The sequence below is a fragment of the Thomasclavelia sp. genome (genome assembly GCF_047249845.1).
Taxonomy (GTDB): Bacteria; Bacillota_I; Bacilli_A; order Erysipelotrichales; family Coprobacillaceae; genus Thomasclavelia.
In genome coordinates, this window is the sequence record NZ_JBKTWO010000008.1 from 1 (window position 1) to 57,671 (window position 57,671).

43 protein-coding genes, 1 pseudogene and 1 riboswitch (1 of these 45 running past the window's edge) are annotated in these 57,671 nt (G+C 28.8%); of the genes and pseudogenes, 9 read left to right on the top strand and 35 right to left on the bottom strand.

What is annotated here, in order from left to right:
* Positions 1–5,674, bottom strand: a 5,674-nt coding sequence (locus tag ACLR9T_RS03245; protein WP_413108098.1) for an alpha-N-acetylglucosaminidase TIM-barrel domain-containing protein, incomplete at its 3' end; no start/stop codon positions are given.
* A gap of 237 nt (positions 5,675–5,911) precedes the next feature.
* Between ACLR9T_RS03245 and ACLR9T_RS03250 the strand changes: the two genes are divergently transcribed.
* On the top strand, positions 5,912–8,020 hold the full coding sequence (locus ACLR9T_RS03250) for a PTS sugar transporter subunit IIC/EAL domain-containing protein (protein WP_413108099.1): 2,109 nt from the start codon (positions 5,912–5,914) through the stop codon (positions 8,018–8,020).
* A 102-nt stretch (positions 8,021–8,122) separates the two neighbouring features.
* Here the strand turns inward: ACLR9T_RS03250 and ACLR9T_RS03255 are convergent, their stop codons facing one another.
* From ACLR9T_RS03255 to ACLR9T_RS03375, 25 genes are all read right to left on the bottom strand, one after another.
* Positions 8,123–8,413 (bottom strand): hypothetical protein, encoded by a 291-nt coding sequence (locus ACLR9T_RS03255; RefSeq protein WP_413108100.1) that lies wholly within the window; start codon positions 8,411–8,413, stop codon positions 8,123–8,125.
* Between the two features lie 149 nt (positions 8,414–8,562).
* Positions 8,563–8,763: a cold-shock protein gene (locus ACLR9T_RS03260; protein ID WP_413108101.1), complete on the bottom strand. Its 201-nt coding sequence runs from the start codon at positions 8,761–8,763 to the stop codon at positions 8,563–8,565.
* A 305-nt stretch (positions 8,764–9,068) separates the two neighbouring features.
* A complete protein-coding gene (locus ACLR9T_RS03265) occupies positions 9,069–9,320 on the bottom strand; it encodes a Type 1 glutamine amidotransferase-like domain-containing protein (RefSeq protein ID WP_413108162.1) in 252 nt (83 codons plus the stop codon).
* Positions 9,321–10,024: 704 nt separating this feature from the next.
* On the bottom strand, positions 10,025–12,223 hold the full coding sequence (locus ACLR9T_RS03270; protein ID WP_413108102.1) for a GGDEF domain-containing protein: 2,199 nt from the start codon (positions 12,221–12,223) through the stop codon (positions 10,025–10,027).
* Between the two features lie 339 nt (positions 12,224–12,562).
* Positions 12,563–13,276: a BsaA family SipW-dependent biofilm matrix protein gene (locus ACLR9T_RS03275; protein ID WP_413108103.1), complete on the bottom strand. Its 714-nt coding sequence runs from the start codon at positions 13,274–13,276 to the stop codon at positions 12,563–12,565.
* Between the two features lie 19 nt (positions 13,277–13,295).
* Positions 13,296–14,063, bottom strand: a complete 768-nt coding sequence (locus ACLR9T_RS03280) for a BsaA family SipW-dependent biofilm matrix protein (protein WP_413108104.1) — start codon at positions 14,061–14,063, stop codon at positions 13,296–13,298.
* Between the two features lie 19 nt (positions 14,064–14,082).
* On the bottom strand, positions 14,083–14,805 hold the full coding sequence (locus tag ACLR9T_RS03285; RefSeq protein WP_413108105.1) for a BsaA family SipW-dependent biofilm matrix protein: 723 nt from the start codon (positions 14,803–14,805) through the stop codon (positions 14,083–14,085).
* 182 nt (positions 14,806–14,987) lie between these two features.
* A complete protein-coding gene (locus tag ACLR9T_RS03290; RefSeq protein WP_413108106.1) occupies positions 14,988–15,761 on the bottom strand; it encodes a BsaA family SipW-dependent biofilm matrix protein in 774 nt (257 codons plus the stop codon).
* Positions 15,762–16,029: 268 nt separating this feature from the next.
* Entirely contained in the window at positions 16,030–16,671 is a 642-nt protein-coding gene (locus ACLR9T_RS03295; protein ID WP_413108107.1) for a SipW-dependent-type signal peptide-containing protein, read from the bottom strand.
* 20 nt (positions 16,672–16,691) lie between these two features.
* Positions 16,692–17,195 (bottom strand): signal peptidase I, encoded by a 504-nt coding sequence (locus ACLR9T_RS03300; protein WP_413108108.1) that lies wholly within the window; start codon positions 17,193–17,195, stop codon positions 16,692–16,694.
* Between the two features lie 17 nt (positions 17,196–17,212).
* The gene (locus ACLR9T_RS03305) at positions 17,213–17,869 is read right to left on the bottom strand and encodes a BsaA family SipW-dependent biofilm matrix protein (protein ID WP_413108109.1); all 657 of its coding nucleotides are present in this window, start codon (positions 17,867–17,869) and stop codon (positions 17,213–17,215) included.
* Positions 17,866–18,501 (bottom strand): hypothetical protein, encoded by a 636-nt coding sequence (locus ACLR9T_RS03310; protein ID WP_413108110.1) that lies wholly within the window; start codon positions 18,499–18,501, stop codon positions 17,866–17,868. The genes ACLR9T_RS03305 and ACLR9T_RS03310 overlap by 4 nt, the downstream gene beginning before the upstream one ends.
* Before the next feature lie 22 nt (positions 18,502–18,523).
* Entirely contained in the window at positions 18,524–21,436 is a 2,913-nt protein-coding gene (locus ACLR9T_RS03315) for a vWA domain-containing protein (protein WP_413108111.1), read from the bottom strand.
* A gap of 15 nt (positions 21,437–21,451) precedes the next feature.
* Positions 21,452–21,934, bottom strand: coding sequence for a signal peptidase I (locus tag ACLR9T_RS03320; protein ID WP_413108112.1), 483 nt, complete (start codon positions 21,932–21,934; stop codon positions 21,452–21,454).
* A complete protein-coding gene (locus ACLR9T_RS03325; protein WP_413108113.1) occupies positions 21,921–22,766 on the bottom strand; it encodes a MucBP domain-containing protein in 846 nt (281 codons plus the stop codon). The genes ACLR9T_RS03320 and ACLR9T_RS03325 overlap by 14 nt, the downstream gene beginning before the upstream one ends.
* A complete protein-coding gene (locus ACLR9T_RS03330; protein WP_413108114.1) occupies positions 22,753–23,442 on the bottom strand; it encodes a cell wall anchor protein in 690 nt (229 codons plus the stop codon). The genes ACLR9T_RS03325 and ACLR9T_RS03330 overlap by 14 nt, the downstream gene beginning before the upstream one ends.
* Before the next feature lie 21 nt (positions 23,443–23,463).
* Entirely contained in the window at positions 23,464–24,111 is a 648-nt protein-coding gene (locus tag ACLR9T_RS03335; protein WP_413108115.1) for a hypothetical protein, read from the bottom strand.
* Positions 24,112–24,263: 152 nt separating this feature from the next.
* Positions 24,264–25,460, bottom strand: a complete 1,197-nt coding sequence (locus tag ACLR9T_RS03340) for a BTAD domain-containing putative transcriptional regulator (RefSeq protein WP_413108116.1) — start codon at positions 25,458–25,460, stop codon at positions 24,264–24,266.
* A gap of 118 nt (positions 25,461–25,578) precedes the next feature.
* Positions 25,579–27,942: a diguanylate cyclase gene (locus ACLR9T_RS03345; RefSeq protein ID WP_413108117.1), complete on the bottom strand. Its 2,364-nt coding sequence runs from the start codon at positions 27,940–27,942 to the stop codon at positions 25,579–25,581.
* Positions 27,943–28,500: 558 nt separating this feature from the next.
* Positions 28,501–30,930: a diguanylate cyclase domain-containing protein gene (locus tag ACLR9T_RS03350; protein WP_413108118.1), complete on the bottom strand. Its 2,430-nt coding sequence runs from the start codon at positions 30,928–30,930 to the stop codon at positions 28,501–28,503.
* A gap of 100 nt (positions 30,931–31,030) precedes the next feature.
* A riboswitch (cyclic di-GMP riboswitch) is annotated at positions 31,031–31,104 on the bottom strand.
* 271 nt (positions 31,105–31,375) lie between these two features.
* Positions 31,376–31,537 (bottom strand): hypothetical protein, encoded by a 162-nt coding sequence (locus ACLR9T_RS03355; protein WP_413108119.1) that lies wholly within the window; start codon positions 31,535–31,537, stop codon positions 31,376–31,378.
* A 355-nt stretch (positions 31,538–31,892) separates the two neighbouring features.
* Positions 31,893–32,060 carry a DUF6273 domain-containing protein gene (locus tag ACLR9T_RS03360; RefSeq protein WP_413108163.1) on the bottom strand — a complete coding sequence of 56 codons (168 nt, stop codon included), beginning with the start codon at positions 32,058–32,060 and terminating at the stop codon, positions 31,893–31,895.
* A gap of 194 nt (positions 32,061–32,254) precedes the next feature.
* Positions 32,255–32,887 carry a CatA-like O-acetyltransferase gene (locus ACLR9T_RS03365; protein ID WP_413108120.1) on the bottom strand — a complete coding sequence of 211 codons (633 nt, stop codon included), beginning with the start codon at positions 32,885–32,887 and terminating at the stop codon, positions 32,255–32,257.
* Between the two features lie 207 nt (positions 32,888–33,094).
* Positions 33,095–39,682 carry a discoidin domain-containing protein gene (locus ACLR9T_RS03370; protein ID WP_413108121.1) on the bottom strand — a complete coding sequence of 2,196 codons (6,588 nt, stop codon included), beginning with the start codon at positions 39,680–39,682 and terminating at the stop codon, positions 33,095–33,097.
* A 1,790-nt stretch (positions 39,683–41,472) separates the two neighbouring features.
* Complete coding sequence (locus ACLR9T_RS03375) at positions 41,473–42,810, bottom strand: hypothetical protein (protein ID WP_413108122.1); 1,338 nt, start codon at positions 42,808–42,810, stop codon at positions 41,473–41,475.
* Between the two features lie 1,399 nt (positions 42,811–44,209).
* Between ACLR9T_RS03375 and tnpB the strand changes: the two genes are divergently transcribed.
* The 3 genes and pseudogenes from tnpB to ACLR9T_RS03390 form a co-directional block, all read left to right on the top strand.
* Positions 44,210–44,554, top strand: a complete 345-nt coding sequence (gene tnpB / locus ACLR9T_RS03380; RefSeq protein ID WP_413108123.1) for an IS66 family insertion sequence element accessory protein TnpB — start codon at positions 44,210–44,212, stop codon at positions 44,552–44,554.
* Positions 44,555–44,607: 53 nt separating this feature from the next.
* Positions 44,608–44,796: a hypothetical protein gene (locus ACLR9T_RS03385; protein ID WP_413108124.1), complete on the top strand. Its 189-nt coding sequence runs from the start codon at positions 44,608–44,610 to the stop codon at positions 44,794–44,796.
* Positions 44,797–44,958: 162 nt separating this feature from the next.
* Positions 44,959–45,076, top strand: a pseudogene (locus tag ACLR9T_RS03390) (IS66 family transposase); the annotation flags it as partial.
* Positions 45,077–45,715: 639 nt separating this feature from the next.
* On the opposite strand, the gene ACLR9T_RS03395 reads toward ACLR9T_RS03390, so the two are convergent.
* From ACLR9T_RS03395 to ACLR9T_RS03420, 6 genes are all read right to left on the bottom strand, one after another.
* Complete coding sequence (locus tag ACLR9T_RS03395) at positions 45,716–46,213, bottom strand: hypothetical protein (RefSeq protein ID WP_413108125.1); 498 nt, start codon at positions 46,211–46,213, stop codon at positions 45,716–45,718.
* 600 nt (positions 46,214–46,813) lie between these two features.
* Positions 46,814–47,206: a 30S ribosomal protein S9 gene (gene rpsI / locus ACLR9T_RS03400; protein WP_413108126.1), complete on the bottom strand. Its 393-nt coding sequence runs from the start codon at positions 47,204–47,206 to the stop codon at positions 46,814–46,816.
* A gap of 17 nt (positions 47,207–47,223) precedes the next feature.
* Positions 47,224–47,661 (bottom strand): 50S ribosomal protein L13, encoded by a 438-nt coding sequence (rplM, locus tag ACLR9T_RS03405; protein ID WP_413108127.1) that lies wholly within the window; start codon positions 47,659–47,661, stop codon positions 47,224–47,226.
* Positions 47,662–47,961: 300 nt separating this feature from the next.
* Complete coding sequence (locus ACLR9T_RS03410) at positions 47,962–48,705, bottom strand: alpha/beta hydrolase (protein ID WP_413108128.1); 744 nt, start codon at positions 48,703–48,705, stop codon at positions 47,962–47,964.
* A complete protein-coding gene (locus tag ACLR9T_RS03415) occupies positions 48,705–48,947 on the bottom strand; it encodes a hypothetical protein (protein ID WP_413108129.1) in 243 nt (80 codons plus the stop codon). The genes ACLR9T_RS03410 and ACLR9T_RS03415 overlap by 1 nt, the downstream gene beginning before the upstream one ends.
* Positions 48,947–49,633, bottom strand: a complete 687-nt coding sequence (locus tag ACLR9T_RS03420) for a ThiF family adenylyltransferase (protein WP_413108130.1) — start codon at positions 49,631–49,633, stop codon at positions 48,947–48,949. Before ACLR9T_RS03420 ends, ACLR9T_RS03415 begins: the two co-directional genes overlap by 1 nt.
* A gap of 138 nt (positions 49,634–49,771) precedes the next feature.
* Here ACLR9T_RS03420 and ACLR9T_RS03425 point away from each other — a divergent pair, with 138 nt between their 5' ends.
* Positions 49,772–50,014, top strand: coding sequence for a helix-turn-helix domain-containing protein (locus ACLR9T_RS03425; RefSeq protein WP_413108131.1), 243 nt, complete (start codon positions 49,772–49,774; stop codon positions 50,012–50,014).
* Between the two features lie 96 nt (positions 50,015–50,110).
* On the top strand, positions 50,111–50,332 hold the full coding sequence (locus tag ACLR9T_RS03430) for a helix-turn-helix domain-containing protein (protein ID WP_413108132.1): 222 nt from the start codon (positions 50,111–50,113) through the stop codon (positions 50,330–50,332).
* Between the two features lie 30 nt (positions 50,333–50,362).
* Here ACLR9T_RS03430 and thrB read toward each other — a convergent pair whose 3' ends face one another.
* Both thrB and thrC read right to left on the bottom strand, forming a co-directional pair.
* On the bottom strand, positions 50,363–51,256 hold the full coding sequence (gene thrB, locus ACLR9T_RS03435; protein ID WP_413108133.1) for a homoserine kinase: 894 nt from the start codon (positions 51,254–51,256) through the stop codon (positions 50,363–50,365).
* A gap of 9 nt (positions 51,257–51,265) precedes the next feature.
* Positions 51,266–52,750, bottom strand: a complete 1,485-nt coding sequence (gene thrC / locus ACLR9T_RS03440) for a threonine synthase (RefSeq protein ID WP_413108134.1) — start codon at positions 52,748–52,750, stop codon at positions 51,266–51,268.
* A gap of 329 nt (positions 52,751–53,079) precedes the next feature.
* On the opposite strand from thrC, the gene ACLR9T_RS03445 reads away from it, so the two are divergent.
* From ACLR9T_RS03445 to ACLR9T_RS03455, 3 genes are read left to right on the top strand one after another with little or no spacing between them, the layout of a single operon-like run.
* Positions 53,080–54,234: a homoserine dehydrogenase gene (locus tag ACLR9T_RS03445; RefSeq protein ID WP_413108135.1), complete on the top strand. Its 1,155-nt coding sequence runs from the start codon at positions 53,080–53,082 to the stop codon at positions 54,232–54,234.
* Position 54,235: 1 nt separating this feature from the next.
* Complete coding sequence (locus tag ACLR9T_RS03450) at positions 54,236–55,474, top strand: aspartate kinase (RefSeq protein WP_413108136.1); 1,239 nt, start codon at positions 54,236–54,238, stop codon at positions 55,472–55,474.
* 3 nt (positions 55,475–55,477) lie between these two features.
* Entirely contained in the window at positions 55,478–56,512 is a 1,035-nt protein-coding gene (locus ACLR9T_RS03455; protein ID WP_413108137.1) for an aspartate-semialdehyde dehydrogenase, read from the top strand.
* Between the two features lie 37 nt (positions 56,513–56,549).
* Here ACLR9T_RS03455 and ACLR9T_RS03460 read toward each other — a convergent pair whose 3' ends face one another.
* A protein-coding gene (locus tag ACLR9T_RS03460) for an EAL domain-containing protein (protein WP_413108138.1) crosses the window boundary here: on the bottom strand, positions 56,550–57,671 show its 3' portion. The gene runs 1,071 nt beyond the window's last position; 1,122 of the gene's 2,193 nt are visible here — the last part of the coding sequence; its start codon lies beyond the right edge, outside the window; its stop codon occupies positions 56,550–56,552.

A 57,671-nucleotide genomic window follows, 5' to 3' on the forward strand; every position in this document is an offset into this window, starting at 1 on the left:
CTTTGAATTCATCAGCTACTGCTGGTACTAATTTACCCAACTGTTCTTGAGTTACTGCATTAGCCATATCAATTGCGATTGACAATGCTGTTTTATTAGCATTTTCAACTTTATATAATTCAAGTGTTTCAATCGCTTTATTAAGAGTAGTCACTGCATCATCGATTTCCTGTTGCGTTATAGCTTCACCCAATATTTTAACAGCCTCAGTATATGCGATATTAAACTCATCTTTAGCAAGACCATCTTGATAATTGTCTAAGTCAATATCTTTTGCTAAATTAATTAACTGTTCTAATTCCTCTTTATTCAAAGATTCCTTTACTTCTCCCATAACAATTAATTCACTAACAGATACTGGAGTTCTTTTACCAGAACTTTCTAATTGAACATTAACTATTTCTAATTTAATATATCGAGCTAAAGTATTATCTAATACATATGTGTCTTCTTTTTCATTTGGAGTATTATCAGTATTTTTATTTCCTATTTCAAACCAATTTTCACCATCGACACTTCCATAAACATTATAATGATGCCAAATAAATTTTCCAAATTTTATTTCAACTGTATCAACTAGATATTCTTCACCTAAATCAACAATTACCCAGGCTGGTGTAATTTTATCTTCATAAGGGGCCCCTGTTAAGCTTAGACGTCCTGCATCCCAAGACGTTGATGTATTCCCATCAACTAGGCGACTAGAATTACCACTTGGATCATTATGAGCAGTTACTGGTTTATTTAATGATAAGTTAAATATTCCTTTTAAATTTAAATTGACAGTTGCATCATACAGGTTCCAATATACTGTATTAATTTCATCTGGACCCGCTCCATTATTTAATGTTTCTGTAGCAACCTTCAACATATTTTCAAAATTCTTAATTTTATTTTGATCATTACCACTAGTATTTAAATTCTCAGCAAATTGTACAAGTGCTTCTAACTGTTCTGATGTAGGAAGCATTCTTTCCCCATAAGCTCTTATTTCCTTAATACCCAATTGTGATTCATTACGCATACCAATAATCTTAATATAACGCGCACATCCTTGGGCTTCAAACTTCGTTTCATCAGCTATACCTTCACCAAGCTTATTCCAATTAATGTTATCTTCACTTGTCCATACTTCAAAATTATAAGTATTATCCATCATAACATTAATTTCATTTAATTGAAAAGAGCCAATTAAATCTATAACAACTTCAGGCGCCTTTTCACCTTTTGCTTTAGCAATATATATTGTAGATAATTCACCATCATTAATCGCATCTGTTTTAGCTTTATTAACATTACTATCCTTAACTATTCCTGCAATTGCAATATTTCCGATATTAGGATCTATATCTCCGCTAACTGTACAATTTTCTAACACCTTATTTAATACTCCAAATACTTCATCTGGAGAATCAGCTGCATCTCTTGTATACTCTTGCTCTGTCATGTTCCATTTCCAATATAGATCGAAATAACCATTTTTATCAATATTATTTAAAGGTGTACCTTTTTCCATATTAGCTTCAACTCGATTTAAATAATCACTCCAGATATTAGTATAAAGATCTTTAAAAATCCCTTCATAGTTACGCCATCCATAATCTTTTAAACTACGATGACCTGCTCTTGAGCCCCAAGAAGTAATTAATGCTTTAGCATTCATAGTAAATGAGTCCATTGCAAAATCATCATAATTAGATGCTAAATCCTGAGCTTTACCAATCCATTCACCACCAAGTTGTTCTTGTTGGGTAGCTTCTACTTCATTTAATATTTCAAAAGCTTTTAAGAATTCTTCTTTATATTTTTTAAATGATTCTAAATCACCATTATTCTTTGCATCTAATACATCATTATATTTTAATACCGCATAATTACTTACCTGCTGACGCATTATTTCACTTAAATCATATAGATAACATTCACTATCTTTAAATTTATCAAAATCTCTAACAAGTAATCTTAATGCATTTTCTAGTTTTTCTGCACCATAAGGAATATTTTGCTCTTTATAATCCTGTGGTGCTTTAGATTTCATTCCAAATAATTCATTAGTAAATCTAACACCATGATTATAATTTGCATCTTTCATAATTTGCCATGCCATTTGAGCATTTTGAGAAGTTCCACCATATCTACGTTCAATATAACCATTAAGCCAATCATCAAGATTAAAATTGTCATCTGCCCATGCTAAATCAAATATCAAATCATATATTACTGGATTATCATATTGGGCTTCAGAGATAATTCCTAAACCAACCATATGTGACGAAGTCTTTTGAGCATTCATAATGTCATTTACCATGACTTCCATTTGTCCATGCATTGATGGATTACCACCAAAGTTTGCTAACAAGCCCCATGCCCAGCTAGTACCATTAAATTCCTTAGCATCTAATTTCGTACTGCCATAACTTGTACCATCATATTTAGTCCAATTTGAAATAGGATACTTGATTAAATCAACAATCAATACATGATCCTCGCGATAATCACCCATTCCTTTTAACAAATCATTTGTTGGATTACTTTGCCATCCCTGTACTACCCATACAGCATCCTTATCATAATCAAGCATTGACTCAAGAACTTTTGTTGCAATAGTAGCATCACTTAAACCAGCAGGGCGAATCCCACCTTCATGAAACGGATCTACTGCATAATAATCAGTAGTAGCACCATAAACAAATTCCTGAGCTTCATAAAATAATTTTGCATATTCAGCATACTCTTTAGAATCAGTTGCAATCATATAAGGACGATTAAACCCACTCCAAGTTCCTTGTTTAATTACATTGACATCAGGTTGATACTCATTAAAATTAGTTGGTACCATTCCTGCATATCCTTGTAAAACAGTTTGCATTCCTAAAGAATTTTTCCAGCGTTGTGTAGATCTTGCTAATTGTAAACGATCTACTATATAACCATCAGGGATTGGTCCACCAAATGATTCCATATTATCCATAAATTGCCATGCATAATATGCCGGTCCACTTAACCAGTCTTTAGCATCATCAAATGAATAACCAAAATTCATCAAAAATTTAATCCATGTTGCTTCCTGTCCCGCAAGATCAAGAACTACATTAACCCCATTTAATGCTAGCCAGTCATTTTCTCTTTGCCATTGTTCTTCACCAAAGAAAGCAAATGTATAGCTTAATGTACAATAATTATAGGCATAACGAACTTGGTATGGTGTTTCTTTTCTAATTGTCTTATTTACCTTAACTAATTCATCTGGCATATTTACTTGCATTGTTTGTTCAGATATATGCACTTTTAAATAATTTTTATAATAATAGTTTAATCCCGTTGTAAGTGATAAACCTTCATTTCCTTTAATATGAATTTTACCATCCTGATCACTAATTTCATACCAGTCATTTTCACCACTATCTACAAGTTCAAAACTAAACCAGTCACAATACTCCATACCGATTGTACGCTCAATAATCCCATACACATTTTCAATTGTCTCTTCATCTGTAATTGGTGTTGCATATTCACTTTCATCATAAGATGTCACGCCCAAAATTTCTTCCAACGTTCCATTCTTTAATTGATTATTATTAGTCTGAACCTGAGTCCCATAAGCTTTAACTTCCGCTAAATAAGCTTTATCTTCCCCTTGAGTATATTCAAGATATACACGAATAATGCGATATGTTTGCTCTGTATCAAAAATAATTTCATCACCATTACTTGTAGCTAAACTATCACTATGCTTTTGATATAAACGGTCATATGTTGAACCATCATTACTTCCATAAATTGTATACCAACAGTTTTTGCCTTCAGGAATATAAATATTTAATTTAGTTAGAGCATAAGTATTCATTAAATCAATATCTACATATGATGGATAAAATAATCCAGACCAATAAGTAGACGTATCCCCATCAGTTACTTTAACAGTTTGTGTTTTTGATAAATTACTTCTAGTTGGTTTATTATAAGCAATATTATCAACATCCTCAGGATCTCTTATTAAAACCAATGCATTTTTAGCCTTTAATAATTTTTCATATGCTATATGCATTTCTAACGAAATACCTTCCGCATATACTTTTTGTGCTTCTATTAATACATTATCTAAAGATTTAAAACTATCTTCAGTATAATTATCAGCATCAAGATTTTCACATTCAGTTATTAAATTATTTAATTGTTCACGATAATTTTTATAAGCTCCAGTAATTTTAGCGCCTAAAGTCCCATCACTGCTTTCTTTACTATGAAACATAATCGACGTATCTAGTCTATTTTCAGCACATACAAAAATAGTAATCTGATTATTTCCAGCTTCAACCATTTCCATAATTTTATCAGTAATATCAATACTAATTGCTTTTTGTGGATCTGGTTTTGTTTCAAATTCATCTCCCTGATTTATTATAAAATCACAAAGAAGATTCTCTCCATCATGTTTAATTGATGCTGGTCGGTTATTCCATGTAAGTGATGATTCACTCCAATCAACTTCATTACTATAATAGAAATGATATGTTTGTGTTCCATTTTGGAAACCAGGATTTTTAAACATATTAAAGTTTAATTTAAATGTATCAAAATCATTGTTTTTGATTTCATCTATAGTTGGAAGAGTAAATTTCATTACATCAATAATTTCTTTTCCATCTGGATAATACTTAGAATTAATTACTTTATAATTTTTCCCCTCATATTGAGAACCATGAGCCTTAGTAATATTTTCATAGTTATATACAGTTGTCCCCTTATCACTTCTAATAAATCCATCTTCTAATACTGGATACTCTGCTACTAATGCTTCCTTTGCTGCAAGTAAAGTAGCATAAGCATTTTTTATTTCTTCATTAGTACCATTTACAAGAATATCTTTTGCATATGTCAAACTTTCTTTTAGTGCGTCATAACTTGTTTGACTATAACTACCTTTTTCAATATTATCACATTCTTCAATTAATTGTTCTAATTTGTTTTTTGTATAATTACTACTAGAAGCAATTAGTTTACCACCTAGTGAACCATCACCGCTTTCCTTACTATGTAACATTAATGAAGTATCAGCTTTTAACTGACCATCAGTATAAATAGTAATAGCTGTAATTCCTTGTTGAACCAATTCAGTGATTTTTTCTGTAACATTAATACGTACTCTTTTTTCATCATCACTTTTATTTTCATATTCTTCATCTTGAGGAATTATAAAATCAAATAAAATATTCCCTGTTCCAATTCCACCAGGTTTATTATTCCATGTAATTGATGTTTCACTCCAATCAACATCATCAAGATAATAAAAACTATACGTTTGTCCTGCTTTATTAAAACCTGGATTTTTAAAAACATTAAATTCAAATTCATATGTATCTAAATTATTTTGAGTTACTTCCTCAATTGATGGAAGTTGTAATTTCATTACACTCATTATTTTAGAACCATCAGGATAATATTTAGTGTTTAAGACCTTGTAATTCTTTCCCTCATATTGCTCACCATGAGCTTTAGTAATGTTTTCATAATTATAATTTTTATTTGCATTACTGCCACTTCTAATATAAGCATCTTCACTAACTGGATATACTAATTCATCATCTGATGCGGCTTTTGTATAATTGATGCCACTTGCAAAAGTAGATAAGATGATTGCCAAAGTAAGAATCCCTTTTAATAACTTTTTCATACTCTTCCTCCTTTACTATTAAAGTATTTTTATAAATAAATCAAAAATTTTATTTATATATATATTATAATATATTTATTATGGAAAAATCATACAATTAGTAGTAAAATTATACAATTTAGTCTCTATCGTATAATAATTCATACCATTAATTATTTAAAACACCATCTTTTGACTAATTTAAATTAACAAACTATTTTTATTATGCTAAAATAAAATAAATAAGGGGTTATCTATATGAAATCAAGAAAAAAAATGCAATGGTTTTATGAAACAACATACATTCTAGCTATTAAACACGGATTGATGTTAGCAATCCCTTTTTTGATACTTGGTTCCTTTGCGCTACTGTTTAATAGCTTCCCCATACCTATATATCAAGAATTTCTTGCATCTTTTTTAAATGGTTCAATTAGTGATATTTTAACAATATTATATAATTCATCTTTAGGATCAATTGCTCTAATTTTGATTATTACAATTTCATTATCATATGGGAAATTAAATGGCCATGATGATGTATTCTTTTACCCTATAACTGCAATAATATCTTATTTATCTTTCTGTGGCGGTTTACAAGATAATACATATATTTTTAAATCTGATTGGGTGTTTACCGCTATGTGTATCACTCTATTAGCTTGTGGAATGTTTAAAAAAGGTATGGTGATTGGTTCGCGTTTAGAAAAGCTGCACACCGCTGGAGCTGATTATATTTTTAACAAAGCAATTCAAAGTATTTTTCCAATTATATTTAATGTTGTTACTTTTACAATTGCGGGTCAAATTTTACGAGTATTTTTTGGTGATACAAACATTATTAATTTTGGTTCTTATATGTTTAGTTTTCTATTTGGTTTTTTGGGTAGTGGATTGATTGGCACCCTATTATATGTTTTTTTCGTACACTTTCTTTGGTTCTTTGGAATCCATGGTACTAACGCTTTAGATATGGTCTCTAAACAATTATTTGAACCAGGTATACAAATTAATCAAGCAATGATTCAAAGCGGTCAACTACCAACCGAATTATATTCAAAAACTTTCTTAGATATTTTTGCTTTTATTGGTGGATGTGGAGCAGCATTATGTCTCATCCTTGCTATATTTATTACTGCCAAAAAAAGCAATAATAAAAAACTTGCTAAAGTAGCAAGTATTTCTGTGCTATTTAATATTAATGAGATTGTTATTTTTGGCTTTCCAGTAATCTTTAACCCTATTATGGCAATCCCTTTTGTTTTAACACCTATGATATTAACACTAACCAGTAGTATAGCAATGTCATTAGGACTTGTACCATTTATTACCCAATCAGTTGAATGGACTGTTCCTATAGTTCTAAGTGGATATCAAGCTACAGGATCAATTGCTGGCAGTATTTTACAAATTGTAAATATTATTATTGGTACCATGATATATATTCCATTTGTGAAATTTAGTGAACGTCGTCAAAGTAATGAATTTGAAAAAGCTATTCATGCAATAGAAACCGATATGAATGATGGTGAAAAAAATGGAAACATCCCATTATTTTTAACAGATCAATATAAATATCATTTTCCAGCTAAAACATTAACAATGGATTTAAAAAATGCTATGCGTTTAAATCAACTACAATTATTTTATCAAGTACAAATGACTGCCGATGAACATATCTATGGTGCCGAAGCACTTCTTCGCTGGGAACATCCAGTATGTGGTTTTATTTCACCACCTTTACTAATATCATTAGCACATCAAGATGGCTTTTTAGATGAACTTGGTTTATATATAATTGAAAAAGCTTGTAAAGATGCTGTTATAATGGATAAAAGAGGAATAAAGCTAAACTTATCAATCAATATATCTCCAAAACAAATAGAAAATGTATCCTTTGTATCTAATGTTCTTGAAATAAAAAAACGATATCCATTACAGCATGTACAATTAGTCTTTGAAATTACAGAACGAGCTTTATTAATTACATCTGATATAATTTTAAAACGTATTCTAGAGTTACGTAAAAATGGAATCAAACTTAGTATGGATGATTTTGGAATGGGACATAGTTCTATGACCTATCTTCAAGAAAATATTTTTGATGAAGTGAAACTTGATGGCAGTCTAGTAAAACGATTATTAGAGAATGACCGTACTAAAGAAATCATTGTTGGTATTACAGAAATGTCTAAACGTCTAAATTTTCATGTTGTAGCTGAATTTGTTGAAACAAAAGAACAAATCGATATCTTAAAAAATGTTGGATGTTCAATATATCAAGGATGGTATTATGGAAAAGCTGAACCATTAGATACATTTCTAAATATATATTTAAATTTAAAAAATAATTATAAAGAATTATAAAATCTATAATATAAAAATACTGTATTTTAAATCTTATTTCAAAAGTGGTGTTATTACTAGCTCCACTTTTTAATATAAATATTATAACATTATAATAAAATATCATTTTTTACTTTTTATTTTATTAATTTGTTCTTGCATTTTTTCAATACTTTTTTGTATAAGTTCATACTGGTCTTCTTGTTTATTAGTATTATTTTGTTGATTTAACAATTGCTCTTGACCATCTATATATAGGGCATAAACACTATTAAAGGATATAACACTACCTAAAGTAGCAAGAAAAGTTCCAATAACCGCCTGCTCATCAGCTGAAAAACTTTCCATAAATGCTGCACTAATAAGAATAATCAACTGATCTGCTAACAAAGGATTAATTTGAGGAAGAGCCATATATATCACCATTATAATTTATGCATGTATATGAATAATGACCATTGTATTAGCCCTGATACAGTTATATTCATCTTGCTATTTAATAAACATAATCAATTAAAAATTATACAATATAAAAAAACAAAGGTTTCCCTTTGTTTTAACAATTATAATATTGTTACATTAGATGCTTGTTCTCCTCTATCACCTTGAGTGATGTCAAAACTTACACTTTGTCCTTCTTCTAAAGTTTTGTAACCATAACCAGAAATTGATGAATAATGAACAAATAATTCCTTACCCCCATCTACTGTGATGAAACCAAAACCCTTATCAGAATTAAACCATTTTACTTTACCTGTATTCATTTGAATACCTCCTTTTTCTACGTTAACAAAAGGAAGCGAATGATATAAAAAATCCACAAAATCAGAAATTGTACATCAAGTGCTAAATACAATCCTTTTTTGTGAATTATAATTTATAACCTTCTATTACCCTTTCACTCTAACACGCTTCTATCAATAAGTCAAACTATATTATCCATCATTTTTTATCTAGCTAATATTTTAACTTCATCACCATTAATAAATATAGCTTGATTATCATTAATAATCTTCAACTCTAAAATTATTAGAATACATACTTATAATTTTTTACCAAACTTTCCCATTTAATAATTATCATAATGCAGAACTACATTAAAATCAATTAAATTTAGTCCTGTATAATCACTCAAATCAAATGCTTTTTCTAGAACATCCATTTCTGCAGAATAACTTATATTTGGGGCAATTATAATAGCACCCGCTGACTCCCCTATATATAATTTTCCTTTATTTATTTCTTGAATTATAATTTTATCTGCACCAATTTTTCTTAATTCGTGTAATAAGAAAAATATATTACCGCCAATAATATAAATATAATCGTTTTATAAGATGCAGTAGATAGGTCTAATTCATCAACAATTAAACCTAATTGTTTCAATTTCCATTTTCTTATTTTCATTAAAAACCTAACTTTTCTACCTTACTTGCTGTTAAAATATATGTTATAGTTTTTTTTAAGTCTGTTCAATCTCCTTTAAAAGTTTTGCAACATTTGGAAACATAGATACAAGTAACATTTTCTTTATCATAATTCTCCTTTCTTTTAAATACATTATATCAACCCAGTTATAAGTACTAAACCTCATACTCTTTCTTATAATAAAAATGTGCTATTATCTATAACACATTTTTATTATTTATTCTAATTATCCTTTAAATACTTTTTTGCTAAAAATATTTATTCAATAACTCCGATATACTCATTCCATTTTTAAAATCTAATAATATCAGATTATTTCTAGTTATGAAAAATTGTTTTGTATCAGTATTTTCTCCCCGTTGTTTTCTATTTGACTTCTTTTTGAGAATATAAATTACATTACCAGCTATGTATTCCTATAGTTGCTCTAACAGTTCTTTAGGTCATAGATCTGGATTTTGATAACTCACTTTCTCTCCTTCTAATCTTAACCATTTAAGATAAGCAAAAGCTATTATTACTATTAAGCCATTTAATTATTACATGCAATAGCTCTTGCTATATACAAATCCTCATTCCCATAATCTTTTCCTCCATCTAATCTTTATAAATATATGTGTTTTTCCCATCTTTTTTAGCTCGATATAATCGTTTATCGGCACATTCAAATAACTGATGATAATTTTTCCCATCCCTTGGATACATGGCAACTCCAATACTACAATGTATATTATAAGTATCATTTTTTGTTAGATTAATATTTGATATAGCAGATAATAATTTATTACACTTTTCTTCAATTTGTTCATTGGTAAATTGATTAGAATTTTTCATAAAGACAACAAATTCATCGCCACCAATTCGACCAATAATATCTTTTTCTCTAAAACATGATTTTAAAGCAAATGAAAATTTTGTTAGTGCTTCATCCCCACAAGCATGACCTAAAGTATCATTAATTAATTTAAAATTATCAATATCAACTACAAACATGATACACCATTGACTTGAATTACTTTCTAATTCCTGAATAATTAGACTTTCTAAAGTAGTACGATTATATATATTTGTCAGACCATCTTTTTGAGCACGTTCTAATAGTTGCAGAGATTTCTGCTTCTCTTGAGAAATATCAGAAATACTCCCAACTATACGTAATAAATAACCTTGTTTATTCAATATTGCTTTAGCATAGATTTTAACCCATATTTTTTCGCCATCTGATTTAGGCAAAATACATTCAATTTGATCACTTTCTACTGTACCTGCCACCATTGCTTCAATTAGTGGAATATAAGAATTATCCTGATGTTCAAAAAGTTGATTAGTCAAAACAAGAAAGTTATCTAATTGGCTAGGATATCCATATTTACTTGTCCACAAATCAGAAAAAGTGATTTGATCAGTATATGTATTCCATTCAAATATAACAGATTCTGTTTCTTTAAGAATCATCTGATAACGTTCTTCACTAATCGTTAGTTTTTCTTGTATCATTTTTAATTCTGTAATATCTAGAACTTCTACATAATACATATATTTGCTATCTTCTTGTATTATTTGACGCTGATCATAAATCCATTGAATTTTATTTTGCTTATTTTTAATACGATATGTATTTGATATAACTGTATTCGGTTTCAAATTTTGTAAGGATGCTTGAAAAGTTATATAATCATCCTTAAAAATAAGAGTTTCTATATCTGTTTTTATCAAAGAGATAATTTCTTCCTTTGTATACCCCGCCAATAATCGTTCATCTTTTTTAAAGAAAATAATAGATTCAAGTTTTGATATCTCATGTCTATAACTTGATCCCGGCGTATTGGAAATAATTGCATTCATTTGTTTATTCATCTTTTTAGCAATACGTGTCCCTTGATACTGTAAATAGAAAAAATATATACCTGTTACTAAAATTATAATACTTATTTTTATAGCAAGAAGAATTGTATGTTGAAGATTATTTCCCATTTCCTCTTTAACAACAACTTGCGGAAGAACAGTCAACATAAACCAGTCAGTATTTTCAATAGGAGAATAATATGCATAACGTGTCATTCCATCTAATTGAAAGACAATACTGCCTTTTTTTCTATGATTAAGATCATCTTTCATATTTTTTATGATCTTTGATTTGTTATTTGATTTTTCTAGCACATCAAAGAAATTACTTTGACTATTATCATTTGCTAATAAATTTATACCATTACTCTGCAATAAATAAGAAGATACCTTTCCAGATAAAAATGACAATTCAAAATATTCATTTAATTCTTTAATATTTAATGTTGCCCGAAGAACTCCAGCAAAATTATTATTTTGATAAACTGGAACACTCATAATAACTACTTCTGTTTGATCTACCATGCTTTTCATCATGTTAGAAATATAGCTATTACCTTTTTTTGCCTCTATATAATATTCTCTCATTGATGAATCATGTTGAAAGTGGTCACTCGTATAAGAAATTCCTTCTGCATTTGTAACTGCAATTCGTGTAAACATCTCTGTATATAATAACGGTTCTAATTTTTCAAACGACTCATCACTAGTAATATCATCTTCATTTGAAATTAAAGAGGCATAAGCCTGAAGGATATAAATTTGATTTTTTAATTTTTCAGAAACAGCTACATTAGTTTGTAAATTATTTTCTTCAGTTATAGACTTTAAATTCTCTTCAATTCTACTTTTATTTTTAAAACTATAATCATAAAAAGAAAAATACAGTAATAATGCCATGATAAGTAAAAACATAATCTTTACATAATTATTATTTAAAACTCTTTTCATGTTAAACACCTACTTTGAACTTATTGTATCACATAATCATCATATAAGAAAAGATAACTAATTTTATAAAAACTCTTATTACTAATAATTGACTTAACTAATATATTATAATCCTTATTCTACCATAAATTAAATTTAATAAAACTAGATAGTTTTATATCTTATATTATCTATCTTACAATCTCTAAAAGTATAAATATAATATATAAAAAGAACAAAATAAATTTTGTCCTTATTTATATATTTTATAGCTTTTTAATACCCTTGATATTACCCTATAAAGCAAATAATTGAAAAAACGAGCTGAGTGAGGGGACAGCTCGTCTTTTCCATATTTAACTATTTTTCTACAATTGTTGCATAATTTTCAACCATAAAATCAATTACTGGGTTAGTTCCCCAAGTTTTAATAGCTGATGCTGTTGCTTGAATAGTATTTGCAGTAACTGTTAGTTTATAGTTAGCATCATCATATCCGTATTTACCGCTTTCAGTAGTTGTGGTAGTAACCTTTTCTCCATTTTCATCAGTTGTTACAATGGTATGAACCTTCTTTGTAGTTACATCTAATAATGGATTTAATTGGACGTTATCCAATAATAACGCTGAAGTTTTACCTTCTTCAATTACTCCCATGTAATAATAATTATCTTGATATAATATCCACTTACCTTTTTGTTCACTTAAATCCATATTAGCAGAATATTCAACCACATTTGGTAAAGCTAATAATGCTGCTCTTTGATTTACACCTTTATCATCAACAAATATATTAGATAAAGTTTTATTCTCTCTTGTCCATAATTCGGTTAATGTAGCTTTTACGACAACATCTACATTACCATTATTTTTTACTGTTACATCTTTATTAACCTCAACCCCTGGTAACCAATCATCTGGTGGGGTAAACTCTTCTTCTATCGTGGTATCATATTTTGCTGTTTTAAACTCATTTGTTTTAGTTATTTCTTGACTAAAATAAGCCAATGATCCAACAACTCCAAGTGTCAATACTAATATCATAATTCCGCCTAAACTCTTTTTATTTTTCATATTTTCTTTCTTCCTTTCATCATTTAATTGTTGCAAAATTATTTGCTACAAAAGTTGCTAATAAATTATTTCCAAAAGTATCTAAGATTGCATCTTTTGAAGCTTGAACTGTTTGTGCCTCAATACAAAGAGTATAATTAGCTCGATCATAACCATATTTGCCATAAGTATAATTTTTAGTTACTGTCTTCTGACCTAATTCATTTGCTTGAACTACAGTATGACTACCACTAATAACAACATCTAACAACGGATTCATTACTATACTCTCTAATAATCCATTAGAGGACATATTACTAGCTATCGTTCCTAAATAATAATAGTAATCATCGTAATAAATCCATTTGTTTTTATATGCACCTAAATTATCTTTTATATCTTCATAATCATAAACAGTATCAATTGCAAAGTTTTTAATTACTGCATCATGTTTCACACCATCTTCTGCTATAAACGTATTTTCTAAAACAGATCCTTTAGCACTTAATATCTTATCAGGATTATTTGGATCCAAAATATCTTCACTTCTCTGCCACAATTCTGTCAATTTTGCTCGAACAACAACATCAACATTTCCTGAATTTTTTACCATTACCTTCTTTGTTATCTCTACTCCTGGAGACCATTTATCAGGAGGAACAAATTCTTCATCAATCACAGTATCATATTTTCCCGTACTTAGTTTATTTTCTATGATTGAATCTTTTGAAAAATAAGCTATAGTACTTAAAACAAGCACAACTGAAAGCAATGAGGTAATAGCAAATAAGTTTTTTCTGTTTTTCATTTTCCTCACTCACCTTTCATTACTCAATTCTGGCATATGTATCTGGCACTGTTGTTTCAAAATTAGTATCAGTTAAAGCCCCTTTATTAGCTTGATATATTTGAATTGTAATCGTTAAAGTATAATTTGCTGAAGCATACTTACCTGTCCCAGTCACTACGGTCTTATTATAAGTAGAGTTATCAGGAATGCCATTTTTTGGGGCAACTACCCAACCCGTTGCAGGATTATCTGTAATTTCAGTTGGCTCAGTAATCATTGTAGAATAATATATTACAGTTGTTTTATTTTCAGCAAAATCCACATCACTACTCAATGTAATTGATTTCAAGAATTTGTCACCAGCTTTTGTTCCTGCTTTAATAATTTGATCATAATAATAAAAACCATCTTCATCATTATAAATCCAATTATCACCATATTCTTTTTCTACAACACTGTTACTTGAATCACTACTCGTAATAGTGATATCACCATCTCTAGTTACCCAGGTTTCACTCCATTTAGCTCGTGCAACAATATCACCTGTCCCAGTATTTTCAATGCCTACTTCTTTAGTAACTTTATCACCTGGTTTCCAATCATATTTAGGAGTAAACTTTTCTATAACCTCTGATTGAAATTTACTAGTTTCTAACTTGTTTGTTACATCAAGGGTCTCATTATAATAAGCAATTGCCCCACCAACTATTAAAATAGTTGATAATGATATTATTGCTATTAAACTTTTTTTATTTTTCATCTCTTTACACCCCTTTCTATGAATTTTATTTAATTAATAAGTAAACTATATATATCTTTGATATTACACCATTATTATAAATATACTTGGTTTGCTTACGGTTATATTTTTATATCTTAATTGATAAAGATATATCTAAATCAATAAAACACCCTAGTATATTACCAGAGTGTTATCATTAACTAATTATTTGCAGATGATAATCCATTTAAGAATGCTTTAACAGTTGCATTAGTATTGTCAGTAATCCAAGATTGTACTGCCTCTTTATTAGCTTGAGATACTTGTGCTGTAATTGTTAATGTATATTCTGCATGATCATAGAAACCATTAGATTTAACTTCAGCACGTTTAAATGTTGCTTTAATTGGATTTGATTCATCATCTAAAACATTAAATTCGGCTTCTGATATTTTAACCCATTGAGTTTCTGGATTAGTTCCAATATCTGTCTTAGCTGGTTCTGTTGCTGCTTTTGTATAATACCAATTCTTCACTGTTTCACCAACTACATCTTTACCATCTTGAAGGGTAATTGATGATAAGAAATTTTCTGTAAATTCATTAACTCCGATTATCTTATTATAATAAGCCCAACCGTCATCACCATTAATCCAATTAGCATGCATTCCTGTCTTTGTTACTACACTTTCACCTGCTGTATCTGGATAAGCTGCATTAGCTATTTCTACACCGTTACGTGTCCACGATTCTTCCCATTTAGCTCGTGCAACTAATGGATAATCACCAGTATTATCTACACGTACTTCTTTGGTAACTGTTGCTCCCGGATTAAATTCCTTTGGTGTAAATTTTTCTACAATATCGGAATCAAAACCTTTAGTTTTAAGTTTATTGTCTACGGTATGAGTTTGGCTAAAATAAGCTAAAGTTCCGACAACAACCAAGGCTCCTGTTAATACAATTGATGCTACCACACTTTTTTTGTTTTTCATGTTCTTCCACTCCTTTACATTTTCTACTTTACATGTTTATCATAACAAATGATGGTTTGCTTATGGTTATATTTCTATTTTTTAACTTTATAGTTTATCATTAGAAATAACCATATACTTTATACTCATTAATATATTCTTTTATGGTTTGTTTATGGTTATATTTCTTAAATACAGATGAAGATATATAAAAAGACAATACATCAAACTGACGTACTGTCTTTTTTAGAACTAACTATTTGTCTATAAATCACCTATAACTATATATTTAATCAATAGAGACTAATTGCTCGTTTTCAACTCTAATTGAATCCCAGCTTTGTGTGGCAATAGCGTTTTCACCATCATCTGCTTGGACTCCATTTGCTGTAATAATAATTTTAGATTTAAGATTTGCATATGACATCATTTCTTCATGTGAATCAAAATTATTTTCAATGATAAAAGATTTAAATAAATTAACAGTCTCGTTAGCTTTTAATGGTTTCCTTAAATAGTAGTATGCTTTTCCTTCCTCCTCAGCAGCTTTATAAATCCACTTATCTCGATCAATTTCCCGAATCACAATCTTATCAGGATCTCTATCCTTTAAAATCACACCATTTTCATCCATCCATACCTTTTCAACTGTCACTCTAATAAATGCATTTAGCTCCTCATTATTTTTTAAATCTACAATTTTTGATTTTTCCTGACCAATTACTACTGGTTCATTATAATTAATTCCATCCTCACTCACAGTGGCATTTGAATCAGTTGAACTTTCTATAACATCTATTCCAAATTCACCAATTCTAATCCGGTTCCTTGTTGTATCACTATCAGTAAACCATGCCAGTGTGGAAGATACAGCAAAAATACAACCAAATAAAACAATTAAACTAATTACTGTTCTTTTCTTTTTACTCATCTTGCTACACTCCTATCTATTTAGACTGTCACTTCTTCTTTTGGTTGTTTTTCATCTACTATGAGATTACTTAAAATAATATTTAATAATAATATTCCACCAATTACTGCAACCGCAATATATTTTACCGACGATGCAAAGACTGAGCCAATAACTGGTAAATAAATTTCTAATGCTTTACCAGCTACATTTTTATATTCAACAGGATCAGCATCATTAGTTGGATTGGCATCCCCTTTAGTTACAAAAGTCTGTGAAATTTCATTTTTAACAACCACTCGATGTGTTACTAAAGTATCACTATCAATATAGAAAGTAATAGCATCATTTTTATCAATATCTTCAAAAGAAGCTGTCTTATAATAAATCAAGCTACCAACTGGATAGGCAGGTTCCATACTTCCCGATAATACTACCACTGGTTTATAACCAATAATCATAGGAGCAAGAATTAACACCAATACGATTATCACTATATAACATAAAATCGATAAATAACTGATAATTTTCTTTAATATCTTCATAAATCTTGTCTCCTCGTTTAATTACTAACATCATCTACACTATCATCAATGACATAATCTGACCAAATAACATTTTCACCTAAAATTTTTATTGACTTCCCAAAACTTATCTGTGCAGCTTTATTACTTACCATACAAGCATCAAGTTCAAAAATAATATTATAAATTAAAGCTGAATAATCAAATTCATGATCATCATTAGAAACTTCATCCAATAAAGTTAATTTATTTAAAATTATACTAGTCGCTGTACCAACTTTTAAAACTTTTGTGTAATAAAAATAACCATCTTTTCCATCTATCCACTCATTTTTCCAAGCCTCTGTCCATTCCTTTAATACCAACTCCGGATTGCCATCAACTCTTTTGTCATTTAAATCTACCCAACTATCACTATACTTTACTCGAATTAATGCATCAATTTTACCGCTATTGGAAAACTTTACTTGTTTATTAACCTTTTCACCAGGTAAGAACGTTGTTCCCTGTGAAAATTTCTCAATTAACTCTACTTCTGGTTCATTAGTTGACAACTTATTACTAATGCTAACAACATTATTATAATAAGCTAATGTAATTCCAATTGTAACAACTAAACATATTGAGACAAAGATCAAAGCTAATTTAGTTCGATTATTCTTTTTATATTTCACTTCATCTTCACCTCCACTCATTTCCAAGTAATATTACCATTATCATCAATATCTACAAATTCAATTCCAAAATTAGCTTTAACAGAACGCCTATTAACATCAATATCTTTACTATATTGAACTGCTTCACTAAAAAATTTCAAGCTATAACTTGCATTACCATAAATATCTGTCAAATTTCCTAAATTAGAACTATCAAATTCTAAACTTGTTAATATTTTAGAACATAAATTATTTGGTTGAAGAATTTTTTTATAATAAAACCAGCCATCATTTCCATCTATCCACTCATTTTTCCAAGCATCAGTCCAATTTTTTTTAACTATTTCCTGACCATTTACTATACTAGATAAAACCTGATTATTAGTATTCCTCCATAATTCCACATATGAAACTCTAATAAAGATAGGAGCTGTTCCAATATTTTTAAATTGAACCTTTTTATCTACTGGTTGATACCAATCTACCGTTGTCTGTTCATCAAATTCTTCAATCACTTCTACATCAATAGTTGGGGTATTGATTTTATTAGTAACAGATGCACTTAGCTTTGACCATGCATAGACACTGCCTATAGCAGTGATGCAAATCATCACTGTTATCATTAACAATATTTGTGATCTATTTATTTTAATTATATTTAAATATTTCATGCGTCATCCCTCACTTTCTTTATCAATTACCAACCACTTCAAAATTAGCATTTTCTAAATCTGTTATATAACCATTTTTATACCCTTGTATTTCTAAATGTAATTCACCAGAATTAGCAGCAATCGTTTTAAATTTAATTCCATTAACTGTAAAGGTACCTAGAGATTCATCAATTATATTTGTCCATTCAATATAAGCATTGGTACCACTACCACCCAATTCACCACCTTGGCTATCAATGACTTTAAACTTCGTAGCATCATATTTTAAACGAATATTTACATCGGTATCCATTGTTGTAATATTTGTAAAAATACTATCAAAAGCTTTTTCCATAGCCTCGGTATTGTTAGTGCGTGTGTAATGTCCATCACTTGCTACCTGATTTAAGAATGAATCAAATGTACCAGTATTTTCTGGATTAATTCCAATTACAAATAATTTTTTTCCTAACCCTTGTCCTTTACGATTACGATTACCCTGATTATTACTATTGTTATTACTACGATTCATCGTAATATCATCATTTGCATGTCCATAATAATTAGTATTATTATATCTAAGACTATAATTAACATTATTTAAATAACCAGACTTTTTAATAAATTCGGCTTGATTGATTGCTTCAGCACCTACTCGATAACCATTAATATAATATGAGCTGCTAGTTGCAAAACCACTGTTTCCAGGTTCTCCATCAGTAAATAGAATAATTGACTTATTATTATTTCCAGTAGCTGATTGTAACTGTCTTCGAGCTTGATATAGACCTAAATCTGTTTGAGTACCACCATTTGCTTTAATACCATTAATACCATTGTTATTTACTGTTAAATATTCATACCAGGTCTGGTTACGAGATTGATTATCTGATAATTTAACAAAACCACCATTAGTTATTGAAGTATTTGCATTATCAGCAAAAGTAATTACGGATACTCTACTTTCGGGATTATGTTTATATAACTTTTTTATAAAGTTAATTGCATTTTTCTTTAAATGAGCCATCCGACTATCATCATCCATATCATAAGCCATACTCCCTGAGCTATCTAATACCATAATGACATCCTGTGGTGCTTTAGATATTGTTTGCTTAACATTACCATTAATATTTACATTATAGTTTTTAACCATTTGTTTACTAGCTGGTAAAAAATTAGTTTTTTCATCTGTAGCTTTAAAAAATCCTACATGAGCAAAATTATTTGTTAGAAAAACATAACCTTTATTATTATCTTTTATTTGTTTAAGTTCAATTACTTGACTATTTGTTAATTTTTCTCTATTATAACCAGCTTCACTTTTTGTTAGTGTATATTCCATTGGTATAGTTTCAGTAACTGTATAATTACCAAATGGTAATTCCTCTAATATAATTTCTTCATTATTTTTTAAAAGTAAATCTGTTTTATAAATAATTCTTTTTTCATCATTTGCATCTCGCCCAATTACATGGATCATAAATTCTTTATCTTCATTACTATTTGTAACTATTTTTTTTACAGTTAGAGTAGCATTTTTAATTGGTAAACCTTCTTTAACTGTTGGAATATTGAAATCTAAATACGATTCTTGATCAATATAATTATTATAATTTAACCTAGTTAGATCATTTGCTGGATAATCAATATCATTTTTATATTTATCCTTTACACCAACAAAATAATTTAAATGAGCTGAACTATTTTTATTTATATTTCCAACATACCATGTTATTTTCTGTTTACCATTTTCACTAGAAACAACTACATAACCTTGATTAAATTCTAATATGCCTAGAATACTGTTTTGATATGTACCATCTTCTATATTTAATAAATCAACATATTGACTCATAGGATCAGTTACTATTCCATTTTTTACAATCGTGTTATATCTAGTTACGATCTCATCAGCAATATTATTATAAATTCCTGTTAAATCGCTAGATGAGCTATAAGCATATCCCTCTCCTTGAGTTGCTATATTTTTTAATATCTGATTATAACTACTACTAGTTGTGTATCCAATTGTAAAAATAGTTTTATTATCTTTTTTAGCTAATAATGCTTCATTTTCTGCCAATACAGTAGCTGCTTGTTTTAATGTATATCTATTTCCTGTTTGGCCATTCCATCTAATATCAATTGAAAAATCACTACTTCCACCTTTAAGTACATTATTATTACTATAATTAATAGCTGATTCACCAAAGGTATAATCTCGATTATACCCCATATTTTTATCTTCACTAGTAGTTTGACTATAATCATTAACACTATAATAGCTATTAATTTTATTATTTAAATTATAACTTCCAGTTGCCTCACCATCAGTTAAAAGGATCATCATTCCATTAGTTGAATCACTTAATATTTTTCTTGCATGATATAAACCTGCTTGAATATTAGTACCACCATCACTAGTATCATTTGATAGTTGAACATTTTTTATTGCTCGTTTAGCCTTATCAAGATCACTTGTAAGATCTTGAGTTGTATAACCATAATAGTTAAAAGTTACTATTGCATACCGATTCTTTTTATTACCTGAGATTTTTTCATTTTCTAAAAATGATAACGCAGCTTCTTTAGCTTTAGTTATTCTTTGATTAACTTCTGCTACACCGCTTGTTTGTGATCCTGAGACATTGTATTTCATACTATTAGAAATATCAAATACTAAGACTATGTCATTCCCAACTGTTTCAACACTATCTTGAGCCTCTTTAGTTTCAATATCTAAGCTGATCATATGCTTGTTATCATCAACTCTTTTAGAAGCTTTTTTAACAGTAACCAAGCCGTCGCTGCTAGTATTAGACTCCGGATCACTTGCTGCTATAACCATTTTATTACTTCCGACAGTTGGGATTATCACTGCTAAAACTAGAGCTAGTATTTTTATCATTTTAGTAAACTTATTTAGTTTTCTTTGTTTTGGTATTTTCATTTAAGTTCCTCCTCACTATTTGTTACTATTAAACCTATGCTTCATTAATAAATTAGTTATTATATATATTAATACTAAACTCACCAAAACTATTTTTGTACTTACTGTTTGAATTAATCCATAAACATAACCTAAATATGGTATATTTGTTTCAACAATTCCTTTTAATCTAGTAAAAGCTACTGGATTAGAATCCTGAGAATCATTTGCATCTCCTTTAGTAAAAAATAAATGATTATTTTGATCAATATCAATAACTCGATGAGTTATTACATTATTTCCTATCCCTTTGTAACTAATAATATCATTAACTTTAATTTCATTAGCTGTTGCTGATTTAACTAATAATAACTCACCAGTCGTATAAACTGGTTCCATACTATTTGATAAAACTACATTTACCTCATATCCCATAATTCTTGGACCTAGGATAATTATTAAATAAAGAAAACAGAGAAAGATTAGGATTGTTGAAATAAGATTATTAATCTTTTTCATTTTTAATATCAATCCTCTTTTTTCTAATAATTAATCCTCCAATCCCTATTAAAACTAAGATTATTCCACCAGCTGTTAAAAGATAAGTATAATTAAATTTATTTTCACCTTTACTTAATGGAGTTTGATTATCAGGGATTTCCTCTTTTTCATCAGCCCCTGGCGCTAACGGAGTAGCAGGTTCCGTTACATCTTCAGTTTCCTCTGGCTGAGTAGGTATCACTGTTTCTCCATTCGCTGGTGTTGTTGATACTGCCACATTTGGTGGTAAGGTAACAGGGATTGTCACTACTGTTTCAACATATTCTTTGGTTACATTTAAATCACGATATACATAAGTAATTGAATTATTATTTTCACTAATCATTATTGATAAATCTGCTGCCCCAATCAGTTCATGACCAGCAATTGTTTTAGCACGTTCTGTTACGATTGTTCCTAGAGGAGCCATCATTACCCTAGTTGTAGCAATTTCCACATTATCTTGATTTACATAATTGATTGAATATTCTCGTCCATTAGTTAAAACGCGATATTTTGCTACATATGTCATAGCTCCTGTCACACCTTTATCAACACTAGGTAGATCTTTATTCCATCCTATCAAATAATATCCTTCTTCAACTTTAATCTCAGGAATATCTGGAAAGCGTTCATTGGCTGCTATATTAATTGTAATTTTATTATCATTATTAGCAATAAAAGTTCCATGTGCACCGGCTCTAAAAGTTATTTGATAAGTTCTTGCCCCAGCTACTGTCATCGGATTTATAAATCCTGTAACTGCAATGATCATAACTAAAATAATAAATATTTTTTTAACTATCTTCATAGCCACGATCCTCCTTATCTTTTTTTCTTTTTAATAAAAACATAATAATTATTCCACTGCCTCCAATCAATCCAATCAATGGAGTAATTACTGTAGCATCACCCGTTCTAATTCCTTGATAAACATTTTTTATTATTTCAACAATTGTTGTTGTATCATCTAATTCCTCAACACTAAATCTAAATTGAATCAATCCTTCACGATTTTGATAAGTATTATCCATTGAATCTCCATTAACTTCCAATGTCATATTAATCGTTGTCGTTTCACCCTTTTGTAGTGTTGCCAATAATGTATCATCACTCATCCGCCCAGCACTAAGTTTTGCTAGATCATCAAGAGTTCCTTTATAAAATTCTTCACCTTCATTAGCAATTGAAATGTTGTAAATACTTAATCCTGATGTATCGTTATCTAAACTTCTTATGACTTCAGCGCTTAAATAAAATCTAAGCTCACGATGATCATTATTTTTTAAAATAATATCTTGTTTTCTTATTTCACCAGGCATGATATTTTTAAAATTATCAAACAAATCTTGACTGCCATTTAAGAAAATAAAATCTTCTGAATTACCATCAAAAATAATATTTGTATCAGCACTATAGATTGTAGTCATGGACATTACTAATGTTACTGTAATAATTAGACTTTTTAAGATATTTTTACCTCTCATTTTGATAACCTCCTTCTATGACTATTCTTCTATATATTGAATAACACCTTGACTATCGATTTTTACATCTAAGCCCCATTCACTCATAATTGCTGATTTTGCATCAACTTTCTGTACTGCTTCTGCTTCAAAAGCCAAATGAGCATTTAATCCTGAATATACCATCATATCACTATTATCGATCTTCCCCGATAACTTGATTTGATTTACAAATAAATCCGTTGCTTCGCCTGGTTTTAATAATTTTTTATAATAGAAATAAACAACTTCATTATTTATATCATTATTTTGGATAATCCAATTATCTTGATCATTAGTAATAATTTCAATAAATTTTGGATTAGCATCAATTATTTTATTTCCTTCTTCATCTTCCCAATATTTAGTAACAGTTATTCTTGTATATAAATCATTATTAGATATATTTTCAACAAAGGTTTGTTTTTCCTTAATTGCTCCTGGATAACCAAAATTAAATTTTATGCCATTATCATCCTTTTGACCATCCTCATTTGTTGTTGCATCCTTTAATTTGATCCCTATATTACCTGTATTTAGTTTGTTACTTGAAGAAGTGTCAGCACGGAAATAAGCAATTGCTCCTCCAACTGGAATCATGATACATAAAATAATCATTAATATTAGTAATTTATTTTTTTTGTTTTCCATGATGATTATCTCCTTTGCTTATTTTAGATTAAGTGGATACTCTCTCCACATTACAAACACATTATAATGAAACCTGGTTTTAAAGCGGTTATATTTTCTTTTTCACCTTGTTTATTAAATGGCTAAATAAAAAAGTTGTATTTCTACAACTTTTATTTATTTCTATATGATAGTTTTGCATTAGCCACATCATAGTTTAAACGATATGTATTACTATTATATTTAGTATAAAACTTTTTATTTATTCTTTGGATAATTGTGTATGCATTATCCATTTCATGACAATTAACTAGTATAATATATTGTTTTTTATTTATTTTAGAAAATAAATCATTCATTCTTAATGTTGTTGCAATTATTTCTTTAAGTTGATTCATGACATGCATCTGTATTTCAATCGCTTCTTTAGATTTAAGTTCAAAAATAATCAAAAAATACTTCTTTCTATCACGCATAGCATTTTTAAGCAAGATTTCATACATATACTTAAACATATCATAACCACAATAAAATCCTCTCATATTAGTATTATTAACTACCAAATCATCATTAACATTACTTGCATCTATAATATAATCTTCTTCAATATCTTCACTAATTACATCATACAATTCTTTAAATCGAGGTGACAACCCAGTTCCTAATTCTTTATAAAATCGCTCATTTAAATCATCATAATATTTTAATGCGCTATGATAATCCTTTAATTCAATTAATCCTTTAATATAATAATAATGTAAACCTTCATAAAATGGTTCTAACATTATTGCTCGATAATCAATTGATATCATTTTTTCAAATTCTTTACGATGCATATAATATTTACATATCTTAATAATACAATTAACAAAATTAGACCTAAAAAATTCCAATATCTGTTCAATCCAAATCGAATGATTTGTCGTAATATAAATCTTCCCTTTATACAAATCAGTCATTTTTTTAGCTATAATAAGACTTTGGCTATCTAATTCATCTATATACTTTATTTTTTCCCAATATATACAAAATTCATCAGTATCACTAACCCACTCAATATTTGGGTTTATCTGATATCCACCTTTAAGAGTTAAAATAACCTCTTCATCTTCTTTAAATATTCCAATATTTTTAAGATCTTTACGTAATCTAAATATTGTAAATTTTACTACACTATTAGGATTTTCACTATCGGGAAATAAAGTATCAATAATATCATTTTTAGTTACTACTATCTCTTTTTGAAACAATAACAACTGTAATAAATTAATTAACTGCTTTCCTAATACCTTAGTTAAATCAACCGTTATATCACCTCGACAAAACGAAAACGTCCCAAAAAACTTTACATATATTCTATTCCTTTCCATCCTGATCCCTCACTTTTAAAAATATGTTATACTGCAACATCTTCTTATGTTCTTTTCATAAAACCTTCTTTTTAATATTTTCTACTTTATTAAAACAAATTATTTGTCACCCTATCATTTAATTAATTTTTTGTTTAGATATTTTTTTCATTAAAAAAGTGCTCAAAATTTCTGAAATAAATTTAAGAATATTAATTTGCTCTTGAGTCCAAAAACGATAATTATTACATTCATCAAATCCAATAAATCCAATAAATTCATCATTATCTTTAATAGTACATAAAAGTAATGATTTTACTTTCTGTTTTCTTAATAATATTGTTAGTTTGCAAGGAAGTTCCTCAATATCTTTACAATAAAGAATGCCATCTTCATTAAATTGCTTTTTAAAATCAATCAAATAATCCTGATATGAAATATTTTGCAGTTTATCTATCTGCGATTCAATGCCATCATTGCACCACTCAAATGTATTACTACAATATTCATTATTAATATCATTTTTAAAAATATAAACACGACTGACATTATACTGTTTTCCAACAAGTTCCAATATATTTACTACTGCTTTATTTATATCAATAGACTTATATAAAAGTTTAAAAATATACTCACCTAATTTTTCATTCATTAACATAACCTCATCACTAAAATCATGTTTTTCATTAATTATATAAATCATAGATTTACTCATTTTACCAGGAAATTCATTCATCATTTCTTGATCATATAAGGCATAACGGTTTTTTCCTTTTTTCTTAGCATAATATAATGATTGATCAGCCTTATAAAATAAATCATTATATTGCGTTCCATCTTCTGGAAAGCAAGCTATACCAATACTACAGGATACTGGTGCAGTTAGTTCTTTATTACAGCTAAGCAGTTTAACCTCTTTTACAAATTCATCAATTGCTTTTAAAACCGCATTCAATTCTTCTATCATAAACACTAAAAATTCATCCCCACCAACTCGAGAAACAACTGCATTTGCACGAAAACTTTTCTTCATTATAGTTGCTACTTCACTTAAAACAACATCACCAAAAAGATGCCCTTTTGTATCATTAATATTTTTAAAATCATCAAGATCTATTATTATCATAAATGCTTTTGTAATATCGTGATTTTCTAACATATCAATAATTATATTTTGAGCTGCTAAACGATTATATGTTTTAGTAAGCGAATCTTCTTGAGCCATCTTCAAAAGGGTTTGTGATTGTCTTATTTCTTCATCAACATTAAAAATCACTCCAACTACTTTTATAGGGTTATGTACTTTATCAAAGATTGTAGTCATTTTAAAACGACACCATAAATATACATCTAGATTATTTTTTATTCGTATATTTCCTTCAGTATAAACTTGTCCATTGAGAATATTTTGAATCATTTGCTTCATTTTTATTCGATCATCAGGATGAATCCTAGAATTATAAGATTCATCACATAAATTTGCACTTACATTCTTTTCTGTCGGATTACACTTAAAAAGACGATACCAATTCTGTGAGTACTGCACCTCATCTGTAATAATATTCCACTCAAAAATAATATCACTGCTTTGGTCAAGAATAATTTTATAACGTTCTATACTTAACCGTAATTCTTCTTCAGCTACTTTTGATTCAGTTATATCTATAATGATACAAGCAAAAAATCTTTTTCCTTTTTCATTTATATGAATCTGACCCTTATCCAAAACCCATACTGTATTACTGTTTTTACATGTGACTCGATATTCAATTACCTTAACAGATTCATTAGCTATCTGCTTTTTCAGTTCTAATAAAGTTCTAGCCCGATCTCTAGCATCAATCATTGCTAAAAAGCTATTATTAAAACATTTTGCAATATCTTCTTTTGTATAACCAAACATTTTTAAAAAACCACTGCTCATTTCTAAAAGTGTCAATTTTTCATCATACATAACTTGAAACATTCCACCAGGTATATTATCACTAATCATTTTCATTATTTTTCCATGCCGCTTTAATTCATCTATTTTTTCTTCTACTAGGTGTTCTAAAATACGAGGTGCCTGGGATGAATAGTTTGCAGGTAAGACATCATCCTTTAATTGTTCTTTATTAGGAATTGATAAATGAATATGATAGATATACATTTTATTATTCTCTATTTTTAATATACTCGTAACACGTACATCCATTTCATCATATAAATTATAATCACTTTTTTCTTTCAAAATTATAATGCTATTAACTAATATAATGCTATCACTTAAATGTTCAATCGTCATATTATGATCAACAATATTAAAATTCATATGATTTTTCATTTTTTCTTCATTAAGAAGTCTTTTAGCCTCATTAATCCCATAACATACTTCATCTTTGCCAGAACCAAACCAACTAATATTTTTATGAAATAATTTCACAACATTATCAATATCTCTTTCAACAAAATACCAATTAGCTAATTGTTTAATATATTTTTGAATTATGCTATCATCAATCATAAAAAGCTCCCCTTTTTTATTTTCTTTTACTAACAGATCATGTTTATTAATTTCAATATTTCTCATTATTTAATATTTCAAAAATGTATAAACAAATAATAAATTATAACCTTTTAATCTTTTTCTATTTTCAAAATAACGAAAAAAAGCAGCAATAACAATATATTGGCTGAAGTTTGCAGTTTTTGGCTGAAATTTGCATTTTTCATCTTTCTATTAAATGTTATCAAAATTTTTCTATAATAAAAAGGTTCGATAATTATTGAATATTTCAATAACATCAAACCTACTTTCTTAATTATCATTTATAAATAAATAATTAAATATTATATTTTTTCAACCTTCCTTTACATATAAAAAGCAAGAAGAGCTTCAAGTTTTGCGAACTAGGACGAAGTCATTTTCTTGCCTTTTTATTTTATCATCCTCTCTTTCCTATGCAAATAAAAAAACTGTTGACTTGATACATGCTGTACTTTGTCAACAGTCTGAAACATAAATATCTATGTTTTTATCTAATATATCATAATTGTGTGATTCTTTATTAAATATACTTTTTTAACTTTTTAATGAGTTAGCAAACCTATAATCATTACGACCTTCTTTTTTTACCTCGTATAAAGCAAGATCAGCAAGCAGGTAAATATCATCATAATTTTGTTTTTCTCTAGAAAAGGCAATTCCAATACTTGTTGTTAAAGTATGCCTTTGACCATCTGAAATATTTCTCATCAAAAGTTTACAATACTTCTCAACCGCTTCCTGGCTTTTTGGATATTTCAAACCAATAACAAATTCATCACCACCAACGCGCCCAATGAAATCCGTTGGTCCAGTTGTAATTGTAATAGCATGCGCCAAGTTTTGTAATACCTGATCCCCATATAAATGACCATAAGTATCATTAATTGATTTAAAGTTATCAATATCTAAGATAATAAAAGCAAGATCATTATCACTACTTTCTTTTAAGAAACCTTCTATAAGTTCACGACAAGCTGCTGAATTATAAACTTTAGTTAAACTATCTTTACTAGCTAAATTTTTCCAAAGTAATTGTTCTTCTTTTTGGGCTTGAATATCAGTAATCTTTCCAATAATATGTGTTATCTTGGCACTATCATTAAAAAGAGGTTGTAAAAATACTCTTTGCCAGCGCTTCGTTCCATCCTTAAATGTAACAAGTATTTCTTCATCATATGTTCTTTTTGATTCAAGTATTTTTTTCATTATTTCTATGCCTGGATGATCTTGTACCAAATAGTGATCTACTGACTTTTTGTCACTTAACAATTTTGCAGCTCCTCCACTTAATGACAAACGATCCGTTTGGACACTGTACTCAATAAAACAATCACCTGAAAGATCACTAATTTGTTGAAAACGATTATATTCCTTAATAATTTTTTCATCATTTTTCTTATTACTATAAAATCTCGAAATCATATATGCTCCAGCTAAAATAATAATAAAACTTATAAATTGTATCTGATTATTATTAATATAACTTAATAAGGATGTATCCCCTTTTGCATATGTTCCATTTTTAAAGACAATTGATTGTATTTCATCATTTGTTACATTATCTATTCCTTTATTAAGAATATTTATAAGCGGAGTTGTGTTGTCTCTTACAGCCAGACAATTTTTTATCTTAGAACTAGTATTATGAGGAATAATTGTAATATTATTAAATTTATAAGCACTACTATAAAAAAGAGCAGTGTGACTTGTCAAATATGTATAATCAGCTTCCCCATTATTAACAGCTTGAATACATTCTAATACAGTATCATAGAAACTTATATTTTTATTTTCTTCACTTGTATAATAAAGATTTTTTGATAATGCTAATCTTTTCCCTTTAATATTATTTGAATCTATACCAGTTCTCATAATAATTTGAATCTGTGAATCCAAGTAAGATCTTGAAAGTGAAAATCCATAGTTTTCTGCCACATAAGATGACGTTATACCACCTGTAATCAAAATATTTTCATCACTAATTATTTTCATATATTCATCATAAGAATCTGTAAAATGATAATTGAATTTAATACCGCAAAGTTTACTAATATAATCAAGAACATCAATAGTTATCCCAGAATACCCATCTTTACCATACTTAGATTGAAAAGGTGCATTACCTCCCAATATAGCAACGTCTATTATAGGATTAGCTTTAATAAACTCTTTTTCTTTATCAGTTAAACTAAAATCAGCATTTTTTAATGAAAAATATTTTTCATGTAGTTCACCCATAAAAGAGGGTTGTTCTTTGTTGAGTTTTGTCATACTTTCATTAAGTTGAATTATTAAATCAGTATTTCCTTTTGTAGTAACGAGATAAAAAGGACGTGGAGAAAATGTTGCAACTATCCGATAATTACCACTTATAGCTGCCTGTTCAGAAAATGCAATAGCCTCTATTTCATTATTATCTAAAGCCGCCTGCATATTAGCTGTGGAATCAAAAAAATGTTGTTTGATTTCAATTCCATTCATTTTACCAAATTCTTTCAACTTTACATTTTCTTTTTTAGCTCCTGAAACAATACCTACATTTAAATCTTTTAATGAATAAATATTTGTATCATTAATTCTTTCATTATCAGAAAGAACATATATAGCCATATTCCCCATACCATAATTTGTAGATGTGTAATCATACATATCCGTCAATGATTCATCATAAATCATAGCACCCATCATATCAAGTTCACCTTTTTGAACTTTTTCCATAGCTACAGTAATCTGTTCATTTTCATCACCATCTAAAGTTACAAATTCAAATTCAAAATCAGTAAATCGTTCCAATTCTTTCAAATAATCATAAGTATAACCCGAATATATACCTTCGTTCGAGATTTCTGTCAAACCTTTTTGAATTGGGTATGCTACTTTTACTTTTGTTTTTGCTAAAACAGGAACACTAATCACAGATACTAACATTATTAAAACCATCATTACAGAGATCAGTTTCTTCATTAATATACTCCTTCTATATAACAAAATATGTCTTTATTTGCAGTCACAAAAAAAGACATATTGAAAACACTATATGTTAGGAATTCAAAAGATTACTTTTTTCTGCAACTGGCTGCCATTCCAGGCCCTATAGCTTTGCGTCACTACTTTTCAATAGTTTTGCCTATGAGTATATAATACGTTCTTATGAATATAAAAGTCAATAAAAACTAGTATTAAAATATTTCTCTTAATCTATCCTTAAACCTCTTTTTCAAAAACAATAGAAAATCCTAAAACTCATTTTAATACTAACCCTACACATGTTAAATAACACAAAAATGCATATCAACCACCTTTTTAATATATACTTGATTAATATAAGTATCTGCTTTATAACAACTTTATAATAATTCTATACGTACACTAAAAAAATCTTTCTACAAAAATTAAAACTATTCTTTTTTTAAAAATAGTTCCAATACCATTTATCATTCGATAAAATCAAACCATAACTCATTGAAATTCCAATATTTTTTTGATAAACACCAATAACATATCCAGTAGCTAATCCAAGTATCATACATCTAAAAATACATAAAATAACAAGGTCATTACTTTTCTTCATAAATCTTAATTAGTATTACAATTTCAACCATAAAGCTAGTCGTACATCACCAATATTGCTTTTAGTTACCGAATGAATATAGTATTGCTGCTATATCTGAAAGTACTATTGCCCTGAATACCTCATCACCCCCGCTGTATTATTAGCATGTCTGAGTGAACGAAGCCACCACCATCCTTGTTCATCAAGATCCGCTTCTATCTTGCTATTATTTTTACCTTTTCTTTGAAACCAATATTTTTACCAGGATTATATAATAATGAACTACTATCACCAAAATATTTACAAACTACTTCCTTGTTGATAATAAGAATATTTTATCTTCTCCACATTTTTAACCATACCATTGATTATCTTAATTTTTATTTATAACTAGCATTATTTTTTCTTGCTCAACTCTATTAAACTTATTATATAAATCATTATCTAGATATTTTCTTAATTCGCAATTAGCCCAAGTTATAATTAAAGCTACATTGTTTTGTATATCTAATACTAACCAACTATAATTACCAAATAATATCTTATCTCCTACTTGCGTTTTTCATCTTCTAGAAAATCTCTTTTTCCTATATTATATCTACTAATAATTTATTATATATCCGACAAACAAAAAAGAGAGAATATTTTATTATTTCCCTCTTTCAACATCCAATTTTTATTATCTAAATACTTATACTATTGATCTTAAATTTCTATATTTAGATAATAAATTATTTAAAACTTATTAAAATAACTCTGTAATTTTTCTACAAACTCTCCAATATGTATTCCATCTACAAATGAATGATGAACTTGTACTGAAATTGGAATTATAATTCTTTTATCTTTCTCATAATATTTTCCCCAATCAAAAAGTGGTGTTGCATTATCCTTCTTTCCTGAATTTGTGTGAGAAATATGAGTAAATGTAACCCAGGGCATTGAAGAACATTGAAATACGTCATTTCCCAAAGGTCCAGTGAAATATTCCTTTTGTTCATTTACTGTCTTCATCGCTAACTCACAATATTCTTTCAAATCATCTATCATAGGTACATTAACTACTTTAAATAACTTAGTGTCTTTATCAAGATATGTAAACGCAGTATCTATCTTTTCAAATAGTATCACCTGTCCATCTAAAAAACGATAACGAAATGCTTCTATCTCATTTGCACATTTACAGACAGCATAAACCATTGCTAATGTAAAAGAAAGTCCCTCTTGTTCCTTTACCATGCGTTTAAAATTTGTGATATCGGCTTCAAATGTTACACAAAATGCTGGTTCAACACTATTTCTAAAAACCATACAGTGCATTGCTCTATTCCAAGTTTTTTCATCAATCACTTTATATTGATTAGACATATCTTTAATCCTCCAATTTCTAAACTTTTATTATTTACAGTATAATACTTTTTTCAAATTTATGATCCTATAAATATAATTTTATTTATTATTATCTAATTATTTTTATAGTAAATATTCTATCTAAATATTAAATGTCCAAAAGATAAAAAAAGAACTGTATAAAATGATTTTTATTTATATCATTTTTTACAGTTCTCTATAAAATTAATCTTCTTTACGTCTACGATACATAATCATTCCAGCCAAACTTATAATTCCTAATCCAGTAAATAATCCTAATAAATTATCATCACCTGTCTTAGTTGCATTTACTTTACTGTCTCCTGGTTTTACGGTTTCAGCAGGAACATTTGTATTATTCTCTACTGGTGGATTATTTGAATTTGTTACTAATCCTTCTATTGCTTTTGTTAATCCACTTACTGCATCGTTTATTTCTTCTTGTGTTGCTTCTGAATTATTAAATACTTCATTTGCTTTTAATAATTCCGGTTCAAGTAATGCCCATGAAGCTGCTGTGTAATTAGCCTTATTCATTCCATTAGCCTGATTGATTAAATCGTTTAATAAGTCTTTATTTGGTTTCAATCTTAAGTTAACAAATGCTTTTACTAGTTCACCATATGCTTCATCTACTTCTGCCTTCATTGCATTATCATTTGACAATACTTCGTTTACTTTAGGTAACACTTCTTGTAAAGCTTTCCATGATAGTTCTGTGTAATCACTTGCTGTTAATCCTGCGATTTGATCCATCATCTTTTGTAATGCAAGCTTATCACCTTTATAGAATTCCAGCATTTGCATTACACTAGCTAGTCTATCAAATGCATTGTCTACTTCTTCTTGAGAAGCTCTTGGATTATTAAATACTGTTTGAGCATTTGCTAAAGCTGTCTTGAATTCACTAGCAACTGCTGGAACAACTTTATCTAACTGTTCTTGAGTAACTTTACCAGCCATATCAATAGCAATTGATAATGCTATTTTATTAGTATCTGGTAATTGAGCTTCTACTAAAGAATCTACTGCAGTTTGTAATGAACTTACCATGTTATCAACTTCAGCTTGAGTAACATCTTCTTTAATTAGTAATTCTTTTGCTAAAGTTAATACTTCCTGCATTGCTTTCCAGCTTTCTGCTGTGTAATCTTCTTCATTCAATGCTTCTGCCATCTGAATTACACTATTAAGTGCATCTTTATTAACAGCTGCCTTAATTCCATAAATATTCATTTCTGCAATTCTTGCATACTTATTATCTTCATCTGCAATTCTTCCAACTGCTTCTAATGCTATCAATTTAATATATCTAGCCTTTACACCATTTAATTCTGCTGGAACATTTACGTTTACTTTTTGTCTATATTCATCAGCCTCAACTGTACCTTCAGTAACCTTTTCCCAGTTTTCTTTATCCATACTTGTATAAATCTCATATTTTGTGATACCACCATTAGGAATAGTATGAGAAATAAATTCTAATTTATCTAACTCATAAACATCATCTAATGTAATTACAACATCTTTTGGTAAAGATGCCTGATTACCACTGTATGGAGATTCCCAATAAGTTTCTAGATTACCATCAAACATTCTATCAGCTACATTTGATTCACTATATAAAGCTTCTGCATTTGTAACTGCTTTATTTAATAATGTATCAGCTTCACGTCCATTTACTTCGATTTCAGCTATTGTAAGCATATTTGTAACAGGTGTTTTATCTGCTTTGTTGGCAGTTAAGAATGTTACATCAATTCTATCTACAGTTTTTTTACAATCAAAGTTAAATTCATATATAGCCTGTTTATCAGAAATAACTACTTCATTACCTTTTGTACCATCTGTATAGACTAATTGTGCTTTAGCACTTGTCAAATATCCATTACCTTCATTAGCATTGTATACCATTAATTGATCTACATATGCCTTTTCTTTTAAATCAAAATGCATTGTCAATGGCAATGTTACATATTCAGGAAGTTTTCCATCTTCACCATGGTTAGAAGCAACATCCCATAAGAATTCGAAATCTCTTGCTCCAGAACCTTCTTTATTACCATCAAATAGTTTAGTATAACCGTTAGCTTTTCCATTCTGAATTAATTTTTCAATATTTGTTCCATCATCATTTGGTAAAAACTCATTTGTCATAGTAATATCAAAATCATCTAATCCAAAATTAATCTTTGTACCTGCTTGACCATCATATAATTTGATATTATCAATCCAGAATTTAGCAGCTTTTGACTCATTGTTAACTAAATAAATCTTACCAATATTCTCAGGTGCTACTGCAGTTGAGCGGAATCCAAAATTATCAGCAATGACATACTCTTTACCAGCTTCATCTGTAGCTGTAGCACTCCATTTTTTAGCTTCTAAATCAATCGTTGCAGTTATATGATAATACTCATCTTTATTAAATTTTAAATTACTTTGAACAAATGTACTACCATTGTGAGCTCCAAATGTTCCATCTTTATACATGCGAATAACTACTGGCATTTGACTATATGCTGTGTAGTTAGAATCACTGCTTCCAAGTGCCACTACTGCATTTGTTTGATTTGGTGATAAAGTAGTAACCATATCAAATTCAACAGTAGTAATTGATCCTTTACTAGGTCCAATAGCTCGTTTAGCAGATACTGATCCACTTGAATTAGCACCTACAGCTACTAATGCAGTATCTGAAGGTTGTAATCCAACACCACTAGCAACAGCGTTTGGTCCGTATAATGATATTTTACTTAAGTCAATCACATTATCAGTAATAGCTGCAATATCAGTTTTTGCTTTCATTGTAATCGAAGCAACAACTTCACTTCCACTATATACTTCCTTATCTCCACGATTTACAAATGCTAAGTTGACATATGCTGTTCCATCTTCATAAGTTTTATTAACAGATAAATTTTCCATCTGTTTGATCGCTTCACCTTGTTCAATACTTACAAACTCTAATAGTGAAGGATCATAATTGATTATCTCACCAAGTGCATTTACATTATCAGCATCATCTGTAGTTACATTGATCGTAAATGTATCTCCTGCTTTCAAACTTTCTACATTTGGTACTAATGCTGCTCTACCAGTTGCAACATCATCTTTCTTTGTTCCACCATCTAGTTTATACATTGTAAATGTGTAATCATAAACATCGTATATACCATTCATATTGATATCTAAGCCATAATTTTTGATCTGGCTAGTAAATGTAGGTTCATCTTTATCCGATAGACCTTTATAGTTGAGCATATTTGTATAATCCGCATCTGTTACTTGATCTCTTTCCTGAGTTGAAATACTTCCTATTTCAAATGGTTTACGTCCTTCTGTTGCAATAACTTTAATTTCACTTGCCGCAAAGAAAGTATTATAAGATTCTCTTGGAATAAAGCTTAGATAACGTGCTGGTCCAACATTATCAATCGTCTTCACTGTAGCATCGAGAGGCCATTGTAATGTTCTTACTTCACTCCAATGAACACCATCAAGACTTGTCTTGAATTCCATCTTCGTTACAGTTCCTTGACCTGCATCATCTCTTGGATAATATTCAATCTTTTCAATATTATATCCTTTTCCATAATCTACAGTCAGTTCTTCATTAATACCACCATTATTAGAATGGAATCCATTATCCCCTACTTGGAGTATATTATCAAAAGCCAATTCTGGATTATGTGAACCCCAGATTTTTCCGGTCCAATTAATATCTACCGGTGTTGGCGTATTCCTCCATGGATCCAGTAATGAACGTGTCTTTATTTCTTCACTCCATGGTGAATATCCATCTTTATTTCTTGCTCGTACCTGATAAGTGTGCTCTGAATCATATTCCAAATCAATGTGATTATAAATCCTTGCATCTAATACAGTATTAACAACACCATCAACTAAGACTTCATAGCTTGTTGCACCTTCTACTTCATCCCATGTTACTGTAATACTAGTTGGTGTTTTAGATTCTTCTGGAGCAGTAAAGTTTGCTGGCACTGCTAATTCAGAATTTTCTTTATCTTGCATATGTAATGCTTCACTATCATTTACAAAACCTTTTACAATCAACGTTTGTGCATTTTCATTAACATCTGTTTTAGGGAATGAAACATAAAGTTTTGGCGTTGTTGTAATTGCTGTATCTTTAAAAACTTCTCCATCCTTTGAATACTTATTCAAGTTTGGCGCTTCATCATAGAACCATACTGCTTCATTTTTAGCAGCTCTCTCTTCAAAATCAGCATAAGAGTCTGCTTTTGCTAAATTCACATCACTGTTACCATTCTTAGCTGTTAGTGCTTCTGGTTCTTGTGATACATTGACTACAAATGTAGAATGTCTATTAGAATCATAACCTTTATAATTACCTTTTGATGGTTCAATTGTTAAAGTTGCAACATCACCATCTACTACGGATTTCATATGTGTTGTTACTTTTCCACCATAATCTCTTGTACCATCTTCAGTAATATCTAATGAAATACCATCATCTTCAACTAAATCAAAAGAGGTTTCTTTATGTGGATAGAATTCAATAATTCTTCTAGTTTTATCTAATCCTTTTTCATTTCCCTCACTTGATGCCATCGGATTGTTATTTTCTTCATACATTGGAATAATTGAACCATTCTTAACAAATAATGGTAGTTTCCAAATTGGTGCATCAAGATTATTAAGAACTTGTCCGCCAAGATATTGTTTACCTGTAAAATAATCAATCCATGTATCAGATGTATTTGGTAAATAAATACCGTTTCTAATATCATTTCCTACACTATCAGCATTTGTATTTTGATAAATTGGTGCAACTAAGAAATTATCACCAAACATATATTGATATTGTGTTGCTGTTGAATATGTGTAATCATTTTCCTCTTCTAAGAACATTGCACGAATCATTGGTAAACCATCTACTGATTCATGAGCATATGTATAGATATATGGCATAAGCTGCGCTTTTAACTTTAGATACATACGATTAATAGAAATATATGGATCATCAGAAATATAAGGTTTTTTTGCTTTTGATCCCCAGCCATCCATATCAAGCATTGTCTGTGTAAATGTCTTGAACTGTAAATCACGTGTTGTAATTAGGTCACTTCCACCTGCAATACCGTCAACATCACTACCAATATTAGGATTTCCACTTAATGACTGCCCAATATATGTTGGAATATGGAAGCGAATGTATTCCCAGTTACCACCTGTTTGATCCCCAGTCCAAATACTTGCATAACGCTGGAAACCTGCCCAACCATCTAGTGAAACTAGCGTTGGACGCTGTCCATTTGTTGATAAAATGTTGTATCCATCCATAACCGAATTCATTGCCATAGAATATCCTTGACCTACCCATGCAACATCAGTTTTTAACGCAGATACACCACCATTAGCCACTTCTTTTGAGAAATCACGCAAAGTTTGGAATCCTTGATAACGTGAGTCTCTTTCAGAAGAATCTGGTGTCAAAGCCGCCTGTGTCCATAATCCTGAACGAACTCCTTTAGATTCTGTATACTCTGTGAATTTAGATAAGTTCGAAACATTAGCGTCGATAACTGCATCCCTACGTTCTGTATCTTCACCTGCAGCTCTCTTTTGATAATATCCATTTTGTCCATATCCACATCCATAACCATCGTTTGGTACGAACCACCCTAATGGCATATCATTATCGACATGTCCATCAACTACTGCTCTTGCAGAGAATTTATAAGTACTGTCATCAATCTTCCCTTTAAATAAATCCGCATCAAATGTTGGACCTTCATTATTTAATGACTCTGCAGCAACCCCTTCAGGAATTCTATAACCTTCTGCTGCACCTAACTCTTTATATCTCTTTCCATCTTCTAATACCCATTTATCTGATGCAGTTCCATCTTGCCAACCATCACGATTATAACAATTTAAATGCGCCAAATAAAATGCATATTCTGGTAATAATAAAGGATTTCCAGTAACATCATAATACCCATTTATTAATGTTTTTGCAGTATTAGCTGCATTTTCTTCATCAGAAACAAAATAGTATGCATCAAATTCTGCTTCATTGTGTGTTGTCTTTACGTCTTTAATACCATTACCAAAATTATAACTTCCTTGAGCAAATGTATTTCTCAATACACCATACCCTGCTGTTGACCAATAAAATGGATTAGGTGATGATACATGTCCATCTGTCCATTTATTTTCATTAGCAATATTAATTGTCTTACCTTTATGGGTAAAACGACCATTTTGAGTACCTCCTCCAAAGAAATACTCATCTTTCTTTTGAGTTAAAGTCTGTACTGTTCTTGAACCAATATTTAATGATTCAGATTCACTCATTACAACGTCTCCACTTGCATTTTTTACCGTCATCTTAGCAGTTGCTTTATCCAATACAATCGTTGTTCCATCCGTACTAACTTCAAATGAACCATTTGTCTCTTTTATCTTAGCCTCTGGATGTGCATATTTATCTGACTCATCAGATTGTGCCTGAATCGTTGCTTTATGGCTGCTACTTCTTGGTGTAGCATATTCTTCAAATTTTCCTGTAGGGTCGACATTATAGCGAAAAATACCATTTTCTAAAAATGTAATGCGCCCCTTTACTGCACCATCATTAAAACTTATTTCAACTACGTTACTATCATTTGTTACACTATCAACTTTTGTTAATTGACCAGTAAAATTTGCAGCTGAAACTCTCATTGGCTTAAATGACGATACCATAGAAAAAGCTATTGCAAATGACAAAAACAATTTGCCTACTTTTCTTGCTTTAATCATAATTGCCTCCATTTTCTTACTTCATATGAGTACGATTTTTTAATTCCCATGATTTTAAATACTTAAAGATATAATATAGAATTCTTTAAAATAAGTGATATTTTCTATACCTTTGATTTAACATATTTAATCATTAAGTTTATATCAATAGTTAATTCTCCCATTCCTATCTTCTATTCACTTACTTTTATAATCTTATTTTTACAATTTATTATTTTATACCTTCTCCTTTCTTTCTTTAAAAATCATAAAATAATCTTTCTTTCCCTTTGTCTGTAATTACAAAAAAGCCTTTAATTCATTATTTAAAGGTTCATATATAAAAACAATTATCTCCCTCCCTTTCCCTATACATCTTCTTATATAATATGAAGCCCTCTCTATCAAAATAGATTTTAAGAACACATATCACCAATTAATTCTAAAATATCATATATTTCACATGATTTACTTATTTAAAACACAATTATTAATTTATTACATATATTGTAACCCCTTACATACTTAAAAATCAATAGCTTGTAATTCTTTTTACTTACACAAATTAATATTTTTTTTGCATATTTTAATTTAAGACTAAAAAAATATTATATTAATTAAGTTAAATATGAATCATAAAACTTTTTTAAATATTAAAGCACTTCAAATAGAAATTACTATTTGTCTTTAGCATTGATAGAAAAAATATGTAAGTATTAAAATCATTGATACATTTTCAAAACTATTATAAATAAGATACATCTTATATCCATTAGTAATCCTTATATAATTTTCTATAACTTTGATTATTTTTGATTGTCTACCTATATCTAGCACTGTTTAGTTTCAATATACATACTACTTTATGCCTATTCATAGATTAAAAACTCTAATTCCTTTTGCATATAAATTCTAATTTTCTCAATATTCTCATATATTTATTTAATCAGTATTTTTTATTATAGCCTAGTATATTTTTTAATTTTATTTATTTAAATAAAAATTTCCTGATTTATAAAACTAGATTACTATCTTAATAATTAATCTTTTAGATACTTAATATTTATTGCAAGACATTTTCTTTAAAAAGAAATATATAAAATCTAAGGTGATAAATACAATGAAGTAGTTAAACAAAATATTGGATAAAATTTAGAAAATGATTTAAATTGTCATAAAATATCATAAATTACTTGTCCTTTATTCAAAATATGTCTATTTTCATGACCAATATAACACTTAGTGAATATATTCTGTATAGAAAAGTGTTGTTAGTTACAGAAGAATTAAAGAATACGAATATTTATGAGATCATAATAAATGATTATCACTTTTTATAATATAATGTGATATTAGGTACCTGATTTAGCCTTACTTATTAATTTTGAATTTCTTAGTTTTAATTGATATTTCAGCAAAGCTAGTAAAAATAGTTTTAAATATTCTTTAATAAATATAATGGTAATCCCCATTGTTCTAGTGCACAAATCATACCTGTTTAGTTAAGTTGTATTTTATGCCACTTAAGTGACTTAGTCTAAATATCGTTCTTAAAATATATATATATAATTACTTTCTTTAAAACATTGAATATTACTTTTATTAATTATCTTTACCATTTTATTCGCTCTTACCTTTTGATATTTTATTATCGCATACTATTAAACATATCGATATGCAAATAATCAGATAAAGACAAAAAAGGTATCAAAATTCCTTGAATTTTTGATACCTTATGTTAACTTTAAATCAATCAAAGAAGCAAAACACCTTCCTAAAGTTGTTGTTTCTATAGTTGAATAAATCTACTTTTACTCTATTTTTTCTAAACTTACTGTCATAATATCGCGCTTTATTGGACTAGTTTCCATTGCTGAAATATAAGTACCCTGTTCTCCCAAGGTCAATTTATTTGTAGCAGCTGTAATTGTAAATTCTGCTATACTCATACGTTCTTTCCCTGACCATTCGGTAGGTAAACTGATATGATTTTTTTGATCATAGATATTACCACACATTGGATAAGCAAACACATCACTAGGTAACCCATTTAGCACAACTGTTAATCTATAATTCCCAGGACTCAATGAAATTGTATTTAAATCAATGGGATTAGAAGATTCATACGACTGATTTGCTGGAAGCATGATTTTATCTCCATTAAATATTAGTGGTGAGGGATAGGTTTCCGTTTGAAATGAGAATTCTAACGGAATTTTATTTACATATTTTGTTAAAGAAACAGTCATTACTAGACGATTATAATATACTGGTTCTGTTACTTGTATATATGTACTATTTTCTCCTAATGTTAGTCGATTTGTAGACTTAGTAACTGTAAATTCTGCGCTATATGTTCGATCATTTACAGTCCACGTAGTGGGCAATATAATATCATTTTGTGCATCATAAATATTTCCACCATTTTCATATAAGAACTTATCACTCTCAAATCCAATCATATCACAACTGATAACATAAGTTCCTGGATTTAATGTATCAGTTATTATATCAATCGGATAATAACTTGAAGATATATTACCTGATGTTACATAAATAGAATTTCCTTTTAAAAGTAAGTTATTTCTATAAGTAGTATCATTTGAAAATGCTAAATCTACTTTAAAATCTTTTATTTTTCTATTTAAAGAAACCATCATCACTTCTCGATTATAATATACTGGTTCCGTTACCTGTATATATGTACTATTTTCTCCTAATGTTAGTCGATTTGTAGACTTAGTAACTGTAAATTCTGCGCTATATGTTCGATCATTTACAGTCCACGTAGTGGGCAATATAATATCATTTTGTGCATCATAAATATTTCCACCATTTTCATATAAGAACTTATCACTCTCAAATCCAATCATATCACAACTGATAACATAAGTTCCTGGATTTAATGTATCAGTTATTATATCAATCGGATAATAACTTCCAGATATATTACCTGATGTAATATAAACACATTCTCCTTTTAAAAGTAAGTTATTTCTATAAGTAGTATCATTTGAAAATGTTAAATATACAGGAAAATCAGAATGATATTTATATCCATCATCAATTGCTTGAACTGTATTTTCCTCATAAACTATAAAACCTAAACACATGGTTAATGATACAAAAAACATTAAAATTTTCTTCATAATTTCTCCATTTCTGTGTCCATTCTATTTGCTAGAACACAACATTTTTTTACTGGTTTCACTAATTTTAGTATAAAGAAGTAAGGATATTATATTGCAAAAAACGCAGGAGTAAACAATTAGTTTTATTCTAAATAATCCAAAAAGATGCATTAATATTTCAAGAATAAATCAATAATACTTTAAAATAAAAAATGTATGATTTTTTATAATAATTGAATGTTAATTTTATCTTACCTTTTTTAGAAGAGTTTTTATTCTTAAGATTATGTAACAACAATAATTTTAACTATCATAAAGACATCATGGTAACTAATAGTGCATTATTAATAAGAAAAGGTCTATTGTAATGTAAGTCCAAAGAGCCCCAATACTTTAAATTATCATTGCTATAACATACTATATAATTCACTGATTACAACTATTATAAAGTATAGTATGAAATCCATAGATAATTACCCAATTAAAATATTCAGTGTTCTTTAAATAAATGATTAAATATATCTTATTTTGATTGTGTTGAAACTATTAAAAGAAAAAAATAAAATTTATAATTTCTTTTAACATGATTTAGTTAAAATTCTTTCACTTTATTTAAAAATATTAAATTAAATCAAAATTGTATTAAAAAAAGACAGCATATAACCTAATAAATTAAAATACTCAAAAAACTTATATTTGTTTATACACAAAAATATCAGAATATTTACTACAATTATGATCATACTTCAAACTAGCATAAATAATAAATAATTTTCCTACTAATTAAAATTCACATATAATGAAGACACTAAAAAAATCAAAGTAAATTAAAAAATCTTATTATCAAAAAACTGTTTAAATAATGAGCTAAAAATAACACAATTTTTAAAAACTTCAGCTATGAAAGAATAACACTTATTTAAATTTACTTACTCCTCCGTTTTCTTCATTTTAACATATTTCTACAATAAGCACAAAATATAACTGTGGATATAAATAGTTCAAAAATTATGAATAATAATAACAGTATAGATTAATGGAGTTCTATAGAAAATATAATAATATCTTCTTTACTCTAAAAAATAGAAGTGTATTAATGGATAATCAAATCAAACAGGCTAAAGAAAATGTTACTGTAGAGAAATTTAGAAAACGGATCATATTTAATCAAAGTGATATGACTGTATCTAAATAGTGTATAGTTAACAATGATGGGATATCCACTTTTTTAAGCATAAAAGGCAGATAAGAATGAAATTATCAAGCAGTAACGATTTACTAATCATAAAGCATCATTTATACCAGCAGTATCTGATTTTACAGCAGGAAAACCTATCTATATTACCAAAGGCAGTATAAAAATAAATGTTAACAGCAGTGATATGAATACTATAGTCGAAAAAATCAAGGTGTTACTATGTTAGATGATGTATCTAAGGTAGAATATATCTATATAGCTACTGGTTATACTGATATGCAAAAAGTTATTAATGGTTTATCTGCCATAGTCCATCAGAATTTCAAATCAGATTCATTTTCCAATTCTTTGTTTTTATTTTATAGAGGAGAAATTTCAAAAATAAAAGCTTTATACCTGGAGATAATGGTTTTTTACTGCTATATAAAAGGCTTGAAAATAGAAAATTCGACTAGAACAAAAAGTAGGAGAAATTACTCTTCAACAGTTCAGATGGCTATATCTATAGAACAACCAAAACCAGTAAAGAAAAGCAGTGCAGGTTTTAGTTATATAAATCGTTAAAATTGCTTATAAATACCAGTATTTACGATATAATGTATACATAGATAGGAAATATGAAAGATATTTTAAATGAACAACTGATTCAAATAACAAAACAATCTTCAGACCTTGCTACAATGATTAACAAAATGCAAAATAAAATTACAGATCTACAAAATAATAATGTATTATTAAAAAAAGAAAATGAATATTTAAAAAGAAAGTTATTTGATACAAAGAGTGAAAAATCCTGTACCCTTTAATATTGACTAGCTTTCTCTTTTTGACGAAGCAGAACAGGTTTGTAATGAAGAGTTGTTAAAAGATATTCATTATAGATGCAATAAAAAGAAACTATTGCTTAAATTAAATGAATTATCACAAATAGATATATTAATGGACTGATTAACATAAAAACTGTCCTGTATGTAAATACAGATGAAACAACGGTTCAGATGTTAAAATGAACCAGATAAAAAGAATACGTCTAAATCATATATGTGGGTATATGCATCAATCAAAGAATCTGGTCATCCAGTCAGAGCAAAAAATAGGGAAATTATTCAAAATAGAAAAAGATAATTCCAATGTATCACATGATTAGTTAAAAGAAATCAGACAGGAAAATCATTACCAATAGTAGATGAAGTCTTTGAAAATATATAAACCAAAAAATAATATTACCAAAATTTCATTTTGGAAAAGCAATAATGTAACTACAGTTCAATATATCTATAATCTGGTAAAATCAGCCATACTAAATAACCTTAAACCATATGACTACATTAATTTTGTTTTAAGTTATTTACCTAAAAAAGACGTAAATGATAAAAATATATTAGAAACAGTAATGTCATAGTCAAAGCTGCCAAAAGAACTGTATAATATTAAAAAATCATAGAAATATGATCTTTTAATGCTTAGCTAAAAAGTACACTGCTATTATAGATCAAATGATAGCGTACTTTTGGGTGTATAATATTGACGCTTACAATTAAAAAATTATATATTAAATGATTTTTAATTTCACTGTATTCCATATTTTATCATATTAATATATAAACAGAAGCTACTAGAAACTCCTCTAAAAAATAACATTTGAGACTATTCTTATCCAACATTTTAAATACATAATTACATATCAAAATACTTTTATTAAAAAATGATATTGGTGATAATTTATCAATTACTAATTATAGTCTTTTTTTCTTTAACCAAATGAATTTTTAAAATAATAAATCTAGCTATTGGCTGTGCAATACATAATTCAACAAAAAATGATATAGCAAAATTTCTTGGCCATTTATAAAAGAACTTTGTAATTGGTTCTAAAGTTAATGAGCGTGTCCCTATCCAGGTACCTATAACCGTTAAGAAAATAGACATTAATAAAACAGTACATAAAATATTGATAATAATATGTGAATTAAAACTATCCTCTTTTGATACAATTTTAGCAGTCATTTTCTCAGCTGGAATATAAGTAAGTAGAACTATGATTATAACACTTATCCAAATAAAAGGTAGTATACTTAATACATCAGTCCACACATAAAGATGAAATCCTGCTTCAAAACATGTGATAATAGGAGCAATGATATTGACTGATATGATTGATATCACTCCCATGAAAAGTACAAACTCTTTTTTGTTACGTGGTAATTTCATATAAAATTCCATAATTTTTACTCATTCTAAACAAAAATAGCGTGAAATCATATGATTTCACGCTGAACAGTTATACGCGCAATTTTTTGAGCAAAAAAATTATATCATTAATCTGGAAAAAAATTCAAGTATAAATTTTATTTTTTATAAACCATAATTTATCTTAATAACAATAATTTTATATTATTCCACTAATTGTATTTAACTTGCAATGATTTATTTGTTCAGTTTCTAAAAGGATATTTTTCTATAAGTTTTATTTATCTAGCTCCCTATAATATTAAATATTATAATCAAACAAGATAATGTTTATAAAAAATATCCAGAAGAATCTTTTCCGTTTTCATTAACATCTTTATAATTCTAGTACCATCTTCTTGCAAATTATAATAAGACTCCTAGTTATTATTGAACCATATTATTTCCTTTAAATACTACTCTTTAATTTTTATGAGTATCTCTTTTGCTTGATATACTACTATCCAGTGAAATAACAGCAACTAGGAAATTTAGGCATTAAAGTTATTACATTCTATTATACTAACAATTATAATAGACAGAAAAAAATCCTTGAATAATCAAGGATTTTATAAGCAACACATTTTGTAAAAATTAACGTTTTGAGAATTGTGGAGCACGACGAGCTTTTTTAAGACCGTATTTTTTACGTTCTTTAACACGTGCATCACGAGTAAGGAATCCAGCAGCTTTTAAAGTTGGTCTGTAATCAGTACCAGCTTGCAATAATGCTCTTGAGATACCATGACGAATAGCTCCAGCTTGTCCAGAGTATCCACCACCATAAACATTTACTTTAACATCAAATTGTGATGTTGTATTAGTTAATTCTAATGGTTGGTTAACAATCATTAATAATACATCTGATGGTAAGTATTCTTTAGCTGATTTATCGTTAATCACGATATTTCCTGTACCTGGTGTCAAAATAACACGAGCCACAGAAGATTTTCTACGTCCAGTTCCTCTATATTGTACATTTGCCATTTTTCTGTTTTTCCTCCTTACCCTTTAATCTTCAATTCTTCTGGTTTTTGTGCTGCATGTGGATGTTCACTACCTGCATATACAAATAATTTCATCCCTTGTTTTCTACCTAATGTGTTATGTGGTAACATACCTTTTACCGCTGCTTCAACCCAACCAGTTGGATTTTGTTCTTTGAATTGGCGAGCAGTTTTAACTTTTAAACCACCTAACCATCCAGAGTGACGATAGTAATTAACATTATCTAATTTCTTACCAGTCATTACTACTTTATCAGCATTGACAATAATTACATAATCACCAGTATCCACATGTGGTGTATAAGTAGGTTTGTTTTTCCCTCTTAATACTGATGCTACTTCTGATGCTAAACGACCTAAAGTTAAGCCAGCTGCATCAACTACGTACCATTTTCTTTCAATAGTGGCTGCATTAGCCATAGTTGTTTGTCTCATCTAAATTTTTCTCCTTTATCCTTACCGGGGACTTTAGAGTTCATAAGAACATTTTTATTATAAGTACTTCATAACTCAATGTCAATCTTTTTTCTACAATTAAATTACCTTTATATCAGCTTATATTATGCACAAAGATTACACACAATGTTGTATTACCTTCTTTTCCATCATATAGTTAGTTACAACACTGAATAATAAAAAATAAATACTATAGTTTTCTTATAGCAAACTTGTAAATTTAAAATTAAAAGACCTGACTATAATAAACATTTTCAGGTCTTACTAATCAAGATAATATTATTGGGTACTTAAAAATTCTAATGATAGTTTAAGTACCTTTTTTATGTGTTCAACATTATCAAAATTATGATTTGCCCCCTTAATTGGAATAAATTTAGCTGTATCAATAAATTTAGATACATATATCTTAGATATTTCAAATGGAACAGTCGTATCTTCTGTACCATGAATTAATAATAAATCATTAACGTATATATTTAACCCATCATAGAAATTACGAGCTAATATATCATCAACAAATCTTTGTGAAATTTCATAACCACCATGATCATATAATCCATCTTTATTTGCCTCTACCTTGCCTGTTAAATAATCTAATGCTGCAGGTAAATTAAATGCTGGAGCCCATAAAACTAGTTTTTTTATTTTTTCAGGATAAAGCTTAGCAAGTTCACTTGCTACAGCTCCACCCATAGAATGACCTAAAACATAAATCTCTGTACAATTTTCCATTTTTAAAGCTTCTTCTAAGATTATCCTAGCACAAGCTAATTCATCTTTAAAAGTCATATCTTTAAAATTCAGATCACTTTCTCCACTACCTAAAAAATCAAATCTAAAAGTTGCAATTCCTTTAGCTTCTAACATTCTTGATAATTGAACATAACAAAACTTAGTACCTGTTTTCTCTCCTGTAAAACCATGAAAAATCAAACATACAGGATGCTTATCACAATTTGGCTTATGAAAAAATCCACGCATCGTTCCTTTTAGAGTAGGTATTTCACAATAATGTTGCATTATAATACCTCATGCGCCTTTTTAAAACGCTTAATTCCATTATTATTTAGATACTGATTTGTAATATTACGAATATTATCCTCACTAAAATCTCCCCCAATAAACAAACAAGTATCCATAATTTCATTAGTTAAAGCAATCCAAAGCTCTTCACTAAACTCTTCACCTTGAACCATCTCTTTTACAATTTTTAAACAATTATCAATATATTTATCTTTATTAATCTCTGTAATACCTTCCATTAGTTGTCCTCCTTTGCTAACGCTCTAATAACATATCCTGCAATCATCAAACCCGCAACACTTGGAACATAACTAACGCTTCCAGGTGTTGCCCCATCCACCTTTTGAGGTAATTCAGATGAATATAAAACCAAGCATTTTTTTATTCCCCGAATCTTTAACTCCCTACGCATTACTCTTGCCAAAGGGCAAACGCTAGTTTTATAGATGTCAGTGATTTTAAAACACTCGGGATCTAATTTATTTCCTGTTCCCATTGATGAGATAATAGGAATTTTTAATTTATAACAATTTTCAATTAATGCAATTTTAGCTTTCACTGTATCAATAGCATCAATTACAAAGTCACAATCAGAAAAAATATCTTCCATTCCCTGGTCAGGAAGGTAAAACTGCTGATATGTAGCAATTTTTAAATTAGGATTAATATCAAGACATCTTGCTTTAGCTACATCTACCTTATTCATTCCAATCGTTGAATGTAATGCATATAATTGACGATTAAGATTAGTTATATCAATTTTATCATGATCAACTAAAACTATTTCACCAATCCCACACCTTACTAAAGCTTCAACAACATAACTTCCAACACCACCCAAACCAAAAACCACTACTTTTTTATTTTGAAGATTTTCAAGCCACTTAGAATCTAACATTCTTAAAACCCTTGCAAACTGTTCCATATTTCACCTCCCATATATTATAAACCAATCGATTATTTTTATAAAGATAAAGCCCATAAATAAATTTTAGTCCAATTTAGGACATTTAAGCATAGACCAATAAGGTCCATCCTATAATAAAAATAGGTGGTGATAATTATGGTAGTTTATAAAAGAATTCGTAATCTGCGTGAAGATAAAGATTTAACACAAAGAGAATTAGCAAATTACCTTAATGTATCTCAAAAATCCTATTCTCGTTATGAGCGCGGAGAAAGAACTATTACCCCTGAAATGTTATCAAAAATTGCCACTTATCACGAAACTAGTGTCGATTATTTATTAGAGCGTACAGATGATAAAACTGCCTATAGCAAAAAGAGCAATCATTCTAAACGTTGATTTATACTGTATTACCATTAATATTTTAGACCATGTCAGTCTAAACAGTTCTTACTTTATTCTCTCTGCCCTATAATTACGTTAGGCGGTGGAAATATGCATTACAAACGACTAAAAGAATTAAGAAAAAAACAAGAACTCACACAACAAAAACTAGCAGACTATTTACATGTAAACCAAAAAACATATTCTAGATATGAACGTGGTGAACACGAAATGACCGCTGATACTTTAGATAAACTAGCTACATTCTATGACACTACAGTTGATTACTTAATCGGTAGAACAGATGATGCTACAAATACAACAAAAAAATGACTAAGCGTTTGGATTTTCATCCAAACGCTTTTATTCATAATCAGCCACATAACCACGGTTATCTAATTCCAATTTAGTAACTTGCCAATCTTTAATTAAATCACCAAGTTCTTCTTTAATTCTAACTACACCCATTTTATCTTCACCACGAATAACTGCCATAATCGTCGGTCCTGCTCCTGATAAATATGCACCTAGAACTTTTTCATCCTTTTCTAGAACCGCCATAATTTCATTAAAACCTTTAATTAGGTCTCCTCGATAAGGCTGATGCAAACGATCTTTAAATCCTAATTTAAGACCCTCGTCATAACCATTGATCAATGAAGCAACCATTAAAGCTAAATGAGATACATTTTTTATTGCATCGCTACGAGGTAAAATCTGTGGTAAGACCGAACGTGACTGTTCCGTTGATAATGTAAATGGGGGAATCAATGCTACAAAACGATAATCATGTTTAACAGGAATGTTTAATGTTAGTACTTTGTCTTCTTCCATAACTGATACAGTCAATCCCCCAAAAATTGCTGGAGCAACATTATCTGGATGTCCTTCAATCGCTGTTGCTAATTCAAGAATTTCCTGACGATCTTCAACTTTATCTTTAAAAGCAAAAGCACCAACAATTCCTGCTACAATACATGTTGAACTACTTCCTAAACCACGAGTATACGGAACATCTCCACTACATTCAATATTTACTCCTTGATAATCTAAATCACAAACTTTAGCAGCTCTTTTAAAAGCCTGATAAGTCATATTTTCCTCATTACAAAACTGCTTAGGACATCCTGTAATATTAACCCCTTGATTAGACAATTCAAAGGTGAAAGTGTTATATAAGGTAAGCGCTAATCCAGCCACATCAAATCCAGGACCCAAGTTAGCACTAGTTGCAGGTACTTTAACTTTTACTTTCATCTTTGCCTCCTACATTGTCTCAATCTCTGATTTTATAAAATCAATAATTTCTGTTTTATCGATAGCTTGTTTATGCAAAATTTCACGATCCTTAATTCCTGCTAATGCTTTAGGAATAGGAACACCTGTTTTTTCGTTTAGTTTATTGATTGCACTATAAACATCAAGTTCTTCACCATATATTGCTTGATATACAGATTCAGGAAATTTATAAGGTGAAGCAGTTGATAGTAGAATTGTTTTTGTATTATCACCAGTATCCTTTTGATATTGTTTCAAAACGCCATAACCAATCGCTGTATGAGTATCCAATAAATAACCTGTTTCATTAAAACATTCTTTGATAGTTTTCATTACTTTATCTTCACTCAAACATCCTGCTTTAAATTGATCTTTGATTCTATCAAATACTACTTCATCTATCTCATAGATACCATCATGATTTAATTTATCCATATAGCTACGAACTTTTTCCCCATCACCATCAGACATAAACCATACAAGTCTTTCAAGATTACTAGATACTAAGATATCCATTGCTGGAGCATTTGTTTTATAGAATTCACGGTTAGCATCATACTTACCAGTTGTAAAAAAATCAGTTAAAATATTATTTTTATTTGATGCACAAATAAATTTATTAATTGGAAGTCCCATTTGTTTTGCAAAATAACCCGCTAAACAATTACCAAAATTACCACTAGGAACACAGAAATTAACCTCATCTCCTAAATTAATTTCATTATTTCTTACCAATTCAAAATAACTATGGAAATAATAAACAATTTGAGGAATTAGTCTTCCTACATTAATTGAATTAGCTGATGATAAAAATACATTATGCTTATTACTAGCAACTTTCAACTCTTCTGAAGCAAAAGCTTTTTTTACTGCTGATTGAGCATCATCAAAATTACCATGAATACCAATAACTCTTACATTATTACCAGTTTGACTAACCATTTGCTGTTGTTGAATTGCAGATACTCCATCTAAAGGATAAAAAACTTTAATACAAGTTCCCTCAACATTTTTAAATCCTTCCAATGCTGCTTTACCTGTATCACCACTAGTTGCTGCTAAAATCATTACTTCTCGCTGTTCATTTAATTGCTTTAATGATAATGTCATTAAATAAGGTAATAACGATAATGCCATATCTTTAAAAGCCGCAGTTTGACCATGAAATAATTCAGCCACATAAACATCACCAGCTTTTTTTACTGGGACTACAATTTCTGGAAACAACCCCTTACCATAAGCATTTAAACAAGCTTCATGAATCAATGTTTTTCCATCTTCAGGAACAAAAGTACTTAAGACTTCTGTAGCTAAGTCAACATAATTTAATTTAGATAATTCCTTTAAATCCATTTTAGTAAAATCAAAATTTGGTACTAATAGTCCCCCATCTTCCCCTATTCCTTGAACAATTGCTTGATAAAAATTAATTTCTTTTTGAAGATTACGAGTACTTATATATTTCTTTTCCATTGCTTATCCCCCTGTTTGATTTAAATTATTGTATACAATTTATATAGAGAAGTCAATACATTGTTATTATATCATAAGTAGACAAAATAACTGCGATTATTTCAATTATTATTGTTTATCATTGACTATTGTATACAATCGTGTTAATATGTCATAAATTAGGAAAATGGAGGACCGGATATGTTATCTATGGGCATAAGTTTAACAATTACGATTACTAGTAATTCTATTATTACGCCTATTAAATAATAAATGGTTCTAGTATTTAATAAATATATTGGGCCTTTATTTAAAGGCCTGTTTTTGTTATAAACAGGGGGTATTATAAGATGAAAATTGGAATTATCGGATTAGGAACCGTTGGTTATGGGGTAGTAGAGATTCTAACTAACGAAAAAGAACGCCTATCAAAAGTCATCAATGAAGAAGTAGTAATTAAATATGGTTGTGGATTAGAAGAGATTGATTTACCTGATGGAATTATCTATACTAAAGATTTTAATGATGTTATTAATGACGATGAAGTTGATGTCGTAGTAGAATTAATAGGTGGAACAAGTATTGCTAAAACAATTATTTTAAATGCCATAAAAAAAGGTAAACATGTTGTTACTGCAAATAAAGCTTTACTTGCTCATGATGGTAAAGAAATTTTTATGGCAGCTAAAGAAAACAATGTTCATATATTTTATGAAGCTAGTGTTGGAGGCGGGATTCCTGTATTAGTTAGTCAAAAAGAGAGTTTGATAGCTAATAATACTAAAGAGATTATTGGTATCTTAAATGGTACAACAAACTTCATCTTAACTTTAATGGAAAATGAAAACTTAGATTTTGATGAAGCTTTGACCATTGCTGATGGCCTGGGTTATGTTGAAGCTAATCCAGCTTTGGATTTAGATGGAATTGATGCAGCTCACAAAATATGTATCTTAGCTCAAAATGGATTTAAAAAATTTATTGATTTTGATAAAATCAGTGCTAAAGGTATTCGTGATGTTACAAAAATTGATATGGACCATGCTAAAAAATTAGGTTATCGTTTTAAAATGATTGCTCAAGCAAAAGAAATTCATGATGGAATTGGAATTGATGTTTCTGCTACACTAGTTAGTAAAAAAGAACTAGTTGCAAATGTCATGGATGCATATAATGTAGTAGAGATTGATAATGATTATGTTGAAAATGTAATTTATTATGGTAAAGGAGCTGGACGTTATGTCACTGCTTCTGCAGTAGTTAGCGACATCATCAAAACATCACAAATAGAAAGATGGTCTCATGATTATGAAGATTGTCCAAATATTTACCCAATTACTAAATCTAAATATTATCTTAGAGCTAGTAAACCATTAGATGTTGACTATGAAATGTATTTTACAGAAAAACGTGATCATATATATATAACTCATGAAATTGAGTTAGCTGATTTAACAACCATATTAAACGATGAAGAATACACAATTTTTAAAGTGAGGGGATAAAATGAACATAATTGTCCAAAAATTTGGTGGAACTTCTACTCGTTCAAGAGAATCACGTTCAACTATGTATAACAATATTATCCGTGAGATTAACAACGGAAATAAAGTAGTAGCTGTTGTATCTGCTATGGGACGTTATGATGATCCCTATGCAACTGATACCCTACTATCAATCGTTAATACAAAACAATTGACTGATGAAGAAATTGATCGCTTAACTAGTATAGGAGAAACTATTTCTACTCTAGTATGTAAAAGTGAATTGGCTACGTTAGGTTATCGCGCAGCTACCATTACTAACTCTGAATTAGGTATTGTTACTGATTCAACCTTTAACAATGCTACTATTAACAAAGTAGAAGGAAAAGATATTCTTGAAAAATTAAAATATGCTGATATTGTTTTCTGTCCAGGTTTTCAAGGTCATTCAGTACATGGTAAGATTACTACCCTTGGCCGTGGTGGAAGTGATTTATCAGCAGTAGCTATCGGTGTAGCTATCGATGCTAGCGAAATCGAGATATATAGTGATGTTAATGGTATCTATACTGCTGATCCTAGATTAGTACCTGATGCTATTAAATTAGATTGTATCAGCTATGCTGAAATGTTAGAATTAGCTAAAAATGGTGCAAAAGTTTTAAATCACCGTTGTGTTCAGTTAGCTGCTAGTCATAATATTGCCATTCACGCCCGTTCGTCTTTTGAAGACATAAACGGAACATATGTTATAGGAGATGATCGCATTATGAAAGAAAACTTAAATCAATTAATTATTTCTGGTATTACTGGTTCCCAAAATGAAGCACGTGTTACATTAGTAAAAGTCGATGCAACAAACAATAGTGCTGGCAGTTTATTTGAAAAAATTGCTGATGCTGGTGTTAATGTCAATGTCTTTAATCAGGCTTTAGTTGGTGGTGGAAAAATGGATATTTCATTAGTAATTAGTGATGTTGATGTTCCAACTGTAGTTGATATTATCAATGATTTAAAACCACAATTAAATGCTGATAGAATTATTGTACGTGGTAACATTGGCAAAGTTTCAGTTATTGGTGTTGGAATCAAAAATAATCGTGGAATGTTCCAAAAAGCATATAATACATTGAATAATAATAATATTAATGTAGAAATGACATCTTGTTCAGAAATTAATATTTCTTGTTATATTGATCGTGATGATGTAAAAAGAGCACAAATTTTATTACATGAAGCTTTTTTAGGAAGGGAAGGATAAAAAATGAAAAAATATAAAGTTGCTATAGTTGGAGCTACTGGAGCAGTAGGAAGAGAAATGCTTAGATGTATTTTTCAATTTAATTTTCCATTTGAAAGTATTAAATTATTAGCATCTACTCGCAGTGCAGGAAAAGTAATTGAATTTGAAGATCATAAATTTACTGTAGAAGAATTAACTGAAAATAGTTTTGAAGAAATTGATGTAGCATTTTGGTCAGCAGGAGGAAGTATTTCTGAAAAATATGTCCCTTATGCCATTAAGGCTGGTTGTATCAATATTGATAATACAAGCCATTTTAGAATGGACCCTAATGTTCCATTAGTAGTGCCAGAAGTAAATGGCGAAGCTTTAAGAAATCATAAAGGAATTATCGCTAACCCTAACTGCACTACTATTCAAATGGTCAGTGCTTTAAATCGTTTAAATGAATATTTTGATATTGAACGAATTATTGTTTCTACCTATCAAGCAGTTTCTGGCGCTGGTGTTGCAGGAATGGAAGAATTATATCGTCAATCCCAAGAAATTTTAGATGGTAAAGAACCCGTTGCTAAAACACTACCATGTGCAGGTGATAAAAAACATTTTCCAATTGCTTTCAACTGTATTCCACAAGTTGATAAATTTGATTTAGATAATCATTTCTCTAAAGAGGAAATGAAGATGGTTAACGAAACTAAAAAAATCTTTAATAAAGATATAAAAGTTAACGCTACATGCGTACGTGTTCCTGTACTTCGTGGACATTCTGAATCTGTATATATAGAAACCAAAAAGCCTATTGATATTGATAAAGTATTTGAATTATTAAATAATTCTACTGGTGTAGAATTATATGATGATCTTGAAAATCAAATCTATCCAATGGCAAACTTATTTGTTGGTGATGAATTAGTACATGTTGGACGCATTCGTAAAGATTTAGATAATCCTAATGGATTAAGTCTGTGGATAGTAGCTGATCAATTAATGAAAGGTGCTGCATATAATTCTGTTGATATTGGGCTAAAAATGATTGAAATGGATTTAATATAATATTTAAAAGGAACTTTGAATATAATCAAAGTTCCTTTTATTGTGCATTATCCTCATTAATAATAATTAACTTTTCAAATTCTTTTAATAACATTGGTTTATAGTAATAATAACCTTGTATAAAATCACAATTATGCTCTACTAAAAAGTCTTTTTGTTCTACTGTTTCCACACCTTCAGCAACAACTTCAAGATTTAACTTATGACATAATTCTATTACTTCTTCAATAATTATATGACCTCGAGCATGAGAATAGTCATTAGTTCTAAAGAATTCCTGATCTATCTTTACTACATCAATAGGTAAATCTTTTAATATATTTAAAGATGAATATCCACTTCCAAAATCATCTAAAGCAACTTTAAAGTCATACTTTTTTAATTTCTTTAATATTTTAATCAATTCTTCCTTATGATTAAGAGCTGTTGTTTCAGTAATTTCAATTTCAACTTGTTTAGGATCCACTTTACATTCCTTAACTAAATTAATTAATTTAGTTACATATCCCTCATTAAATATATATGTTCTTGAAACATTAATCGAAATATTAATTTTAATACCAAATCTAATATTCCAATCATAAATCTGTTTCAATGCCTTTTTAAAAATATAAAAATCCAAACTTTCTAACATCCCATTTTTTTCATAAACCGGTATGAAATCACCAGGTGAAATGATATTATACTTTGGATGATGCCATCTAGTTAAAATTTCACCAGAATTAACTCTTCCGGTTTTAAGATTAACTTTAGGTTGAATATATGCTTTAAAATGTTCTGCTTGTAATGAATTATTAAATTCTTTTTCTATCTGCAAATCATAAAGCTCTTTTTGAAAAACCTCTTCTTGATAAAAACTCACATCATCTTTTGATAGACGTTTTAAATCATTACTAGTATATTGTGTCTTTTTAAAAGCCAGATTAATATCAATATCATCTTCTAAAATTTCATAAACCCCAAAGTGAAAATAAAATGGAGATGTAATGTATTCTTTAGAAAATTCACTTCTGATATAATTTGCCAATTCAAATAATCGTTTTTTTATTAGATTTATACTATCATTATGAAATAAAATCACAAAATGATCACCAGATTGTCGACAACAAAACTCATTATTTTGACATCTTTCATTTATACAAATGATAATTTGTTTTAA

Coding starts and splice junctions, on each gene's coding strand:
- ACLR9T_RS03250 (WP_413108099.1), top strand. CDS start 5,912: ATGAAATCAAGAAAAAAAATGCAATGGTTTTATGAAACAACATACATT.
- ACLR9T_RS03255 (WP_413108100.1), bottom strand. CDS start 8,413: ATGGCTCTTCCTCAAATTAATCCTTTGTTAGCAGATCAGTTGATTATT.
- ACLR9T_RS03260 (WP_413108101.1), bottom strand. CDS start 8,763: ATGAATACAGGTAAAGTAAAATGGTTTAATTCTGATAAGGGTTTTGGT.
- ACLR9T_RS03270 (WP_413108102.1), bottom strand. CDS start 12,223: ATGAAAAGAGTTTTAAATAATAATTATGTAAAGATTATGTTTTTACTT.
- ACLR9T_RS03275 (WP_413108103.1), bottom strand. CDS start 13,276: ATGAAAAATAAAAAGAGTTTAGGCGGAATTATGATATTAGTATTGACA.
- ACLR9T_RS03280 (WP_413108104.1), bottom strand. CDS start 14,063: ATGAAAAACAGAAAAAACTTATTTGCTATTACCTCATTGCTTTCAGTT.
- ACLR9T_RS03285 (WP_413108105.1), bottom strand. CDS start 14,805: ATGAAAAATAAAAAAAGTTTAATAGCAATAATATCATTATCAACTATT.
- ACLR9T_RS03290 (WP_413108106.1), bottom strand. CDS start 15,761: ATGAAAAACAAAAAAAGTGTGGTAGCATCAATTGTATTAACAGGAGCC.
- ACLR9T_RS03295 (WP_413108107.1), bottom strand. CDS start 16,671: ATGAGTAAAAAGAAAAGAACAGTAATTAGTTTAATTGTTTTATTTGGT.
- ACLR9T_RS03300 (WP_413108108.1), bottom strand. CDS start 17,195: ATGAAGATATTAAAGAAAATTATCAGTTATTTATCGATTTTATGTTAT.
- ACLR9T_RS03305 (WP_413108109.1), bottom strand. CDS start 17,869: ATGAGTGGAGGTGAAGATGAAGTGAAATATAAAAAGAATAATCGAACT.
- ACLR9T_RS03310 (WP_413108110.1), bottom strand. CDS start 18,501: ATGAAATATTTAAATATAATTAAAATAAATAGATCACAAATATTGTTA.
- ACLR9T_RS03315 (WP_413108111.1), bottom strand. CDS start 21,436: ATGAAAATACCAAAACAAAGAAAACTAAATAAGTTTACTAAAATGATA.
- ACLR9T_RS03320 (WP_413108112.1), bottom strand. CDS start 21,934: ATGAAAAAGATTAATAATCTTATTTCAACAATCCTAATCTTTCTCTGT.
- ACLR9T_RS03325 (WP_413108113.1), bottom strand. CDS start 22,766: ATGAAGATAGTTAAAAAAATATTTATTATTTTAGTTATGATCATTGCA.
- ACLR9T_RS03330 (WP_413108114.1), bottom strand. CDS start 23,442: ATGAGAGGTAAAAATATCTTAAAAAGTCTAATTATTACAGTAACATTA.
- ACLR9T_RS03335 (WP_413108115.1), bottom strand. CDS start 24,111: ATGGAAAACAAAAAAAATAAATTACTAATATTAATGATTATTTTATGT.
- ACLR9T_RS03340 (WP_413108116.1), bottom strand. CDS start 25,460: ATGGAAAGGAATAGAATATATGTAAAGTTTTTTGGGACGTTTTCGTTT.
- ACLR9T_RS03345 (WP_413108117.1), bottom strand. CDS start 27,942: ATGATTGATGATAGCATAATTCAAAAATATATTAAACAATTAGCTAAT.
- ACLR9T_RS03350 (WP_413108118.1), bottom strand. CDS start 30,930: ATGAAGAAACTGATCTCTGTAATGATGGTTTTAATAATGTTAGTATCT.
- ACLR9T_RS03355 (WP_413108119.1), bottom strand. CDS start 31,537: ATGAAGAAAAGTAATGACCTTGTTATTTTATGTATTTTTAGATGTATG.
- ACLR9T_RS03365 (WP_413108120.1), bottom strand. CDS start 32,887: ATGTCTAATCAATATAAAGTGATTGATGAAAAAACTTGGAATAGAGCA.
- ACLR9T_RS03370 (WP_413108121.1), bottom strand. CDS start 39,682: ATGATTAAAGCAAGAAAAGTAGGCAAATTGTTTTTGTCATTTGCAATA.
- ACLR9T_RS03375 (WP_413108122.1), bottom strand. CDS start 42,810: ATGAAGAAAATTTTAATGTTTTTTGTATCATTAACCATGTGTTTAGGT.
- tnpB (WP_413108123.1), top strand. CDS start 44,210: ATGTTAGATGATGTATCTAAGGTAGAATATATCTATATAGCTACTGGT.
- ACLR9T_RS03385 (WP_413108124.1), top strand. CDS start 44,608: ATGAAAGATATTTTAAATGAACAACTGATTCAAATAACAAAACAATCT.
- ACLR9T_RS03395 (WP_413108125.1), bottom strand. CDS start 46,213: ATGGAATTTTATATGAAATTACCACGTAACAAAAAAGAGTTTGTACTT.
- rpsI (WP_413108126.1), bottom strand. CDS start 47,206: ATGGCAAATGTACAATATAGAGGAACTGGACGTAGAAAATCTTCTGTG.
- rplM (WP_413108127.1), bottom strand. CDS start 47,661: ATGAGACAAACAACTATGGCTAATGCAGCCACTATTGAAAGAAAATGG.
- ACLR9T_RS03410 (WP_413108128.1), bottom strand. CDS start 48,705: ATGCAACATTATTGTGAAATACCTACTCTAAAAGGAACGATGCGTGGA.
- ACLR9T_RS03415 (WP_413108129.1), bottom strand. CDS start 48,947: ATGGAAGGTATTACAGAGATTAATAAAGATAAATATATTGATAATTGT.
- ACLR9T_RS03420 (WP_413108130.1), bottom strand. CDS start 49,633: ATGGAACAGTTTGCAAGGGTTTTAAGAATGTTAGATTCTAAGTGGCTT.
- ACLR9T_RS03425 (WP_413108131.1), top strand. CDS start 49,772: ATGGTAGTTTATAAAAGAATTCGTAATCTGCGTGAAGATAAAGATTTA.
- ACLR9T_RS03430 (WP_413108132.1), top strand. CDS start 50,111: ATGCATTACAAACGACTAAAAGAATTAAGAAAAAAACAAGAACTCACA.
- thrB (WP_413108133.1), bottom strand. CDS start 51,256: ATGAAAGTAAAAGTTAAAGTACCTGCAACTAGTGCTAACTTGGGTCCT.
- thrC (WP_413108134.1), bottom strand. CDS start 52,750: ATGGAAAAGAAATATATAAGTACTCGTAATCTTCAAAAAGAAATTAAT.
- ACLR9T_RS03445 (WP_413108135.1), top strand. CDS start 53,080: ATGAAAATTGGAATTATCGGATTAGGAACCGTTGGTTATGGGGTAGTA.
- ACLR9T_RS03450 (WP_413108136.1), top strand. CDS start 54,236: ATGAACATAATTGTCCAAAAATTTGGTGGAACTTCTACTCGTTCAAGA.
- ACLR9T_RS03455 (WP_413108137.1), top strand. CDS start 55,478: ATGAAAAAATATAAAGTTGCTATAGTTGGAGCTACTGGAGCAGTAGGA.